At 62.5% G+C, this 57,671-nt stretch carries 47 protein-coding genes (1 of these 47 running past the window's edge); 38 read left to right on the top strand and 9 right to left on the bottom strand.

Features of this window, described 5'->3' with window-relative positions; translation table 11 throughout:
- On the bottom strand, positions 1–825 hold an 825-nt coding region (gene ilvA / locus JMY28_RS07115), incomplete at its 3' end, for a threonine ammonia-lyase, biosynthetic (protein ID WP_201695225.1).
- 549 nt (positions 826–1,374) lie between these two features.
- Between ilvA and JMY28_RS07120 the strand changes: the two genes are divergently transcribed.
- The 18 genes from JMY28_RS07120 to JMY28_RS07205 all read left to right on the top strand — a co-directional run bounded on the left by JMY28_RS07120 (position 1,375) and on the right by JMY28_RS07205 (position 23,986).
- Positions 1,375–5,430 carry a DUF3683 domain-containing protein gene (locus JMY28_RS07120; RefSeq protein WP_201695226.1) on the top strand — a complete coding sequence of 1,352 codons (4,056 nt, stop codon included), beginning with the start codon at positions 1,375–1,377 and terminating at the stop codon, positions 5,428–5,430.
- A gap of 40 nt (positions 5,431–5,470) precedes the next feature.
- The gene (locus JMY28_RS07125; RefSeq protein WP_201695227.1) at positions 5,471–5,896 is read left to right on the top strand and encodes an HIT family protein; all 426 of its coding nucleotides are present in this window, start codon (positions 5,471–5,473) and stop codon (positions 5,894–5,896) included.
- A gap of 45 nt (positions 5,897–5,941) precedes the next feature.
- Positions 5,942–6,355 (top strand): gamma-butyrobetaine hydroxylase-like domain-containing protein, encoded by a 414-nt coding sequence (locus tag JMY28_RS07130; RefSeq protein ID WP_201695228.1) that lies wholly within the window; start codon positions 5,942–5,944, stop codon positions 6,353–6,355.
- A 90-nt stretch (positions 6,356–6,445) separates the two neighbouring features.
- The gene (gene ubiE / locus JMY28_RS07135; RefSeq protein WP_201695229.1) at positions 6,446–7,177 is read left to right on the top strand and encodes a bifunctional demethylmenaquinone methyltransferase/2-methoxy-6-polyprenyl-1,4-benzoquinol methylase UbiE; all 732 of its coding nucleotides are present in this window, start codon (positions 6,446–6,448) and stop codon (positions 7,175–7,177) included.
- A gap of 36 nt (positions 7,178–7,213) precedes the next feature.
- Entirely contained in the window at positions 7,214–8,233 is a 1,020-nt protein-coding gene (locus tag JMY28_RS07140) for a Tim44 domain-containing protein (RefSeq protein WP_201695230.1), read from the top strand.
- A 163-nt stretch (positions 8,234–8,396) separates the two neighbouring features.
- Complete coding sequence (locus tag JMY28_RS07145) at positions 8,397–9,032, top strand: ubiquinone biosynthesis accessory factor UbiJ (protein ID WP_201695593.1); 636 nt, start codon at positions 8,397–8,399, stop codon at positions 9,030–9,032.
- An 18-nt stretch (positions 9,033–9,050) separates the two neighbouring features.
- A complete protein-coding gene (gene ubiB, locus JMY28_RS07150; protein WP_201695231.1) occupies positions 9,051–10,628 on the top strand; it encodes a ubiquinone biosynthesis regulatory protein kinase UbiB in 1,578 nt (525 codons plus the stop codon).
- Positions 10,629–10,655: 27 nt separating this feature from the next.
- On the top strand, positions 10,656–11,306 hold the full coding sequence (locus tag JMY28_RS07155; RefSeq protein ID WP_201695232.1) for a methyltransferase domain-containing protein: 651 nt from the start codon (positions 10,656–10,658) through the stop codon (positions 11,304–11,306).
- Positions 11,307–11,524: 218 nt separating this feature from the next.
- A complete protein-coding gene (locus JMY28_RS07160; protein ID WP_201695233.1) occupies positions 11,525–11,884 on the top strand; it encodes an FmdB family zinc ribbon protein in 360 nt (119 codons plus the stop codon).
- 98 nt (positions 11,885–11,982) lie between these two features.
- Positions 11,983–12,624, top strand: a complete 642-nt coding sequence (locus JMY28_RS07165) for a DUF502 domain-containing protein (protein ID WP_201695234.1) — start codon at positions 11,983–11,985, stop codon at positions 12,622–12,624.
- Between the two features lie 64 nt (positions 12,625–12,688).
- Positions 12,689–14,494, top strand: a complete 1,806-nt coding sequence (aspS, locus tag JMY28_RS07170) for an aspartate--tRNA ligase (RefSeq protein WP_201695235.1) — start codon at positions 12,689–12,691, stop codon at positions 14,492–14,494.
- Between the two features lie 148 nt (positions 14,495–14,642).
- The gene (gene nudB, locus JMY28_RS07175; protein ID WP_201695236.1) at positions 14,643–15,146 is read left to right on the top strand and encodes a dihydroneopterin triphosphate diphosphatase; all 504 of its coding nucleotides are present in this window, start codon (positions 14,643–14,645) and stop codon (positions 15,144–15,146) included.
- 7 nt (positions 15,147–15,153) lie between these two features.
- Positions 15,154–16,542, top strand: a complete 1,389-nt coding sequence (locus JMY28_RS07180; RefSeq protein ID WP_201695237.1) for a phospholipase D-like domain-containing protein — start codon at positions 15,154–15,156, stop codon at positions 16,540–16,542.
- A gap of 281 nt (positions 16,543–16,823) precedes the next feature.
- Positions 16,824–17,423, top strand: coding sequence for a TetR/AcrR family transcriptional regulator (locus JMY28_RS07185; RefSeq protein ID WP_028206015.1), 600 nt, complete (start codon positions 16,824–16,826; stop codon positions 17,421–17,423).
- A 69-nt stretch (positions 17,424–17,492) separates the two neighbouring features.
- Positions 17,493–19,280, top strand: coding sequence for an acyl-CoA dehydrogenase C-terminal domain-containing protein (locus tag JMY28_RS07190; protein WP_201695238.1), 1,788 nt, complete (start codon positions 17,493–17,495; stop codon positions 19,278–19,280).
- Positions 19,281–19,407: 127 nt separating this feature from the next.
- Positions 19,408–21,849: a 3-hydroxyacyl-CoA dehydrogenase/enoyl-CoA hydratase family protein gene (locus JMY28_RS07195; RefSeq protein WP_201695239.1), complete on the top strand. Its 2,442-nt coding sequence runs from the start codon at positions 19,408–19,410 to the stop codon at positions 21,847–21,849.
- A gap of 34 nt (positions 21,850–21,883) precedes the next feature.
- Positions 21,884–23,083, top strand: a complete 1,200-nt coding sequence (locus JMY28_RS07200; RefSeq protein WP_201695240.1) for an acetyl-CoA C-acyltransferase — start codon at positions 21,884–21,886, stop codon at positions 23,081–23,083.
- 132 nt (positions 23,084–23,215) lie between these two features.
- Positions 23,216–23,986, top strand: a complete 771-nt coding sequence (locus JMY28_RS07205) for an enoyl-CoA hydratase (protein WP_201695241.1) — start codon at positions 23,216–23,218, stop codon at positions 23,984–23,986.
- A 15-nt stretch (positions 23,987–24,001) separates the two neighbouring features.
- On the opposite strand, the gene fdhD is transcribed toward JMY28_RS07205, so the two are convergent.
- Positions 24,002–24,859 carry a formate dehydrogenase accessory sulfurtransferase FdhD gene (gene fdhD, locus JMY28_RS07210; RefSeq protein ID WP_201695594.1) on the bottom strand — a complete coding sequence of 286 codons (858 nt, stop codon included), beginning with the start codon at positions 24,857–24,859 and terminating at the stop codon, positions 24,002–24,004.
- Between the two features lie 172 nt (positions 24,860–25,031).
- On the opposite strand from fdhD, the gene JMY28_RS07215 reads away from it, so the two are divergent.
- Positions 25,032–25,514, top strand: coding sequence for a nitrate reductase associated protein (locus JMY28_RS07215; protein WP_201695242.1), 483 nt, complete (start codon positions 25,032–25,034; stop codon positions 25,512–25,514).
- Positions 25,515–25,784: 270 nt separating this feature from the next.
- A complete protein-coding gene (locus JMY28_RS07220) occupies positions 25,785–29,372 on the top strand; it encodes an EAL domain-containing protein (RefSeq protein ID WP_236596747.1) in 3,588 nt (1,195 codons plus the stop codon).
- A gap of 57 nt (positions 29,373–29,429) precedes the next feature.
- Here JMY28_RS07220 and JMY28_RS07225 read toward each other — a convergent pair whose 3' ends face one another.
- Positions 29,430–29,825: an acyl-CoA thioesterase gene (locus JMY28_RS07225; RefSeq protein WP_201695243.1), complete on the bottom strand. Its 396-nt coding sequence runs from the start codon at positions 29,823–29,825 to the stop codon at positions 29,430–29,432.
- Positions 29,826–30,120: 295 nt separating this feature from the next.
- On the opposite strand from JMY28_RS07225, the gene JMY28_RS07230 reads away from it, so the two are divergent.
- Positions 30,121–32,043, top strand: a complete 1,923-nt coding sequence (locus JMY28_RS07230) for an ABCB family ABC transporter ATP-binding protein/permease (protein ID WP_201695244.1) — start codon at positions 30,121–30,123, stop codon at positions 32,041–32,043.
- Positions 32,044–32,073: 30 nt separating this feature from the next.
- Here JMY28_RS07230 and murU read toward each other — a convergent pair whose 3' ends face one another.
- The 3 genes from murU to JMY28_RS07245 all read right to left on the bottom strand — a co-directional run bounded on the left by murU (position 32,074) and on the right by JMY28_RS07245 (position 34,237).
- Entirely contained in the window at positions 32,074–32,784 is a 711-nt protein-coding gene (gene murU, locus JMY28_RS07235) for an N-acetylmuramate alpha-1-phosphate uridylyltransferase MurU (RefSeq protein ID WP_201695596.1), read from the bottom strand.
- Positions 32,785–32,846: 62 nt separating this feature from the next.
- Positions 32,847–33,920: an aminoglycoside phosphotransferase family protein gene (locus JMY28_RS07240; RefSeq protein WP_201695245.1), complete on the bottom strand. Its 1,074-nt coding sequence runs from the start codon at positions 33,918–33,920 to the stop codon at positions 32,847–32,849.
- A 17-nt stretch (positions 33,921–33,937) separates the two neighbouring features.
- Entirely contained in the window at positions 33,938–34,237 is a 300-nt protein-coding gene (locus JMY28_RS07245) for a hypothetical protein (RefSeq protein ID WP_201695618.1), read from the bottom strand.
- On the opposite strand from JMY28_RS07245, the gene JMY28_RS07250 reads away from it, so the two are divergent.
- From JMY28_RS07250 to rsmA, 4 genes are all read left to right on the top strand, one after another.
- On the top strand, positions 34,167–36,551 hold the full coding sequence (locus tag JMY28_RS07250; protein ID WP_201695246.1) for an LPS-assembly protein LptD: 2,385 nt from the start codon (positions 34,167–34,169) through the stop codon (positions 36,549–36,551). The genes JMY28_RS07245 and JMY28_RS07250 overlap by 71 nt on opposite strands.
- Positions 36,552–36,652: 101 nt before the next feature.
- Entirely contained in the window at positions 36,653–38,020 is a 1,368-nt protein-coding gene (locus JMY28_RS07255; protein ID WP_236596748.1) for a peptidylprolyl isomerase, read from the top strand.
- A 24-nt stretch (positions 38,021–38,044) separates the two neighbouring features.
- Positions 38,045–39,067 (top strand): 4-hydroxythreonine-4-phosphate dehydrogenase PdxA, encoded by a 1,023-nt coding sequence (gene pdxA, locus JMY28_RS07260; protein ID WP_201695248.1) that lies wholly within the window; start codon positions 38,045–38,047, stop codon positions 39,065–39,067.
- A 15-nt stretch (positions 39,068–39,082) separates the two neighbouring features.
- Positions 39,083–39,910 carry a 16S rRNA (adenine(1518)-N(6)/adenine(1519)-N(6))-dimethyltransferase RsmA gene (rsmA, locus tag JMY28_RS07265; RefSeq protein WP_201695249.1) on the top strand — a complete coding sequence of 276 codons (828 nt, stop codon included), beginning with the start codon at positions 39,083–39,085 and terminating at the stop codon, positions 39,908–39,910.
- Between the two features lie 31 nt (positions 39,911–39,941).
- On the opposite strand, the gene panE is transcribed toward rsmA, so the two are convergent.
- Positions 39,942–40,892 (bottom strand): 2-dehydropantoate 2-reductase, encoded by a 951-nt coding sequence (gene panE, locus JMY28_RS07270; RefSeq protein ID WP_201695250.1) that lies wholly within the window; start codon positions 40,890–40,892, stop codon positions 39,942–39,944.
- A 154-nt stretch (positions 40,893–41,046) separates the two neighbouring features.
- Between panE and gloA the strand changes: the two genes are divergently transcribed.
- The 13 genes from gloA to JMY28_RS07335 all read left to right on the top strand — a co-directional run bounded on the left by gloA (position 41,047) and on the right by JMY28_RS07335 (position 56,445).
- Positions 41,047–41,430 carry a lactoylglutathione lyase gene (gloA, locus tag JMY28_RS07275; protein WP_201695251.1) on the top strand — a complete coding sequence of 128 codons (384 nt, stop codon included), beginning with the start codon at positions 41,047–41,049 and terminating at the stop codon, positions 41,428–41,430.
- 745 nt (positions 41,431–42,175) lie between these two features.
- On the top strand, positions 42,176–43,528 hold the full coding sequence (locus JMY28_RS07280; protein WP_201695252.1) for an undecaprenyl-phosphate glucose phosphotransferase: 1,353 nt from the start codon (positions 42,176–42,178) through the stop codon (positions 43,526–43,528).
- A gap of 17 nt (positions 43,529–43,545) precedes the next feature.
- Positions 43,546–44,808, top strand: coding sequence for a polysaccharide biosynthesis/export family protein (locus tag JMY28_RS07285; RefSeq protein ID WP_236596749.1), 1,263 nt, complete (start codon positions 43,546–43,548; stop codon positions 44,806–44,808).
- The gene (locus tag JMY28_RS07290) at positions 44,805–45,248 is read left to right on the top strand and encodes a low molecular weight protein-tyrosine-phosphatase (RefSeq protein WP_201695253.1); all 444 of its coding nucleotides are present in this window, start codon (positions 44,805–44,807) and stop codon (positions 45,246–45,248) included. Before JMY28_RS07285 ends, JMY28_RS07290 begins: the two co-directional genes overlap by 4 nt.
- A gap of 3 nt (positions 45,249–45,251) precedes the next feature.
- Positions 45,252–47,465 carry a polysaccharide biosynthesis tyrosine autokinase gene (locus JMY28_RS07295; RefSeq protein WP_201695254.1) on the top strand — a complete coding sequence of 738 codons (2,214 nt, stop codon included), beginning with the start codon at positions 45,252–45,254 and terminating at the stop codon, positions 47,463–47,465.
- 50 nt (positions 47,466–47,515) lie between these two features.
- Positions 47,516–48,664: a non-hydrolyzing UDP-N-acetylglucosamine 2-epimerase gene (gene wecB, locus JMY28_RS07300; RefSeq protein ID WP_201695255.1), complete on the top strand. Its 1,149-nt coding sequence runs from the start codon at positions 47,516–47,518 to the stop codon at positions 48,662–48,664.
- Between the two features lie 27 nt (positions 48,665–48,691).
- A complete protein-coding gene (gene wecC / locus JMY28_RS07305; protein WP_201695256.1) occupies positions 48,692–49,936 on the top strand; it encodes a UDP-N-acetyl-D-mannosamine dehydrogenase in 1,245 nt (414 codons plus the stop codon).
- Entirely contained in the window at positions 49,929–51,353 is a 1,425-nt protein-coding gene (locus JMY28_RS07310) for a lipopolysaccharide biosynthesis protein (protein WP_268960623.1), read from the top strand. The genes wecC and JMY28_RS07310 overlap by 8 nt, the downstream gene beginning before the upstream one ends.
- On the top strand, positions 51,350–52,474 hold the full coding sequence (locus JMY28_RS07315; RefSeq protein ID WP_201695258.1) for a glycosyltransferase: 1,125 nt from the start codon (positions 51,350–51,352) through the stop codon (positions 52,472–52,474). Before JMY28_RS07310 ends, JMY28_RS07315 begins: the two co-directional genes overlap by 4 nt.
- Positions 52,471–53,724 carry a VpsF family polysaccharide biosynthesis protein gene (locus JMY28_RS07320; protein ID WP_236596750.1) on the top strand — a complete coding sequence of 418 codons (1,254 nt, stop codon included), beginning with the start codon at positions 52,471–52,473 and terminating at the stop codon, positions 53,722–53,724. Before JMY28_RS07315 ends, JMY28_RS07320 begins: the two co-directional genes overlap by 4 nt.
- Positions 53,721–54,839 (top strand): glycosyltransferase family 4 protein, encoded by a 1,119-nt coding sequence (locus tag JMY28_RS07325; RefSeq protein ID WP_201695260.1) that lies wholly within the window; start codon positions 53,721–53,723, stop codon positions 54,837–54,839. Before JMY28_RS07320 ends, JMY28_RS07325 begins: the two co-directional genes overlap by 4 nt.
- 69 nt (positions 54,840–54,908) lie before the next feature.
- Entirely contained in the window at positions 54,909–55,661 is a 753-nt protein-coding gene (locus JMY28_RS07330) for a WecB/TagA/CpsF family glycosyltransferase (RefSeq protein WP_201695261.1), read from the top strand.
- 7 nt (positions 55,662–55,668) lie between these two features.
- On the top strand, positions 55,669–56,445 hold the full coding sequence (locus JMY28_RS07335; protein ID WP_201695262.1) for a heparin lyase I family protein: 777 nt from the start codon (positions 55,669–55,671) through the stop codon (positions 56,443–56,445).
- A gap of 41 nt (positions 56,446–56,486) precedes the next feature.
- Here the strand turns inward: JMY28_RS07335 and JMY28_RS39315 are convergent, their stop codons facing one another.
- The gene (locus JMY28_RS39315) at positions 56,487–56,903 is read right to left on the bottom strand and encodes a serine O-acetyltransferase (protein ID WP_268960624.1); all 417 of its coding nucleotides are present in this window, start codon (positions 56,901–56,903) and stop codon (positions 56,487–56,489) included.
- Positions 56,904–57,038: 135 nt separating this feature from the next.
- Positions 57,039–57,671 carry the 3' portion of a M48 family metallopeptidase gene (locus tag JMY28_RS07345; RefSeq protein WP_201695599.1) on the bottom strand. 246 nt of this gene lie beyond the right edge of the window, so the window shows 633 of its 879 coding nt (coding positions 247–879); its start codon lies beyond the right edge, outside the window — the gene reads right to left on this strand; the stop codon is at positions 57,039–57,041.

Below are 57,671 nucleotides of genomic sequence, written 5' to 3' on the forward strand. Positions count from 1 at the left end.
GTCCTGGAAGACGTCCTTGATCGCGGCGCACAGGGCGTCGGTATCCACTGTCAGCACTTCGTCGAGATATGCCTGGCACAGGCGGAAGGTTTCCTCGCCCACGAGCTTCACGGCGGTGCCGTCCGAGAACAGGCCGACTTCAGTGAGTTCCACGCGCTTGCCCGCCTTGATCGACTGGGCCATCGCGCAGGAATCGTCGGTCTGCACGCCGATCACCTTGATCTCGGGGCGCACGGCCTTCACGTAGGCCGCCACGCCCGCCGCCAACCCGCCGCCGCCGATCGGCACGAAGATCGCGTGAATCGGGGCCTGATGCTGGCTCAGCACTTCCATCGCCACGGTGCCCTGGCCGGCGATCACGTAGGGATCGTCGAAGGGATGCACGAAGGTCAGGCCGCGCTCTTCCTGCAGGCGCACGGCGTGGGCGTAGGCGTCGCTGTACGACTCACCGGCCTGCACGACCTCGACGGTCGCGCCGCCGTGCGCGCGCACCGCATCGACCTTCACTTGCGGCGTGGTGACCGGCACGCAGATCACCGCTTTCACGCCCAGTTTCGCGGCCGAAAGCGCCACACCCTGCGCGTGATTGCCCGCGGAGGCGGTGATCACGCCGCGCTCCAGTTGCGCGGGCGTGAGGTGCGCCATCTTGTTGTAGGCGCCGCGCAGCTTGAAGGAGAACACGGGCTGGTTGTCCTCGCGCTTGAGGAACACGGCGTTGCGCAGGCGCGCCGAGAGGTTCGGGGCACGCTCGAGTTCGGTCTCGCGGGCGGCGTCGTAGACGCGGGCGGTGAGGATTGTCTTCAGGTAATCGTCGTGGGAGGCCATGCGAGGACGCGCCGGGCGCGGGTTTAGGGCGGGAAAGCGTAAATGATAGCGCCAACGGCTCCCGCTCTGGCGGCGCGCTCAGGCAGCCGGTGCTCGACGCGGTGGCGCTATTCGCCGACCGGCCGGAAGGCAAATCATCGTCAAAGCGCGCGCAATCTTGCGCGAATCACCCGTCAACGCAAGTGAATCTTATGTGTTCACCAAGTTCCCACGCCGCGTCAGCGCGGGCGCGGATCATGCGGTAAAATCGTTTTTCGAAACAAGGATCGGATGATGCACTGGCAACCTCGGACAGCCCATTTGATGCCCGCACGGCGCGTGACCCGCCCGGCGGCGCAGTGGCACGCCCGCCACGCACGATCGTGTCGCTAAATCCGAGCGCCGGGGAACCATCGGTGTGAGCGTTGCCGCCATGTGCCTCCCCACCCCTTTCGTCCGCAGCCAGCCACAGGCGGACACGATTTCAGAATAGCGCCCCACGCGCCCCGTCAGCATCCGTCGTACTGGCCGCGAGCCGTGCGCGGGGCTGACTCAAAGAGTCGTCCAACCATGAACGCACCTCAAGTTTTCGATCCTAACGGCGCCGCCGCCGCCGTGGCCGCCGATATCGAACCGCGCCTGCGCGAGATTCCCTATAACTACACGTCCTTTTCGGACCGCGAAATCGTCATCCGCCTGCTTGGCGAAGAGGCGTGGAACGCGCTCGCCGAGCTGCGCGCGGAGCGCCGCACCGGCCGCTCGGCGCGCATGCTCTACGAGGTGCTGGGCGACATCTGGGTCGTGCGCCGCAATCCGTATCTGCAGGACGACCTGCTCGACAACCCGAAGCGCCGCGCGCTCTTGATCGAGGCGTTGAATCACCGCCTCGCCGAAATCGAAAAGCGCCGCCGCGCCGACCTGCACGAGCATGCGGACAAGGAAGGCGTGGACCGCGCCGCGCGCGTGGAAAAACTGGTCGGCGCCACGCGCCGCGCCATCGACGCCTTCGGGGGCGAGTTCGAGAAGATGGCCGACCTGCGCCGCCGCTCAGTCAAGGTGCTGGGCAAGCGCACGCAGAAGGACAACATCCGCTTCGACGGCATTGCGCGCGTTTCGCACGTGACCGACGCGACCGACTGGCGCGTGGAATATCCGTTCGTCGTCTTGACGCCCGATACCGAAGCCGAAATCGCCGGCCTCATCAAGGCCTGCTTCGAACTCGGCCTCACCGTGATTCCGCGCGGAGGCGGCACGGGCTACACGGGCGGTGCGGTGCCGCTCACGCCGTTCTCGGCCGTCATCAACACCGAAAAGCTCGAGCAGCTCGGGCCTGTCGAGATGACCGACCTGCCGGGCGTGAACCGCAAGGTCGCGACCATTTTCTCGGGGGCGGGCGTGGTCACGCGCCGCGTGACCGAGGCCGCCGACGCCGCGGGCTTCGTGTTCGCCGTGGACCCGACCTCGCTCGATGCGTCGTGCATCGGCGGCAACGTCGCGATGAACGCGGGCGGCAAGAAGGCCGTGCTGTGGGGCACGGCGCTCGACAATCTCGCCTGGTGGCGCATGGTCGACCCGCAGGGCAACTGGCTCGAAGTCACGCGTCTTGACCACAACATGGGCAAGATTCACGACATTCCCGTGGCGCGCTTCGAGCTGAAGTGGTTCGACGGCGAATACGCCCCGGGCGAAAAGCTGCTGCGCACCGAGTCGCTCGATATCGAAGGCAAGCGCTTTCGCAAGGAAGGCCTCGGCAAGGACGTCACCGATAAATTCCTGGCCGGCCTGCCGGGCGTGCAGAAGGAAGGCTGCGACGGGCTCATCACGTCCGCGCGCTGGGTGCTGCACAAGATGCCCGCGCATACGCGTACGGTGTGTCTGGAGTTCTTCGGCCAGGCGCGCGAGGCGATTCCGAGCATCGTCGAGATCAAGGACTACCTGTTCGAAACGTCGAAGCGGGGCGGCGCGATTCTCGCCGGCCTCGAGCACCTTGACGAACGCTATCTGCGCGCCGTGGGCTATGCGACCAAGAGCAAGCGCAACGCGTTTCCGAAAATGGTGCTGATCGGCGATATCGTCGGCGACGACGCCGATGCTGTGGCCACCGCGACCTCGGAAGTCATCCGCATGGCCAACGGCAAGAGCGGCGAAGGCTTCGTCGCGGTGTCCGCCGAGGCGCGCAAGCGCTTCTGGCTCGACCGCAGCCGCACGGCCGCGATCGCCAAGCACACCAACGCGTTCAAGATCAACGAAGACGTCGTGATCCCGCTCAACCGCATGGGCGAGTACACGGACGGCATCGAGCGCATCAACATCGAACTGTCGATCAAGAACAAGCTGCAACTGGTCGACGCGCTCGAAGTGTTCTTCAAGGCAGGCAAGCTGCCGCTCGGCAAGACCGACGACGCGAACGAGATTCCCTCCGCGGAACTGCTCGAAGACCGCGTGCAGCAGGCGCTCGACCTGCTCAAGCGCGTGCGCGAGCGCTGGACCTTCGTGGGCGAGAAGCTCGACTTGTCGCTGCGCGAGGCGCAGCACTACCTCGTTCAGCTCGGTTACGAGTCGCTGGCGGAGAAGTTCGCCGACCGTGTGGACGTGCAAGGCGACGCCAACGTCTTTCACGTGACGCAGGACCGCACGGTGCGCATCTCGTGGAAGCAGGAGATCCGCGCGGAACTGCGCAAGATCTTCAACGGCGGCGAATTCAAGGCGATCCTCGACGAGACTCAGGCGATCCACAAGAAGGTGCTGCGCGGCCGCGTATTCGTGGCGCTGCACATGCACGCCGGCGACGGCAACGTGCACACGAACCTGCCGGTCAACTCGGACAACTACGAGATGCTGCAGGACGCGCACCACGCGGTTGCGCGCATCATGAAGCTCGCGCGTTCGCTCGACGGCGTGATCTCGGGCGAGCACGGCATCGGCATCACCAAGCTCGAATTCCTCACGGAGGACGAGATCGCCGAGTTCCGCGCCTACAAGCAGCGCGTCGATCCGCATGGCCGCTTCAACGCGGGCAAGCTGCTCGAAGGCGCCGACCTGCGCAACGCCTACACGCCGTCGTTCGGCCTGATGGGTTACGAGTCGCTCATCATGCAGCAGTCCGACATTGGCGCGATTGCCGATTCGGTGAAGGACTGTCTGCGCTGCGGCAAGTGCAAGCCGGTGTGCGCGACCCACGTGCCGCGCGCGAACCTGCTCTACAGCCCGCGCAACAAGATTCTCGCGACCTCGTTGCTGGTCGAGGCGTTCCTGTACGAAGAGCAGACGCGCCGCGGCGTGTCGATCAAGCACTGGGACGAGTTCAACGATGTGGCCGACCACTGCACGGTCTGCCACAAGTGCGTGACGCCGTGCCCGGTGAAGATCGACTTCGGCGACGTGACGATGAACATGCGCAACCTGCTGCGCAAGATGGGCAAGAAGAAGTTCAACGCGGGCAACGCAGCGGGCATGTTCTTCCTCAACGCCACGAACCCGCAGACCATCAATCTCGCGCGCACCGCGATGATGGGCGTGGGCTACAAGGCGCAGCGCCTTGGCAACGACGTGCTGAAGAAGTTCGTGAAGAAGCAGACGGCGCATCCACCCGCAACAACGGGCAAGCCGGCCGTGGTCGAGCAGGTGATCCACTTCATGAACAAGAAGATGCCGGGCAACCTGCCGAAGAAGACGGCGCGCGCGCTGCTCGACATCGAAGACAACAAGGTCGTGCCGATCATCCGCAACCCGAAGACGACGAACGTCGATTCGGAGGCGGTGTTCTATTTCCCCGGCTGCGGCTCGGAGCGTCTGTTCTCGCAAGTGGGGCTGGCGACGCAGGCCATGCTCTGGGAAGCGGGCGTGCAGACGGTGCTGCCGCCGGGCTACCTGTGCTGCGGCTATCCGCAGCGCGGCTCGGGCCAGTACGACAAGGCCGAGAAGATCGTCACCGACAACCGGGTGCTGTTCCACCGCGTGGCAAACACGCTCAACTACCTCGATATCAAGACCGTCGTGGTGTCGTGCGGCACGTGTTACGACCAGTTGGCCGGTTATGAATTCGACAAGATTTTCCCGGGATGCCGCATCATCGACATCCACGAGTTCCTGCTGGAGAAGGGCATCAAGCTCGACGGCGTGACGGGCACGCGCTACATGTACCACGACCCGTGCCACACGCCGATCAAGACGATGGATCCGGTCAAGCTCGTCAACGAACTGATGGGTTCTGAAAAGGACGGCTACAAGATCGAGAAGAACGATCGCTGCTGCGGCGAATCGGGCACACTGGCCGTCACGCGCCCGGACGTTTCGACGCAGGTGCGCTTTCGCAAGGAAGAGGAAATCCGCAAGGGCGCGGCGAAGCTGCGCGGCATTCCGATCGTCGCGACTGGCATAAGCGGCGCGAACGGGGTGCAGCCTGCAACGCAGCAGGAAGCGGGCGGGCAGGGTACGACGCAAGACGTCAAGATTCTGACGAGCTGCCCGTCGTGCCTCCAGGGTCTGTCGCGGTACAACGAAGACGCCAACATCGAAGCCGACTACATCGTGGTGGAAATCGCCCGACACAAGCTTGGCGAAAACTGGATGGCGGACTACGTTCAGAACGCGAACAATGGCGGAATCGAGCGCGTGCTGGTCTAATGGCAGCGCTCAATTTTCCGTGAACGGGTCGGGGACGACGATGACATGCGTATTCTGCAGTGAGGAAGGCGGCGATGTGCTGTGGCAGGACGAGCGCATGCGTGTCGTGGTCGCGACTGCCGAGGCCGACTATCCCGGCTTTTGCCGGGTCATCTGGAATGCGCACGTCGCCGAATTCTCGGACCTGGGCGCGGCCGACCGGGAACATCTGATGCGCGCGGTGTACGCCGTCGAGCGTGCGCTGCGCCGCGTTATGCACCCTTCGAAGGTGAATCTGGCGAGCCTTGGCAACCAGGTGCCGCACGTGCACTGGCACGTCATTCCGCGCTTCACTAACGACGCGCATTTCCCGCTGCCTGTCTGGGCCCCGCGCCAGCGCACGGTGTCCGAGGCGATGCTGGGCCAGCGCCGCGCGCAGGCCACGTTACTGCGCGACGCAGTGCGCCAGGAAATGGAGCAGGCTTAAGGCCTGGGCAGGCCGGGCGGTGGGCGTCCAACAGCAGGAACGATCATGAGTGGATTGAAATCCGATACGCCGGTGCCGACCGGCGTCGTGGTGCACGCCGTCTCGCGCGTGCTGGAACTCCAGTATGCGAACGGCGAGAGCTACCGCGTGCCTTTCGAGCTGATGCGAGTGTTTTCGCCCTCGGCGGAAGTGCGCGGTCATGGCCCCGGCCAGGAAACACTGCAGACGGGCAAGCGCGAGGTGACGATCACGGCGCTCGAAGGTGTCGGCAACTATGCGCTGCAGCCCACGTTCTCCGACGGCCACAACACCGGTATCTATTCGTGGGACCAGCTCTACGAGTTCGCCACGCGCCAGGACGAACTCTGGGCGGACTATTTCGCCAAACTGAAAGCGGCGGGCGTCGAGCGCGACGCACCCATGGCGGCGCCCCCTGCCGCGCACGGCCACTGCCACTGACGCTTCCTGTTACGATCCAGCCCCGCCGCTTCTCTGACAGACGCGGCGCAGCAACTCAATAGAACACCCTTCCGCGAAAGGACGAGCGCGATGAGCAAAACCCACTTCGGCTATCAGACAGTCGACGAACAGGACAAGGCGAAGAAGGTGGCCGGCGTGTTTCACTCGGTTGCCTCGAACTACGACCTGATGAACGATCTGATGTCGGGCGGGCTGCACCGCGCGTGGAAGACGTTCACGATCGCCCAGGCGAACATCCGGCCGGGCGCGAAGGTGCTCGACATTGCGGGCGGCACGGGTGACCTTTCCATGGCGTTCGCGAAGAAAGCGGGCCCGACGGGCGAAGTCTGGCACACCGACATCAACGAGTCGATGCTGCGCGTGGGCCGCGACCGCCTCATCGACAACGGCGTGATCACGCCGGCGCTCCTGTGCGACGCCGAGAAAATTCCCTTTCCCGACAACTACTTCGACGTAGTGACCGTGGCTTTCGGACTGCGCAACATGACGCACAAGGACGCCGCGCTCGCCGAGATGCGCCGGGTGCTCAAGCCGGGCGGCCGCGTGCTGGTGCTCGAATTCTCGAAGGTCTGGGAGCCGCTTAAGAAAGCGTACGACGTGTATTCGTTCAAGGTGCTGCCGTGGCTTGGCAGGCGCTTTGCCCAGGACGCGGACAGCTACCAATATCTCGCGGAATCGATCCGCATGCATCCGGATCAGGAAACACTCAAGACGATGATGGAACAAGTCGGCCTCGATGCCGTCAAATATTACAATTTGTCAGCTGGCGTGGTAGCCTTACACGTCGGCACAAAGTATTAGTGTTCCCAAATCACTGTCTTTAAAGGAATTTTCATTATGTCTGAGCCCCGAATCGATGCTTCCAAAAAGCTTTCAACATCGTGGGCCAGACGAATTGGCGTTCTGGCCCTCGCCGGCGTGATGATCGCTGGCAGTCTCGCGTCGTTCGATGCCGAGGCTCGCCGCATGGGTGGCGGCCGCAGTTTCGGCAATCAGTCGTCGATGGCCTCGCAGCGCAGCACCACGCCGCCGCCCGCCCAGCCCAGTCCCACGAATCCCGCGCAGCAGGCCGGCGCTCAACGAGCGCCCGGTACGCCGGCGCCCACGCCCGCGGCCGCACCGGCTCGCAACCGCTGGCTTGGGCCTATCGCGGGCCTCGCAGCTGGTCTCGGCATCGCCGCGCTGCTTTCGCACTTCGGTCTTGGCGAGGCGTTTGCCGGCATGATGGCCAACATGATCGTGATCGCGATCATCGCCTTTGTCGCCGTCTGGCTGATCCGCAAGTTCATGGGCCGCCGCCGTGCCGTGGAACCCGCGTACCAGACCGGTGGCGGGTACGGCTCGTCGACCAACCTGAACCAGTCGTCGGGCGGATATCAGCCGCAGGAGCCGCGCTATACCGCGCCGCCCACGGGGCAGTACCTCGCGCCTGAAGCCAATCCGGTCAGCACGCCGCGCATCGATACGCCGGCCGCCGTCCCGGCTGGCTTCGACACCGAAGCTTTCGTGCGCAACGCGAAGGTCTACTTTGTGCGCCTGCAGGCCGCGTGGGACGCCGGCAACATGGACGACATCCGCGAATTCACGACGCCCGAGATGTTTGCCGAGATCCGCGTCGATCTCGCGAGCCGCGGCGCGCAGCCCAACCAGACCGACGTCGTGCAGCTCAACGCAGACCTGCTCGGCGTGGAAGACCGCGGCAGCGATCATCTTGCGAGCGTGCGTTTCTCCGGCCTGATTCGCGAGGCCGCGGGCGCGCCGGCCGAGCCGTTCGTCGAGGTGTGGAATCTCTCGAAGTCGCGCACGTCGGGCGAAGGCTGGCTGCTCGCGGGTATCCAACAGGTCGAATCTCACTGAGTTCGCAAGGAGGCGGTGCGCTTCGTGATTTGATAAAGATCATGGAGTGCTGCGCCAGCCAGCCGCAGCACCGGGCAGGGTGGCGGCGCGATCCGACGGCTCGAACGTTACAATAGGAACCCGCCCGGGCTTGTGCCCGTGCGGGTTTTCTTATTCCATGCCGATGACTCTTGCCGCCAAGCCCTTCGCTGCTGCCGTCAATCACCTGCTTGCCCGCGAAACGTGGGCACGTGAGCGTCTCGCCCCGTATGCCGGCAAGACGGCGCGCCTCACATGCCCGCCTGTCGTGCTTACGCTGCTCGTACAGCCGGACGGCTATCTGGCAGCGGTAGAGGACCACGATGCGGGCGACGTCGATGTGACGCTTTCGCTGCCCGCGGGCGCGCTCTCGTGGTTCGTGCAGGGCGGCCAGGCGGCCGTCATGAAGCACGTCAAGATCGAGGGTGATGCCGAGTTCGCGCAGGTCATCGGCAAGCTCGCCGAGCATCTGCGCTGGGAGCCCGAAGAGGACCTCGCGAAACTGATCGGCGACGCGCCGGCTTCACGCATCGCCACGCTCGCGCGCGCCGCAGGCGAGCAGGCGCTGCGCACCGGCCGCAACGTGCTCGGCTCGGTCACGGAATATCTGCTCGACGAAAATCCACAGCTTGTGCGGTGCGCAGAGCTCGACGGCTTCAATGAAGAGCTGTCGCGCGCACGCGATGCGCTGGCGCGCGTGGAGAAACGCATCGAGCGACTCGAACAAAAATCACAGGCCGGCGGCCGGAGCCAGAGCGCTGCGCCGCACGGCTCGCGCTAGTCAACAGGCCCCCCAGACATGCGTTTTCTGCGTTTTCTCAAGATTTTCTTCACCGTCATCCGCTTCGGCCTGGACGAGATGATGTTGAGCCGGATCAACGACCGGCGTGTGGCGCTGCTCCTGCGCATCACCACGATCGGCCGTCGCTTCGACGACCCGCCTGGCTTGCGCTTGCGTCTCGCCCTGGAAAGCCTCGGCCCGATCTTCGTGAAATTCGGCCAGGTGCTGTCCACGCGCCGCGACCTGCTGCCGCCCGATATCGCCAACGAGCTTGCGAAACTGCAGGACCAGGTGCCCCCGTTCGATTCGAACGTCGCGATCGGCCTGATCGAGAAATCGCTGGGGGCGCCGGTCGATGCGATTTTCGACGAGTTCGAGCGCGTGCCGGTGGCGAGCGCGTCGATTGCGCAGGTGCACTTCGCCAAGGTGAAGTCCGGCCAGCACGCGGGCAAGCCGGTGGCGGTGAAGGTGCTGCGCCCGAACATGCGTCCGGTGATCGATTCGGACCTCGCGCTGCTGCGCGACATCGCCGTGTGGGCCGAGCGCCTGTGGGCCGACGGCAAGCGCCTGAAGCCGCGCGAAGTGGTGGCCGAATTCGACAAGTACCTGCACGACGAACTCGACCTCATGCGCGAGGCCGCCAACGGCAGCCAGTTGCGCCGCAATTTCGCGGGCCTCGACTTGTTGCTCGTGCCGGAAATGTACTGGGAATTCAGCACGGCCAACGTGCTCGTAATGGAGCGCATGGTCGGCGTGCCGATCAGCCAGGTGGACAAGTTGCGCGCGGCGGGCGTGGACATTCCGAAGCTCGCGCGCGAGGGCGTGGAGATCTTCTTCACGCAGGTGTTCCGTGACGGTTTCTTTCACGCCGACATGCATCCCGGCAACATCCAGGTGAGCCTCGATCCCGCGCATTTCGGCCGCTATATCGCGCTCGATTTCGGCATCGTCGGTGCGCTGTCGGACTTCGACAAGAACTACCTCGCGCAGAACTTTCTCGCGTTCTTCAAGCGCGACTATCACCGCGTGGCGACGCTGCATATCGAGTCGGGGTGGGTGCCGCCCAATACGCGCGTGGAAGAGCTGGAAAGCGCGATTCGCGCCGTGTGCGAACCGTATTTCGACCGGGCGTTGAAGGACATTTCGCTGGGCCAGGTGCTGTTGCGGTTGTTCCAGACCTCGCGGCGCTTCAACGTGGAAATTCAGCCGCAACTCGTGCTGCTGCAAAAGACCATGCTCAACGTCGAAGGCCTTGGGCGCTCGCTCGATCCGGAACTCGATCTCTGGAAAACGGCGAAGCCTTATCTCGAGCGCTGGATGACCGAGCAGATCGGCCTGCGCGGCTGGTACGAGCGCTTCAAGATCGAAGCGCCGCAATGGAGCAAGACGCTGCCGCAATTGCCGCGTCTTGTGCACCAGGCGCTGCTGCACCGCCAGGAGCCGGGCGGTTTCGCCAACGACGAGACAATCCGCGCGATGCTCGCCGAGCAACGCCGCACGAACCGCCTGCTGCAGGGCCTGCTTGTGTTCGGCGTGGCCGTGGGCGTGGGCATGGTGGCGGCGCGCGTGTGGCTCGCATTCGCCTACGGCGGCTGACTGACCACGAGAGCAAGGAGTGAGACGATGAGCGACCCGACCCTGCCGCCGCAACCGGGCGAAGCGCCCGAATTCGAAACCCGCGACCCGGCGTCGCCCTCGTTCTGGGACGAGCGCTTCGAGCGCGGCTTCACGCCGTGGGACCAGGCGGGCGTGCAGCGCCAGTTTGAAGCCTTCGCCACCGCGCACCCTGAGGCCGCGGTGCTGATTCCGGGCTGCGGCAACGCCTGGGAAGCGCGCTGGCTCGCCGAGCGCGGCCGCACGGTGCGCGCCATCGACTTCGCGCCGGCCGCGGTTGCGAGCGCGCGCGCGGCGCTGGGGCAGTACGCCGGTGTCGTCGAAGAGGCGGACTTTTACGCCTACACGCCGCCGTTCGCGCCAGCCTGGGTGTTCGAGCGCGCTTTCCTGTGCGCGCTGCCCAAGGCGCAGCGCGCGAGCTACGCCGCGCGCATGGCCCAACTGTTGCAGCCCGGCGCGCTGCTGGCGGGCTACTTCTTCATCGGCGAAACGCCCAAGGGGCCACCGTTCGCCATCGCACGTGACGAACTCGACGCCTTGCTCACGCCGTATTTCACGCTGGCCGACGATCAGCCTGTGGCCGACTCGCTGCCCGTGTTCGTCGGGCGCGAACGCTGGCTCGTGTGGCGCCGCAACGACGTCGCGCCGTCGCACGTTTGAGCTATGTCAGGCGGGCGCGCCATGCGCTCGCCGCCTTGCATCGCCGCGCGCGCTCTTGATGTGCGCGCAACCTGCCCTCATGTGACTTGAGGCGGTCGCGACCCTCGAACCCTCCCCGCTGGACACCCAAGCCCGGTAAATGCCAGGGGCGATGTTGGTTTGCGGCTATAATTCAAGGCTTTGCAAGCAATTATCAGATTTTCATCAGGATAGAGATCATGCCGATCTACGCTTATCGCTGCGAGTCGTGCGGCTTCGACAAGGACGTGCTCCAAAAGATGAGCGATGCGCCCCTGACGCAGTGCCCGAGCTGCGGCGCGGACACATTTCGCAAGCAGGTTACCGCAGCGGGCTTCCAGCTGAAGGGTTCGGGCTGGTACGTCACCGATTTCCGCGGCGGGAACGGCGCCAAGAGCGGTGCGGCGACCGGCGCGAAGGCGGCGGGCGAAAACGCATCGTCGTCGGAGGGCAGCAAGCCGGCCGGCGAGGGCGCCGCGAGCGCCTCCAGCGATTCGAGCGCGGCCGCGCCCGCCGCGAGCACCCCAGCGAGCACGCCCAGTCCGGCGGCCTCGACCTGAAAAACCTGCGGCGCGATTCCTGCATTCCCGGGGACACGCGCCGCGCCGAAGCCGCGCCGGCAGCCCGTATGCCGCGCGCGGCGCGTTTGGCGGTGTACATGACGATCAAGAAAGCGACGTTCAAATCGGTATTCCTGACCGGCCTGCTGGTGCTGGTGCCGTTGGCCATCACGCTGTGGGTGCTGAACCTCGTGATCGGCACGATGGATCAGACGCTACTGCTGCTGCCCGAATCGTGGCGGCCGGAGCGCATGTTCGGCGTGCGCCTGCCGGGTCTTGGCGCGGTGCTCACGCTCGCGTTCATCTTCGGGGTCGGTCTGCTCACGCACAACTTCATCGGCCAGAAGCTGGTGGAGTGGTGGAACGCCCTGGTGCGCCGCATTCCGATCATCGGACCGCTGTACGGCAGCATCCAGCAGGTTTCCGATACACTGCTTTCGAGCAACGGCAACGCATTTCGCAAGGCACTCCTGATCGAGTACCCGCGCAAGGGTTCGTGGACGATCGCGTTTCTCACCGGCATTCCGGGCGGCGACGTGGTCAACCACCTGCGGGAAGATCACGTGAGCGTGTATGTCCCGACTACGCCGAATCCCACGTCGGGATTTTTCCTGATGGTGCCAAAGAGCGAGGTGGTCGAGCTGGACATGACCGTCGACGCCGCGCTCAAGTATATTGTTTCGATGGGCGTGGTCGCGCCGACAACCTCTCCACGCCGCCCCATCGATCCTCCGCTTTAAATACCGGACGACGCGCTTGCACGCGCCGCTCCCGTTCATTCATGCATAACGAAAGACGAACATCATGTCGATGAGATCTGAATACTGCGGTCTGGTGACCGAACAGCTGCTGGGCCAAACTGTTTCGCTGTGCGGATGGGTGCAGCGGCGCCGCGACCACGGCGGCGTCATCTTCATCGACCTGCGCGATCGCGAGGGCCTCGTCCAGGTCGTCTGCGATCCGGACCGCGCGGAAATGTTCAAGGCCGCCGAAGACGTGCGCAACGAGTTCTGCGTGCAGGTGAAGGGTCTCGTTCGCAATCGTCCCGAAGGCACGGTCAACGCCAACCTCACGAGCGGCAAGATCGAAGTGCTTTGCCACGAGCTCGTGGTGCTCAACGCGTCGGTCACGCCGCCGTTCCAGCTCGACGACGACAACCTCTCGGAAACCACGCGCCTCACACATCGCGTGCTCGACCTGCGCCGTCCGCAGATGCAGCACAACCTGCGTCTGCGCTATCGCGTGACGATGGCCGTGCGCAGGTATCTCGACGCGCTCGGCTTCATCGACATCGAAACGCCGATGCTCACGAAGAGCACGCCGGAAGGCGCACGCGACTACCTCGTGCCGTCGCGCGTGAACGCAGGCCAGTTTTTCGCGCTGCCGCAGTCGCCGCAGCTCTTCAAGCAGCTCTTGATGGTGGCGAACTTCGATCGCTACTACCAGATCGTCAAGTGCTTCCGCGACGAAGACCTGCGCGCTGACCGTCAGCCCGAATTCACGCAGATCGACTGCGAAACGTCGTTCCTCGGCGAGCAGGAAATCCGTGACCTGTTCGAAGACATGGCGCGTCATGTGTTCAAGGAAACGATCGGCGTCGAGCTCGAAGCGAAGTTCCCGGTCATGCCTTACTCGGAAGCCATGAGCCGCTTCGGCTCGGACAAGCCGGACCTGCGCGTGAAGCTCGAATTCACGGAACTGACGGACGCCGTCAAGGACGTGGACTTCAAGGTGTTCAGCACGCCGGCCAACAGCAAGGACGGCCGCGTCGCGGCGCTGCGCGTGCCGAAGGGCGGCGAACTCTCGCGCGGTGACATCGACGGCTACACGGAATTCGTGCGCATCTACGGCGCGAAGGGCCTCGCCTGGATCAAGATCAACGAAGTCGCGAAGGGCCGCGACGGTCTGCAAAGCCCGATCGTCAAGAACCTGCACGACGCGTCGATCGCCGCTATCCTCGAGCGCACCGGCGCGCAAGACGGCGACATCATCTTCTTTGCAGCCGACCGCGCGAAGGTGGTGAACGACAGCCTGGGCGCGCTGCGCCTGAAGATCGGCCATTCGGAGTTCGGTCGTGCCAACGGTTTGGTCGAGAAGGGCTGGAAGCCGCTGTGGGTGATCGACTTCCCGATGTTCGAGTACGACGAGGAAGAAAACCGCTACGTGGCTGCCCACCACCCGTTCACGAGCCCGAAGGACGAGCACCTGGAATACCTCGAAACGGATCCGGGCCGCTGCCTTGCTAAGGCTTACGACATGGTGCTGAACGGCTGGGAAATCGGCGGCGGTTCCGTGCGTATCTATCAGGAAGACGTGCAGAGCAAGGTGTTCCGCGCGCTCAAGATCAATGCGGAAGAAGCCCGCGCGAAGTTCGGCTTCCTGCTCGACGCGCTCCAGTATGGCGCGCCGCCGCACGGTGGTATCGCGTTCGGTCTGGACCGCATCGTGACGATGATGGCCGGCGCCGACTCGATCCGCGATGTGATCGCATTCCCGAAGACGCAGCGTGCGCAGGATCTGCTCACGCAGGCGCCGAGCCCGGTGGACGAGCGCCAGCTGCGCGAACTGCACATCCGTCTGCGTCAACCCGAGCAGAAGACGGCGCAGTAAGCTACACCTCCTGCTGCGAAGGCCCGCCAGGGCTTTTGCATCGCAACAACAGAAAAGGCGCATCGTGCGCCTTTTTTGCTTTTTGCGTTAAATTACCTTTAGACGCGCCGCAAGCGCGCAGCGCGCGTTCCTCCCCAGCTCCATCACCATGCAGAAGCCGCCGAAGATTCCGGAATCCGTACTCGTCGTCATTCATACGCCGCAACTGGAGGTCCTGATCATCGAACGCGCCGACCGGCCCGGTTTCTGGCAGTCGGTCACAGGCTCCAAGGACCGGCACGACGAACCGTTCGCCGAAACCGCCATGCGGGAGGTGGGCGAAGAGACGGGTATTGCTGTCGGCGCGGTGGGCGTTCCGCCGTCGGCGCTGCTCGACTGGCATCACGAGATCGAGTACGAAATCTATCCCGTGTGGCGCCATCGCTATGCGCCGGGTGTTACGCGCAACACCGAGCATTGGTTCAGCCTGGAAGTGCCCACGGGCACAGTCGTCACGCTCGCGCCGCGCGAGCATACGGCTTATGTGTGGCTGCCCTACGAGCAGGCGGCGGCGAAGTGCTTCTCGTGGTCGAACCGCGAGGCCATTCTGCAACTGCCCGAGCGGCTACGCGAGGGACGCGAAGGGCGCGAAGGAAGTGAGGGACGCGGGTGAGCCGAACATGAGCGAAACCAGTACCGATCCCGGCATTGAATCGCAGCGCGTGGTGAGGCTGCGCGAGGCGCTGCTTGGCCGGCGCTATCGTTCGCGCTATCGCTTCACGAGCGGCAACGACGTGCGCCTGTTCGAATCGAGCGCCGAACTGTTCGGCGCGATGATCGAACGCATCGACGCCGCCACGCGCGACGTTGCGCTCGAAACCTACATCTTTTGCGATGACGATATCGGCCGCGCGCTTTCCGATGCGCTCGTGCGCGCGGCGGCGCGCGGCGTGCGCGTGCGCGTCATCACTGACGGCATTGGCTCACCGCGTATTGCGCTCTTCGAGACCTGGCCCGGCGCCGGCGTGGAGCACCGCGTCTACAACCCGCATATCTTCGGGCGCTTCGGTTTTTCGCGCACGCACCGCAAGCTCGCCGTGATCGACGACCAGTTCGCGTATTGCGGCGGCATCAACGTGATCGACGATTTCGAGCAGGACGGCTACAGGCTGCCGTATCCGCGTTGGGATTTCGCCGTCGAACTGCACGGGCCCGTGGTCGTGGACGTGCGCCTTGCGATCGAGCAGCAGTGGCGGCGTATCCGTCTCGGCTACCGGCCGCCGCTGCCGCAGCAGCTTTCGCCCGGCGTGCCCGCGAGCGCGGGCTTCATGTCGCCGCATCCCACCGGCCACACGGTGGGGCGCCCCACGCAGATCGTCGACGACGCGTTGCGCGCGCTCGCGCCCACCGTGCGCTCGCCTCGTGCGAAGCGCTTCTTCACGCGTCTGCGCGAGCGTCTGCGCGCGAGCGTGCGCGATCCGCGCACGGCGGACGTGCCGTGCGTGGCGTTCGTCGCGCGCGACAACGTGGTCAACCGGCGCGCCATCGAAAAGGCTTATCTCGACGCCATCGGCGAGGCGCGCAAGGAAGTGCTGCTCGCCAATCCGTATTTCATGCCGGGCCGGCGGTTGCGGCGCGCGCTTGTGAGCGCCGCGGAACGCGGCGTGGCCGTCAGGCTTTTGGTCGGACGAAAGGAATTCAAGGTGCTCGACTACGGAGTGCCATTCCTCTATCACCAGCTTCTGAGCGCGGGCGTGCAGATTGCTGAGTATGAGAAAACGATGCTGCACGGCAAGGTGGCCGTCGTCGATTCGAGCTGGGGCACGGTGGGTTCCTCGAACCTCGATGCGCTCAGCCTCGTGCTCAACAACGAGGCCAACGTGTTGCTCGTGCAGCATCCGCAGATCGAACAGTTGCGCGAGGAGATTCTCACGGCGTTCGGCGATGCCGCGCAGATCGACCGCGCGCGCTACGAGGCGCGGCCGTGGCACGTGCGCGGCGTGAACTGGCTCGCATGGGCGTTCTATCGCGCGCTCATGAAGCTCATCACGGTAGGCGGCTACGACTAGAACGAGAACGCTGCCGTAAGCCCCACCGCGGCCCCTCGGCGCGATGCGCCTGCCATACGAATCAGCGCGCGTGCAATCGAGAGAATGTCGGCTTGTGCGCGGCGCACGAACCCCGGAAATTAGAGTACCGGTTAGAAATCGGTTTCTAATAAAGTCCTTGTTTCGCGGACGGCTGTCCTCAACAATAGTACGGCCGTTCGATTTAATTCAGGCCTAGATGTAAGCAGTTAATGAGCAGTTGACGGCTACATCGCGGCCACATCGTTACGGTAAAGAAAGCTATGCGAAAAGGCGAACAGACACGAGCCGCCATTCTGGATGCAGCACTCGACCTGGCAGGTCGCGATGGACTGGAAGGACTGACCATCGGCCTGCTCGCCGAGCGCATGCAGATGAGCAAGAGTGGCGTCTTCGCTCACTTCGGGTCTCGGGAAGACCTGCAGGTCGAGGTGGTGCGCGAGTACCACCGTCGATTCGAGGAAGAAGTCTTCTTTCCGAGTTTGCGCGAGCCACGCGGTTTGCCGCGTCTGCGTGCGATGCTGTCGCGATGGTTCGAGAAGCGCATTCACGAAGTCACGACCGGCTGCATCTACATCAGCGGCGCCGTCGAGTACGACGACCGCGCGGACAGCCAGGTGCGCGAGACATTGGTCGCGAGCGTGTCGATGTGGCGCGCGGCGCTCCTGAGGGCCATTTCGCAGGCAATTGAAGAAGGCCATTTGCGCAAGGAGACCGATCCCGCGCTGATGCTCTTCGAACTGTATAGCGTGACGCTCGGCCTGCATCATGACGGCCGCTTCCTGCATCTGCCGGACGCGGTCGAGCATACGTGGGCCGCGTTCGAGAAGCTGATTGTTTCGTATCAGAGCGAGACCCAGTAGCGCCTGGCTGCAACATCGGAGTCGCGGCGGCGCGCGAGGGACCCGAAGCTCAAATTTTGGAGAGAAGACATGGGACAGTACACCGCGCCGCTGCGCGACATGCAGTTCGTGCTGCACGAACTGCTGAACGTGGAAGGCGAAGTGAAGCAGATGCCGAAGCACGCCGACCTCGACGCCGACACCATCAACCAGGTGCTCGAAGAAGCCGGCAAATTCTGCTCCGAGGTGCTGTTTCCGCTGAACCAGGTCGGCGACCGTGAAGGCTGCACCTACGCCGGCGACGGCGTGGTCACCACGCCCACTGGTTTCAAGGAAGCGTACAAGCAATATGTCGAAGCCGGCTGGCCGGCGCTCGGCTGCGATCCCGAATACGGCGGCCAGGGGCTGCCCGCGTTCGTGAACAACGCGCTCTATGAAATGCTGAACTCGGCGAACCAGGCGTGGACCATGTACCCGGGTCTCTCGCATGGCGCCTACGAGTGTCTGCATGCACACGGCACGCCCGAACTCCAGAAGGCTTATCTGCCGAAGCTGGTCGAAGGCGTGTGGACCGGCACGATGTGCCTGACCGAGCCGCACTGCGGCACCGACCTCGGCATCCTGCGCACGAAGGCCGAGCCGAACGGCGACGGCTCGTACGCGATCACCGGCACGAAGATCTTCATCTCGAGCGGTGAGCACGACATGGCCGAGAACATCATCCACCTCGTGCTCGCGCGCCTGCCGGATGCGCCGCCGGGAACCAAAGGCATCTCGCTCTTCGTCGTGCCGAAGTTCATCCCCACGGCAGCGGGTGAAGTCGGTGAGCGCAATGGCATCAAGTGCGGCTCGATCGAGCACAAGATGGGCATTCACGGCAACGCCACCTGCGTCATGAATCTCGACGGCGCGAAGGGCTGGCTCGTCGGCGAGCCGAACAAGGGCTTGAACGCCATGTTCGTGATGATGAACGCCGCGCGTCTGGGCGTGGGCATGCAAGGTCTCGGTCTCACCGAAGTGGCTTACCAGAATTCGCTCACGTACGCGAAAGAGCGCCTGCAGATGCGCGCGTTGACCGGCCCGAAGGCGCCTGAAAAGGCTGCGGACCCGATCATCGTGCATCCGGACGTGCGCCGCATGCTGCTCACGCAAAAGGCCTGGGCCGAAGGCGCGCGCGCCTTCACCTACTGGTCCGCGCTCCAGATCGACAAGGAGCTCTCGCACGGCGACGAAGCCGAGCGCAAGGAAGCGGCCGACCTCGTCGCGCTGCTCACGCCGATCATCAAGGCCTTCCTCACCGACAACGCCTTCGATAGCACCAACCTCGGCATGCAGGTGTACGGCGGCCACGGCTTTATCTCCGAGTGGGGCATGGAGCAGTACGTGCGCGACGCGCGTATCAACCAGATCTACGAAGGCACGAACACGATCCAGTCGCTCGACCTGCTGGGCCGCAAGGTGCTGGGCGACATGGGCGCGAAGCTCAAGAAGTTCGGCAAGCTCGTGACCGACTTCGTCGAAGCCGAAGGCATCAAGCCGGAAATGCAGGAGTTCGTGAATCCGCTCGCCGACATCGGCGACAAGATGCAAAAGCTCACGATGGAAATCGGCATGAAGGCCATGCAGAACCCCGACGAAGTGGGCGCGGCCGCGGTGCCGTATCTGCGCACGGCGGGCCACCTCGTGTTCGCGTACTTCTGGGCGCGCATGGCGCGCATCGCGCTCGACAAGGAAAGCTCGGGCGATCCGTTCTACAAGTCGAAACTGGCCACGGCGCGTTTCTACTTCGCCAAGCTCCTGCCCGAAACGGCTACCTCGATCCGCCAGGCGCGCGCGGGTTCGAAGACGCTGATGGAAGTCGACGAAGCGCTGTTCTAAAAGCCAACGGGCGCGCGCTTTTCAAGGGCGCGCCCGGTCAACACGACGTCCAGAGGCGGCGCCCGTTGAGGCACGCCGCCCTCACACTTCAATCCGCTCGACATTGCATACCCGCTGGAGGAACAACGTGAGCAACCTCAATATTCGCAAGGTGGCCGTGCTCGGCGCCGGCGTGATGGGCGCGCAGATCGCCGCGCACCTGATCAACGCCCGCGTACCCGTGCTGCTGTTCGATCTGCCCGCGAAGGAAGGCCCGAAAAACGCCGTCGCGCTCAAGGCAATCGAGACGCTCAAGAAGCTCTCGCCCGCGCCGTTCGGCGTGAAGGACGACGCGCAATACATCACGCCCGCGAACTACGAAGACGACATCGCCAAACTCGCGGAATGCGACGTGGTGATCGAGGCGATCGCCGAGCGCATGGACTGGAAGCACGACCTCTACAAGAAGGTCGCGCCGCACATCGGCCCGAACGCGATCTTCGCGACCAACACCTCGGGCTTGTCCATCACCGAACTCTCGCATGGCTTCGACGATGCGTTGAAGGCGCGCTTTTGCGGCGTGCACTTCTTCAACCCGCCGCGCTACATGCACCTCGTCGAGCTGATCCCGACGCCGCAAACGAAGCCCGAAATCCTCGACCAGCTCGAATCGTTCCTGACGAGCGTGGTGGGCAAGGGCGTCGTGCGCGCGAAAGACACGCCGAACTTCATCGCGAACCGCGTGGGCGTGTTCTCGATCCTCGCGGTGATCGCCGAGGCGAAGAAGTTCGGACTGCGTTTCGACGAAGTCGATGACCTCACGGGCTCGCGCCTTGGCCGCGCGAAGTCGGCGACGTTCCGCACTGCGGACGTCGTGGGTCTCGACACGATGGCGCACGTCATCAAGACGATGCAGGACAACCTGAAGGACGATCCGTTCTTCCCGGTCTACGAAACGCCCGCCGTGCTCGCGGGTCTCGTGGCGAAGGGCGCGCTCGGCCAGAAGACGGGCGGCGGCTTCTATCGCAAGGAAGGCAAGGCAATCAAGGTGCTCGACGCCAACACGGGCGAGTACGTGGACGGCGGCGGCAAGGCCGACGAACTGGTTGGCCGCATTCTCAAGCGTCCGGCCGCCGAGCGCCTGAAGCTGCTGCGCGAAACGCAGCACCCGCAGGCGCAGTTCCTGTGGTCGATCTTCCGCGACGTGTTCCACTACATCGGCGTGCATCTGCAGTCGATCGCGGACAACGCGCGCGACGTCGATCTCGCGATCCGCTGGGGCTTCGGCTGGAACGAAGGCCCGTTCGAAGGCTGGCAGGCCGCAGGTTGGAAGCAGGTGGCCGAGTGGGTGAAGGAAGACATCGACGCAGGCAAGGCGCTTTCGAATGCGCCGCTGCCCGCCTGGGTATTCGAAGGTCCGGTCGCAGCGAACGGCGGCGTGCATGGCGCGGACGGCTCGTGGTCGCCCGCTGAAGCGCGCTTCGTGCCGCGCTCGAAACTGCCGGTGTATGAGCGTCAGGTGTTCCGTGCGGCGCTGTTCGGTGAAACGAACGCACGCGATCCGAAGACCTACGGCAAGACGCTGTTCGAGAACGAAAACCTGCGCGCCTGGGTGGACGACCGCGCGGGCGAGGACGACGTCGTCATCGTCTCGTACAAGAGCAAGATGAACACGATGGGCCCGGGCCTGCTCGACTCGCTCGTGAAGGCCATCGACATCGCCGAAGACGGCTACAAGGGCCTCGTGATCTGGCAGCCGACGTCGCTCAAGCTCGGCGCGCCGGGCGGCCCGTTCTCGGCTGGCGCGAACCTCGAAGAGGCGATGCCCGCGTTCATGATGGGCGGCGCGAAAGGCATCGAGCCGTTCGTGAAGAAGTTCCAGGACACGATGCTGCGCGTGAAGTACGCGAACGTGCCGGTCATCACGGCGGTGTCGGGCATCGCGCTCGGCGGCGGCTGCGAAATCATGCTGCAAAGCGCGAAGCGTGTGGCGCACATCGAGAGCTATGTCGGCCTCGTGGAAGTGGGCGTGGGTCTCGTGCCCGCTGGCGGCGGCCTGAAGGAAGCGGCGATTCGCGCAGCCGAAGGCGCGCAGGCGATTGGCGCGGCGCCGAGCGATCTGCTCCGGTTCCTGCAGAAGTCGTTCGAAAACGCCGCGATGGCGAAGGTCTCGGCCTCGGCGCACGACGCGCGCGCAATGGGCTATCTGAAGCCTTCGGACACCATCGTCTTCAACGTGTTCGAACTGCTCGACACGGCGAAGAAGGAAGCGCGCGCACTGAGCGCGGCGGGCTACCGTGCGCCGCTGCGCGCCACGCAGATTCCGGTGGCGGGCCGCTCGGCGATCTCGACCATCAAGGCATCGCTCGTGAACATGCGTGATGGCCGCTTCATCAGCGATCACGACTTCCTGATCGCGAGTCGCATCGCGGAAGCGGTGTGCGGCGGCGACGTCGAGGCGGGCAGCCTCGTCGACGAGGAATGGCTGCTCAAGCTCGAGCGCCGTGCCTTCGTCGATCTGCTCGGCACGCAGAAGACGCAGGAGCGCATCATGGGCATGCTGCAAACCGGCAAGCCGGTGCGCAACTAAGCGGCACGACGCACACCAGATACTGGAGTAAGAGATGAGCAAACAGTTGCAGGACGCCTACATCGTCGCCGCGAGCCGCACCCCCATCGGCAAGGCGCCGCGCGGCGTGTTCAAGAACACCCGCCCGGACGAGTTGCTCGTTCACGCGATCAAGTCGGCCGTGGCGCAGGTGCCCGGGCTCGACACGAGCGTGATCGAAGACGCCATTGTCGGCTGCGCGATTCCGGAAGCCGAGCAAGGCCTGAACGTGGCGCGTATCGGCGCGCTGCTCGCGGGGCTGCCGCAGAGCGTGGGCGGCGTGACCGTCAACCGCTTCTGCGCGTCGGGTCTCACGGCGCTCGCCATGGCCGCCGACCGCATCCGCGTGGGCGAATCCGACGCGATGATCGCGGGCGGCTGCGAGTCGATGAGCATGGTGCCGATGATGGGCAACAAGCCGTCGCTCTCGCCGCACATCTTCGATCGCAATGAAGACGTTGGCATTGCTTACGGTATGGGCCTGACCGCCGAGAAGGTCGCGGAGCGCTGGAAGGTGAGCCGCGAGGCGCAGGACGCGTTCTCGGTCGAATCGCATCGCCGCGCGCTCGCCGCGCAACAGGCGGGCGAGTTCAAGGACGAAATCGCGCCGTACACGCTCGTCGAGCGCTTCCCGGATCTCGCTTCGGGCGAAGTGAAGGTGAAGGAGCGTTTGATCGAACTGGACGAAGGCCCGCGTGCCGATACGACGCTCGAAGGTCTCGCGAAGCTGCGTGCGGTGTTCGCGAACAAGGGCTCGGTCACGGCCGGTAACAGCTCGCAGACTTCGGATGGCGCGGGCGCGCTGATCGTGGTCTCCGAAAAGATCCTCAAGCAGTTCAACCTCACGCCGCTCGCGCGCTTCGTGAGCTTCGCGGTGCGCGGCGTGCCGCCGGAGATCATGGGCATCGGTCCGAAGGAAGCGATTCCGGCGGCGCTGAAGGCCGCGGGCCTGAAGCAGGACGATCTCGACTGGATCGAGCTGAACGAAGCGTTTGCCGCGCAGTCGCTGGCGGTGATCCAGGACCTCGGCCTCGATCCTTCGAAGATCAATCCGCTCGGTGGCGCGATTGCGCTGGGCCACCCGCTCGGCGCGACGGGCGCGATTCGCGCGTCGACGGTCGTGCACGGCCTGCGCCGCCGCAACTACAAGTACGGCATGGTGACGATGTGCGTCGGCACCGGCATGGGTGCTGCGGGCATCATCGAGCGGCTGTAAGCATTAGCGCCCAGGCGTTATCGACACGGTTCGCAGACTTCACGGTTTGCGGACCGTTTTTCGTATCAGATCCAGGTGGGACCGGAGTAAGGCGCTCAAGCGCCAACTCCGGTCGACAGAGGAGACATTCGTATGAGTAACGAAATCCTTGTGGCACGCGAAAACGGCGTGCTCACGATCACGATCGACCGTCCCGCGCGCAAGAACGCGCTCACGCCCGCGATGTATCAGGCGATGGCCGACGCGCTGACCGGCGCAAACGAGGACGCCTCGGTACGCGCGGTGCTGCTGACCGGCCACACTGAGATCTTCACGGCCGGCAACGACATCGAAGACTTCCTGAAGAGCCCGCCCGCCGGCGCCGATTCCCCCGTAATCCGCTTTCTCGACGCCATCTCGACTTTCGAGAAGCCGCTCGTCGCAGCGGTGAAAGGGCCGGCGATCGGTGTCGGCACGACGCTGCTGCTGCATTGCGACATCGTCTACGCTGCGGACAACGCGCGCTTCGCCGTGCCGTTCGCGCAACTGGGGCTGTGCCCCGAGGCGGCTTCGTCGCTCTTGCTGCCACGCATTGCGGGCTATCAGGGCGCGGCGGAAAAGCTGCTGCTCGGCGAGACCTTCGACGCGGCGGAAGCGCATCGCATGGGGTTCGTGAACCGTGTGCTGCCGGCTGCTGAACTCGACGCGTTCGTCGCCGGGCAACTGGCGAAGCTCGTGGCGTTGCCCGCGTCGTCGCTGCGCGTGACGAAGTCGCTCATGAAGCGCGCGAGCGACCACGAGGTCAAGACGCGCATGAGCGAAGAGTTCGTGCACTTCGGCAAGATGCTGCTCGCGCCCGAAGCGCGCGAGGCGTTCACGGCTTTCCTCGGAAAGCGCAAGCCGGATTTCCGGCAGTTCGACTAGGCCGCGATTGGTAACTCAGGCGGTTTCGTAATCGACATAGCCGGACTCGCGGCAGAAACTCACGAGCCGCAGTCCGGCGCGCCTGGCGATGGCGATGGCAAGCGAGGAGGGTGCCGAGATCGTCGCGACCATCGGAATGCCCACGCGCGCGGCCTTGCGCACCAGTTCGTAGCTCGCACGGCTCGAGAGGAAGACGAAACCCTGCTGCGTGTCGGCGCGCTCCATCACGAGCTGGCCGATGAGTTTGTCGAGCGCGTTGTGGCGGCCCACGTCTTCGAAGGCGCGCAGGATCGCGCCGTTTTCGTCGCACCACGCGGCCGCATGCAGCCCGCCAGTGAGCTTCGTGAGCGCCTGGTGCTGCGGCAGTTCGCGTGCGGCGCGCGCGATGGCGTCCGGTGCCAGTCGCGCGACGAAGCCGGTGTCGGGCACCTGCTCGGGCTCGAGATCGAGCAGGTCGATGCTCTCGATGCCGCACACGCCGCAGCCGCTGCGCCCGGCGAGCGCGCGGCGCTTTTCCTTGAGTTCGACGAATGCCTGCTGCACCACGGTCAAGTTCACTTCGGCGTGTGGAAGATCCGCTTCGTCGTGCCAGTCAACCTCGATGTCCTGGATATCGGCGTTGCGCCCGACAATGCCTTCGGAGATCGCGAAGCCCACGGCGAACGCTTCGAGGTCGCGCGGCGTGCACATCATGACTGCGTGCGAAATGCCGTTGAACACGAGCGCGACGGGCCATTCCTGGCCCACGTGGTCCTCACGCGTTTCCACCGTGCCGCCGCGGTGCCGATGCACGCGCAATTCGACGGCGCCGGACTGGCCTTCGGATTCCAGGGGATTCGACGCCGCGATCGGCTCGCGGGTTAGCGGGCTCATTGGCGAGCGGGTTGGGGTCGTCAAGCGCAAAACTCCATCAGTCCTTGTGCGGCGCGGCACCGCAGCGCCGCCGGGGACGGCGGAGCCGCGCCGCGCGCGGAAGGTTCTAAAATACCTCAAGCGGGCCGCCCGCGCTTATCTGCGCCTTTGCCCGCCTCGCGAGGATACCGTCATGGCATTGAACGAAGCTCCGCTGCTTTTCGGGTTCGAGGTCGACTCGTCCGAAAACCTCACCTATATCCCGATGTGCGTGCGCTTCAACCTGGATCGCTTTGGTCTGCGCATATCTCTCGCGCAATGGCAATTGCTGCCCTATGAGGACCGTCGGCTGCTGGCGTGTTTTCCCGTCGATGAAGACACGCAGATCGAGCCCAATTTCGACCACGCGCTCTTCGAGATGATGCGCACGCATGCGAACGTCGAGCCCGAATGGTTCGCGCCCGAAGAAGCGCCGGCCTGGCGCGACGTGAACGCGGTGCCGGGCGGCATTGCGCTTCAGTCCGAGCTTGCCAACCTGCAAGCGCCCGGCCTCGAAGACTGGGCGCAACTCGACCCGTTCCAGCGCTATGTGCTTGCGAAGCTCGCGCGTAAACCCGAGAGCAATCACGACTTCGCGCCGGCGATGCGCGAGTTCGGGCTGGCGGTGCCGCGCTGATTTCCAGCCGCTGATTCCCGCCGATCCTGGCCGCCTCGGCGTCAAAGCCAACGCATAGCCGGCTCATAGCCGATCCATACCCGATTCCCGCTAACCGCGGCTGCCTCGGGCATCGCGCGTCTTTTTCCGCTTCTTTCTCCGCATTTACCCTCAAGACAAGGCCGGCCGTGCCGTTATTTCGGGTTGGCGCGTCAGGCGCCGACCGGTCGCGCGCAGTCGTGACCCATCATCCCGCGCTCACGGCGCGGGCGCGAACGACGCTCGGCATTCATGAACCTTCTTTTTTCGAAGCGCCAACTCATCAATCTGGCCGTCGTTGCGGCGGCCGTGGGCGCGAACGCTTTTGTCGCGTGGACGCAGATCGACGGTCAGCGCCAGATCGACCTGCGCGCTAGCCAGGCGGCGACGATCCGTCACGATCTCGACCGTTATCGCGATGCCCTTGGCAGCGGCGTCAGTGCGCTGGGCCGTTTCGCGGTGCAGGGCCAGCCGGAGTCGGCTGCCGCGCACGACGCGCGTGCCGCCATGCTCGACGAAAGCGGCCGCGCACTGCGCGCGGAACTGGCCGGCAGTGCCGACCTCGCAGCCCGTTTCGACGCGTTGGCGGGGCAGGCCACCGCAATTGCGAGCGAGATCGACGTGACGCTTGCGCGCGCCGAGCAGCGCGTGGCTGACGAGCGCGGACAGGCTGCCGTGGTGGCGGCAAACGGGACCGCGGCTGCGCAGGCCGTGCCGGCTGACGGCGCGGCCAGCCAGGAATTCGGCACGGCGATGCCCGCTAATGCCGCACGTTCGCCCGCAGCGCCATGGGGATCGCGCGAGGCGCTCGCCCGCAACGCCGCCGCCGCGAAGGCGGCTCAAACCGGGAGCGCCGCAGATGCGCGCACGGCCGGTCATGTCGTGACCGGCACGATCTTGCCGCTGCACGCCGCGGCGGATGTGGCGGCGAGCGCCGTGACGCTGGATACGCTCACGGTGGCGCCGCTCGGTGCAAACAGTACGGTAAACAGCGCGGCAAACAGCGCCCCAAATCCCGCCACGGCGACCGCTGCGCTGCCGGACGCGGCCATGCCTTCGCCCGCCGCAGTGTCCGCCACTGTGCCCACAACCGGCGGCGAAGCGCCGTCGCCCGCCACTGCCGCGTGGCTCGCCGGCGAATACATCCGCATTGACAACCTCGTGGACCAGCTCGACGGGCGGCTCGCGGCGTTGCAACGCGCACAGGATCTGGCGCTCGCCGCCGCGCTCGCCGACTCGGCGCGCTCGGGCCGCCGCGCCCTGTTGCTATTGATCGTGACGATGCTCGCGGGCGCGACGCTGCTCATCTACACGTTCGGCGCGCGCGAAAGCGCCGCGCGCGAGAAGCTGCGCGCCGTGAGCGGCATGCGCCTGCGCAGCGAGCGCTTTCAGGGTCTGTTCGACGCGCATCCGGTGCCGATGTACGTGTTCGACCGCGAGACGCTGCGCTTTCTCGCCGTGAATAGCGCCGCGATCCAGCAATACGGCTACAGCGAGGAAGAGTTCCTCGCGATGACGGTCCGCGACATCCGTCCCGCAGAGGACATCTCGCGGCTCGAGCAGCATCTCACGCGCTCGGACATGCTCACGCAGAACGTGCGCATGATGGCGGGCATCTGGCACCATCGCCGCCGCGACGGCTCGATCATCAGCGCCGACATCTCGCATCACTCGCTCACCTTCCTCGGCCGCGACGCCGTGTTCGTGCTCGCCGACGACGTCACCGAGCAGATCAAGGCCGAAGCGGAGGCGCAGCGCTCGAACCAGATGCTCGAGTCGGTGATCGACAACATCCCGCAGCGCATCTTCTGGAAGGACGCGCAATCGCGCTATCTCGGCTGCAACATGACCTTCGCGCGGGACGCGGGCCTTTCGTATCCCGAGCAGATCATCGGCAAGTTCGACGACGACCTGCCGTGGCGCGCCTACGCCGACGGCATGCGCGAACAGGATCGCGAGGTGATCGAGTCGGGTCTGCCGCGCATCAACTACGAGGACAACCTAGCGATCGACGGCCTGCACCGCACGACGCTCACGAGCAAGCTGCCGCTGCTCGACGGCGACGGCCGCGTGATCGGCGTGCTCGGCTCGTACTCGGACACCACGGAAAGCAAGCGCGCCGACCTCGCGCTGCGCCTGCAAAGCCGCGCGCTCGACGCATGCGTCAACGCCATTCTCATCACCGCGCCGGGTCCGGGTGGCAGCAATCTGATCGAGTACGCGAATCCTGCGTTTCGCCGCATCACGGGCTTCGATCCGGCCGAGGTGATCGGCCAGGACTGCCGCCTCCTGCAACGCGACGATCGCGATCAGGACGGCCTCATCGCGGTGCGCAAGGCGCTGCTTTCCAATCGCGAAGTGAGCGCCGTGCTGCGCAACTACCGCAAGGACGGCGTGCTCTTCTGGAACCAACTGCTGATCGCGCCGGTGCCCGATCTCGATGGCCGCATCACGCATCACATCGGCATCATCAACGACGTGACCGAGCTGATCCGCTATCAGGAGCAGCTCGAATACCAGGCGAACTACGACAGTCTCACGCTGCTGCCCAACCGTAACCTGCTGCGCGACCGGCTTCAGCATGCGCTGCTCGCGGCGCAGCGGCACGATACGGGCGTGGCCGTGGTGTTCATCGACCTCGACGGTTTCAAGAACGTCAACGATAGCCTCGGCCACAGCGTGGGCGACCGTCTGCTGGGTGTGGTGGCCGAGCGGCTTCAGCGTTGCACGCGCACGACCGACACGGTTGCGCGCCACGGCGGCGACGAGTTCGTGATCGTGCTCACCGACACCATCGACGAGAAGTCGCTGATCGGCTGGATGGAGCGGGCGCGCGCGCTGATCTCGGAGCCGGTGTGGATCGACGGCACCGAGCTGTACGTAGGCTGCAGCATGGGAGCGAGCGTCTTCCCGCAGGACGGCAACGACGCCGAAACGCTCATGAAGAAGGCCGACGTCGCGATGTACCGTGCGAAGGACATGGGCCGCAACACGTTCCAGTTCTTCCAGCCGGAGATGAACGCGAACGTGGGCGCGCGCCTGAATCTCGAACGGCGCTTGCGCCGCGCGCTGCGCGACAGCGAGTTTCTGCTGCACTACCAGCCGCAGGTGGAGATCGAGGGCGGGCGCATCGTCGGCATGGAGGCGCTGGTGCGCTGGCGCGACCCCGAGGTGGGGCTCGTGTCGCCTGCGCAGTTCATTCCCGTGGCGGAGGAAAGCGGCCTGATCGGACCGCTCTCCGACTGGGTGCTACGCGAGGCGTGCCGCCAGAACCGGGCGTGGCAACTCGCGGGGTTGCCGCCTGTGCGCGTTTCCGTGAACTTCTCGGCGAAGACGTTCCACCAGCGCGACATTGCGCAGCTCGTGAAGGACGTGCTGCAGGAAACCGGGCTGGAAGCCTGCTGGCTCGAAATCGAGCTGACCGAGAGCACGCTCATGCGCAATGCCGAAGAGGCCGTGTCGATGTTGAACGAGCTGCACGCGCTGGGCATCGGCATTGCCGTCGACGACTTCGGCACTGGCTATTCGAGCCTGAGTTACCTGAAGCGTTTGCCTGTGGACCGGCTCAAGATCGACCGCTCGTTCGTGGCCGACATCGGCACGAGCAGCGACGACGAAACGATCACGGCGGCCATCATCGCGCTTGCGCACGAGTTGCAGCTGCAGGTGATCGCGGAAGGGGTGGAGACGTCGGCGCAATTCGCCTTCTTGCGCGATCGCGCGTGCGACGAGCTGCAGGGTTACTTCTTCGCGCCGCCGCTACCTGGCGAAGAGGCCGCGGCACTGTTGCGCGCGAGCGCGACGTACGAGGAAGCGCCCGGGCTTGCGTGGACGGTTTGAGCCCGGCGCAACGGGCGGGCATGGGCTGATTCGTTCGCTTTTGCGTTCGCGGTTGCGTTATTCGATCGGCGGCAGCTGCCGCGGGCGGCGGTCCGTGCCGGTCGCGACATAGGTGAGCGTGGCCTCCGTCACCTTCACGACCTCCTCCTGAAGGCGCATCCGCTGCGCGTACACCTCGACCTCGACGGTCACCGAGGTGTTACCGGTCTTGACGATCTCGGCGTAGAAACTCAGCAGATCGCCGACGAACACCGGTTGCTTGAACACGAACGAGTTCACCGCGACGGTCGCGACGCGTCCGTTGGCGCGGCGGCTCGCCGGAATCGAACCGGCAATATCGACCTGCGCCATGATCCAGCCGCCGAAGACGTCGCCGTGAACGTTGGCGTCCGAGGGCTGCGGCACAACGCGCAGCGCAGGCGATTTTTGGGGGAGCGGGAAGGAGTCGTTCATCGGGCTTCCATGAAAAGGGATCGAACGGCGGACGGCGCTGCGGAGCGGGCTTGGGGCTTGAGGCCGGCGTGGCGCGCTTAAGCGGCGCGCGCCGCCTTCTGCGACAATATGTCGATCAGGAATTGTACGGGAAAGCATAAGGTGCGGCGCTCGGGTCGATTAGAGCCTTCCACCTTCGCGAAACCCGTCGCCGATCCCCCACATGACTCGCCGTGCCGCTTGCGCCGCGCCAGCTTCCGGTCCTTGAACCGGACTTTCGCGCACCGCATTGCGCACATTTCTCGCTGCTCGCCCCATGCGCCGCTTTCCCGCTTCCAACGAACCCGCACTGCCCGCCACCGGGCCGCGCAACGACTGGCAGACGATCGTTTCGCTGCTGCCTTACCTCACCGCGTACCGATGGCGCGTGGGCTTCGCGCTCACCTGCCTTATCGGCGCAAAGGTGGCCAACCTCGGCGTGCCGATCGTGATGAAGCACATCGTCGACGGCCTGGCTTCCGTGCGCCATCTCACCGCGCTCGGTCGCGCGGAGCACGCGCCGGGCATCGTGCTCGCGGGCGGCATCGGGTTGCTGGTGTTGGCTTACGCCGTGGTGCGCCTCTCGACATCGCTCTTCACCGAGCTGCGCGAAATCCTTTTTTCGAAGGTGACCGAGAGCGCCGTGCGCCAGCTCGCGCTCAAGGTGTTCCGCCATCTGCACGCGCTCTCGCTGCGCTTTCATCTTGAGCGGCAAACAGGCGGCATGTCGCGCGACATCGAGCGCGGCACGCGCGGCATCACGCAGCTCATTTCCTACTCGCTCTACAGCATCCTGCCGACGCTCGTGGAGGTGGGTCTCGTGCTCGGCTTTTTCGTGGTGAAGTACGAGGCGTACTACGCGATCGTCACGCTCATCGCGCTCGTTGCGTACATCGTGTTCACGGTGAAGGTGACCGAGTGGCGCACGCATTACCGCCGCACGATGAACGAGCTCGATTCGCGCGCCAACGCGCGTGCGATCGATTCGCTCATCAACTACGAGACCGTGAAGTACTTCGGCAACGAAGAGTGGGAGACGAAGCGCTACGACGAAAACCTGCACCGCTACCGGCAGGCCGCGATCAAGTCGCAGCACTCGCTTTCCGCGCTCAACTTCGGGCAGCAGGCGATCATCGGCACCGGGCTCGTGTTCATCCTCTGGCGCGCCACACAAGGCGTGATGGCAGGACGGCTCACACTCGGCGACCTCGTGCTCATCAACACGTTCATGCTGCAGCTCTACATTCCGCTGAATTTTCTCGGCGTGGTGTATCGGGAGCTCAAGCAGAGTCTCACCGACATGGACCGCATGTTCACGCTGCTCACTGTCGAGCGCGAAGTGGCCGACGTGCCCGGCGCGCAGGCGCTTGCGGTGCGCGGCGGCGAGGTGCGCTTTTCGCACGTGAATTTCGCGTATGAGCCGTCGCGTCAGATTCTGCACGACCTGAGCTTCACGATTGCGGCGGGCACGACCACGGCCGTGGTCGGGCATAGCGGCTCGGGCAAGTCCACGCTCGCGCGGCTCTTGTTCCGGTTCTACGATCTCGATCGTGCCGATCCTGGCGAAAGCGGTGGCGCGATCACCATCGACGGCCAGGATATCCGCGACGTCACGCAGGATTCGCTGCGTGCTTCGATCGGCATCGTGCCGCAGGACACGGTGCTGTTCAACGATTCGATCTACTACAACATCGCCTATGGCCGGCCGACGGCGAGCCGCGAGGAAGTGATCGCGGCGGCGCGCGCAGCGCATATTCATGCGTTCATCGAAAGTCTGCCCAAGGGCTACGACACGTCCGTGGGCGAGCGCGGTCTCAAGCTTTCGGGCGGCGAGAAACAGCGCGTGGCGATCGCGCGCACGCTGCTGAAGAATCCGCCGATTTTGCTGTTCGACGAGGCGACGTCTGCGCTCGATTCGCGCTCGGAGCGGGCCATCCAGCACGAACTCGACCAGATCGCGCGCGAGCGCACGACGCTCGTGATCGCGCACCGGCTCTCGACTGTCGTGCACGCGCAACAGATCATCGTGATGGATCACGGGCGCATCGTCGAGCGCGGCACGCATGCGCAACTGCTGCGCGCGGGCGGACACTATGCGCAGATGTGGGCGCTTCAGCAGCAGAAGACGGGCGATGCGCCCCAGTCACGAGCGGGGCAACAAGCGGGGCAAGTGGAGTTGCCTGCGGCGGGCGGAAATTGAAGCGCTCCGCGCGCCGGCGTTTGCAGGCTTTTAGCCGTGGTGCGCGGGAGTCGTCTTTCGCAGCGCGGCGTCGAGCGCATTGAGCTGCGCGGGCGTGCCGACGTTTTCCCAAACGCCTTCGTATAGCTCGCCGCTCACGTGTCCTTGCGCGATGGACTCGCGATAGTACGGTGTGAGCGCGCGCTTCGTGCCGGGCGCGAGATCGCGGAACATGCGCGTGTCATAGAGGCCAATATTGCCGAACGTATAGCGCGGCGCGCCTTCGAGGGCGAGCCGGCCGTCATCGCTCAGCGCGAAGTCGCCCTTCGGGTGGAACGGCGGGTTCGGCACCATCACGAGATGCATGCCCGGTTGCGCTTGCGCCGCGAGCGCTTGCGCGTGCGTGTTCAGGCGCGCGAAATCGTAGGCGCTGTAGACGTCGCCGCTTACCGCGAGGAACACTTCGGGCACGCCGTTTGACTCGATGAGCGGCAGCGCCTGCGCAATTCCCCCCGCCGTTTCGAGCGCGTCGTGCTCGGGCGAATAGTGGAGCCTCACGCCAAAGCGCGCGCCGTCACCGAGCGCGGATTCGATCTGCGCGCCGAGCCAGGCGTGGTTGATGACGATGCGCGTGTAGCCCGCCGCGGCGAGCTGCTCGATCTGCCACACGACAAGCGGTTTGCCGCCCACGGCGAGCAGCGGCTTCGGGCAGGTATCGGTGAGCGGACGCATGCGTTCGCCGCGTCCGGCGGCGAAGATCATGGCGGTGCGGTCGTGGCTCGCCTTGGCCGGCGGGTGATTCGATTGGGTCATGACGGCCCGTTTCAGAAGGTATAAGCGACTTCGACGGCGCTGCCCTGCAGTTCGTCGATGAGCCGTGCGAACGGCGCGAGCGGGCGGTAGCGGTGCGCGACCTTGCTCGCGTAGCCGAGAAAGCGCGGCAGGTCGGCCATGTAATGCGGTTTGCTGTCGCGATAATTGATGCGGCAGAAAAGGCCCAGCACCTTGATGTGGCGCTGCAGACCCATCCACTCGAGCTGGCGGTAGAACTCGCCGAAGTCGGCCTCGACAGGCAGCCCCGCCTTCTTTGCGCGCTCCCAGTAGTGCACGAAGCAGTCGAGCTCGAACTCTTCGTCCCAGCTCAGGAACGCGTCGCGCAGCAGCGAGACGACGTCATAGGTGATCGGGCCATACACCGCGTCCTGGAAGTCGAGCACGCCGGGGTTGGGCGTCGCGATCATCAGGTTCCGGGGCATGAAGTCGCGCAGCATGTAGCTTTGCGGCTGCGCGCGGGCGCTCGCCACGAGCAGCGCGAAGGTGCGATCGAGTACGCCGCGCGTGGCTTCGTCCACCTTACGGCCCAGATGGCGCTCCAGATACCACTCGGGCATCAGCTCCATCTCGCGGCGCATGAAGGCTTCGTCGAAGTCCGGCAGCACGCCTGGCCGCGAACTCAACTGCCAGCGGATCAACGCGTCGATGGCGTCGCGCATCAGATCACGCGAGCGCGCGCCGGGGCCGGCTTCCTGCAGCGTTTGCAGGTAGGGCGCCGTGCCGAGATCGGTCACGAGCATGAAGCCCGCGTCGAAATCGGCTTCGAGCACGCGCGGCACGTGTACGCCGGCGACCTCGAGCATCTGCGCGATCTGGGCGAACTCGCGGCTTTTTTCGGGCGGCGGTGCGTCGACGGCGATCAGCGTCGCGCCGTGCGCGCCCGCGCTCGCGAGGCGGAAATAGCGCCGAAAGCTCGCGTCGGCCGAGGCGGGGGCGAGTGTTGCGAGGTCGAGGGCGTACTGCCCGGCGTGGCTGCCGAGCCAGGCGGCGAGCAGGTCGCGGCGATTGTCGCTCGGCGATGCGGCCGGGGAAGTGGCGGGAGAATGCGCTGCGGAAAAGGTCATGAAAGCCAGAGGCAAAATCAGTGGATCAACGTCTTGCCATATAATACCCCACGACTTTTTTGACGCGACTCGCGCCAAAGCCCGCATGACGGTTCGCCTCCCGCAATCATCGTCGCTCCAGGGTTCGATGAATTGTAATTAATTGTTTGCAGCCCGGCCTCGATCCGGTTCATCGGGAGGCGGGTGCTCAGGCGGGCCACCATCATGGAGAGGGCAGGCGGCCGGGCCGATTCGCCAAAACCATACATGCCGCCCAGACAGTTTTTCCAGACGATCTCCCATAGTGACGACGGCGTGCCGGGCAAGCGGCGGCTCATCGCGGCACTCCTGGCCGTACCGGGTCTGGTGCCCGCGCTCGCGCACGCCCAGCTCTCGGGCGCGGCCGCGCAGCCCCAACAGCTGGACGGCCCGTTGAGCCTGCGGCTCGCGCCGCAACTCGAGGATCACCCCAACACGTCGGGCCAGCACCCGGCAACCTTCGTGCTCGGCGATTCGACGACCGGCACGGTGGACACCGACCTCGCGGTGAAAGGCGCAGCAGAACTGCGCCAGGGGACCAACGTGGTGAAGGGCGACGCCCTGCACTACGACCAGGACACCGACATGGCCAATGCCTACGGCAATGTCGTGGTCGTGCAGACCGGCACGACGTTCACGGGGCCCGAGGCGCATTTGAAGGTCGAGGCGAACGAGGGCTTCATGGCCGCGCCGAAGTACCACTTCACGCTCACGGGCGGCTCGGGCAGCGCCGCGCGCGCCGACCTGCTGGACAGCGAGCGCTCGGTGCTCACGACCGGCACCTACACTGCGTGCCACTGCTCGACCAATCCGGCCTGGTACATCAAGGGCAGCGAGTTCGATTTCGACACCGGCAGCGACGAAGGCGTCGCGCACAACGCTGTGCTGTTCTTCCAGAACGTGCCGATCTTCGCGAGCCCGTGGCTGTCGTTCCCGCTTTCGGGCGACCGCCGCAGCGGCCTGTTGCCGCCGACGTTCTCGGTCAGCTCGACGAACGGCTACGAAATTTCGCTGCCGTATTACTTCAACATCGCGCCGAACCGCGACTTCACGTTCACGCCCGAGATCATCTCGAAGCGTGGCGTGTTCCTGCAGGGTAACTACCGGTATCTCTCGACGAATTACTCGGGATCGATCACCGGGACGTTCCTGCCGGACGACGCGATCACGAAGACAAACCGCTACGCGCTGTTCATCCAGCACAACCAGAACTTCGGCAACGGGTTCGGCGGTTATGTCTACTACAACAAGGTCTCGGACAACACCTATCCGTCGGACCTGTCGTCTCCGGCCAATCAGTTCCTGAACGGCACGCAGACGCTGTACCAGCAGGAAGCCGGCCTCACGTACAACAACGGACCGTGGTCCGTGCTCGGCCGCTACCAGCACTGGCAGGCAGTCGAGTCGTCGACGCCCCCGTATGGCCGCGAGCCGCAGTTGAACGTGAAGTACGCGAAGTACAACGTCGGCGGCTTCGACTACGGCATGGAAGCCGACTATTCGCGCTTCCGCATCTCGGAAGACAACGCGACCGAAGGCGATCGCGTCGTCTTCAATCCGTACCTGTCGTATTCGTTGATGGGGCCGGGTTACTTCGTCACGCCGAAGGTTCAGTGGCACTTCGCGTCGTACAACCTGAGCAATATCGGCCCGGCGGGCACGACCTTCGGTTCGCCCGTCGGCACGCCGAAGAGCTTCACCGAATCGATTCCGACCTTCAGCTTCGACACGGGCCTCGTGTTCGACCGCTCGGTCCATCTGTTCGGCCAGGATTACATCCAGACGCTGGAACCGCGCCTGTACTACGTGTACACGCCGTACCGCAACCAGCAGTTCGCGCCCCTTTTCGATACCGCCGAGTCGGACTTCGGCCTCGCGGAAATCTTCACGCCGAACACCTTCGTCGGTAACGACCGTATTGCCGACGCGAACCGCATTACGGCCGCGCTGACCACGCGCTTCATCGACCCGGCTTCGGGTGACGAGCGTGCGCGCTTCGTGATCGCGCAGCAGTACTACTTCCAGGATCAGCGCGTCACGCTTACGCCGGGCGAGACCACGGAGCAGGCGACCCATTCGGACCTGATTGCGGGCGCCGCCCTGAAAATCGGGGCCGGTTTCGCTTCGGAAACGGCGTTCCAATATAATGCCGACAACAACCAGCTCACGAAGGCGAGCATCGGTTTCGGGTACAGCCCGGGAACGAGCCGCGTCCTGAACGTGGCCTACCGCTACACGCGCGCGAACACCACGCTGGATTTCCAGCCGATCAACCAGATTCTGATCTCGGCTCAATGGCCGTTCTCACACCGGGTGTACGCCGTGGGCCGCTTCAACTACGATCTGAACGGCCATCGTATCGTCGACGGCCTGGTCGGCATGCAGTACGACGCCGATTGCTGGGTGCTCGGGGTCGGCCTGCAGCGTTACGCGAACGGGCTCAATACGTCGGGCACGCCGAATTCGTCAACGCGGTTTCTCGCGCAGTTGACGCTCAAGGGACTGTCGAACGTCGACAACGGGCTGGTGGCGGCGTTCAGAACCGCAGTGCCGGGGTACACGCAGTTGCCGGGTCAGGCGCCGCCGGATTCGCGCTTCACTGATTATCAATAACGCGTGATCCGGAGCGCCTTGCTAGCGCAAGGCGCCTCGGGGCAACGCGGTGTCGGTTGCATAGAGACGGGCGAAGCGCGCCCGCCAACATTGGAGTATCTGTGGGAATCATGAAAAAGCTTCGCCTGGCAGCGTACGCTGCGACTCTCTTCGCCGTCGCAGGCGTGTTGCCGGCCGCGCCGGCGCAAGCTCAAGGTCTCCCGGCTGGCAACGGCCAGACGGTCGATACGATCGCCGCAGTCGTCAATGACGGCGTGATCACGCAGCGCGAGCTCGACAGCCGCGCCGAAATGATTGCTCACCGGCTGCAGCAGCAAAACGCACCGGTTCCGCCTGAGGAACAGTTGCGCGCGCAGGTGCTCAACCAGATGGTGCTCGAGCGCATCCAGCTCCAGAAGGCCAAGGAAGACGGTATCACCGTCGACGACGCCGCCGTGCAGCGCACGCTCGAGCGCCTCGCCCAGGCCAATGGCATGGATCTCGCCACGTATCGCGCGCGCATCGAGGCGGCCGGCGTGCCCTGGACCACGTTCATGCGCGACGCGCGCACCGAACTCACGCTCTCGAAGCTGCGCGAGAAGGAAGTGGACAGCAAGGTCACGGTGTCCGACGCCGAAGTCGCGAACTACATCGCGAGCCAGCGCGGACCGAACGCAGGCCAGTCGAACGATCTGCACTTCCAGCACATCTTTATCAAGGCACCGCTGAACGCCTCGGAAACCGACATCGAAGCCGCGCAGGCGAAGGCCAATGCGCTGCTCAAGGAAGCCCAGTCGGGTAGCAAGTTCGAGAGCCTCGCGAAGTCGAACTCGCAGGCGAGCGACGCAAGCAAGGGCGGCGACATGGGTTTCCTCGCGCAGTCGAAGCTGCCGCCCGAGTTCGTGACCGCCGCTTCCACGCTGCGTCCGGGCGAGGTGAACCCCTCGGTGATCCGCACCAGCGACGGCTTCGAGATCGTACGCCTCGTCGAGCGCCGCCAGGGCCAGGGCACCGCCGCCGACGCGCCCAAGCTCGTGCAAACGCACGTGCGGCACATCCTGCTGCGTGTGGGCGACGGCATGTCCGAACCCCAGGCGCGCCAGAAGCTGCTCGAAATCCGCCAGGAAATCGCGGCGGGCGGCGACTTCGCCAAGTTCGCACGCACCTACTCGCAGGATGGCTCGGCCTCGCAGGGCGGCGACCTCGGGTGGATCAGCCCGGGCGAAACCGTGCCTGAATTCGAGCGCGCCATGAACACGCTGCAGGACGGCCAGTTGAGCGAGCCGGTACGCACTGAGTATGGCTACCACCTGATCCAGGTGCTGGGCCGCCGCGACGCCGAAGGCTCGATCGCCCAGCAAATGGAACTCGCGCGCCAGGCCATCGGCCAGCGCAAGGCGGAGCAGGCTTACGCCGACTGGCTGCGGCAGCTGCGCGACAGCGCCTACGTCGATTACAAGATCGCGGGCATGACGCCGCCGCACAACTAAGCGCAGTCACCCAGGGATCGAGCCATGAACGCCTCCGCATCGTCGTCGCCGGCTCCGCGGAGGGCGGGGCCGATCCGCATCGCCATCACCACGGGTGAACCAGCCGGCGTCGGCCCCGAGCTGACCGCCGCCGCGCTGGCGGGCGCCTCGGCCCACTGGCCCGACGCGCAGTTCGTCGTGCTCGGCGACAGCGCGCTGCTAGAAGCGCGCGCGAAGGCCGCGAGCGTTGACTGGGGCGCCGTGCTGGCGAACCAGCCTGTGCAGGTCGAGCATGTCGCACTCGCGACGCCAGCAAAGCCTGGCAAGCTCGACGCCGCCAATGGCCGTTATGTCCTCGCACTGCTCGACCGCGCGATCGACGGTGCACTGGCGGGCGAATTCGACGCGATCGTCACGGCGCCGCTGCAAAAGAGCACCATCAACGACGCCGGCGTGCCCTTCACCGGCCACACCGAATATCTCGCCGAACGCACGCATACGCCGCGCGTGGTCATGATGCTGGCGGGGACCGGCGCGCGTCCATTGCGCGTGGCGCTCGCCACGACGCATTTGCCGCTCAAGGACGTGTCGGCGGCGCTTACCGTCGACGGGCTCGTTGAAACACTAGGCATCATCGACCATGACCTGCGTCATCATTTCGGTGTGCCCGTACCGCGGATTCTGGTGACCGGCCTCAACCCGCATGCGGGCGAGAATGGCTACCTGGGGCGCGAGGAAATCGACACGATCTCGCCGGCGCTGGCCGCCGCCGCCGCGCAAGGTATCGACGCACGTGGCCCTTACCCTGCCGACACGCTGTTCCAGCCGCGCTACCTCAAGGACGCGGATTGCGTGCTGGCGATGTTCCACGACCAGGGCCTGCCGGTCCTGAAATACGCGACGTTCGGCGAAGGCATCAACGTCACGCTCGGCTTGCCGGTCGTGCGCACCTCGGTCGATCATGGCACCGCGCTCGACCTCGCCGGCACTGGCCGCGCGGACGCAGGCAGCCTGATCGCCGCCCTCGACACCGCCGTTTCGATGGCGCGCCACCGGCGCGCTATCTGATTGATTCTAAAGAAGATGTCCAACAGCAGCAGACAGCACCAAGGCCACTTCGCGCGCAAGCGCTTCGGCCAGAACTTCCTCGTCGACACGGGCGTGATCGATTCGATCGTCGACGTCATTCGCCCGCAGCGCGGCGAGCGCATGGTCGAGATCGGGCCGGGCTTGGGCGCGCTCACCGAGCCGCTCATCGAGCGCCTCGCCACGCCTGAATCGCCGTTGCACGCGGTCGAGCTGGACCGCGACCTGATCGCGCGCCTCACGAAGAAGTTCGGCCGGCTGCTCGAACTCCACGCGGGCGACGCGCTCGCGTTCGACTTCGGCTCGCTCGCGGCGCCGGGCGAGAAGCCTTCGCTGCGCATTGTCGGCAACCTGCCGTACAACATTTCGAGCCCGCTGCTGTTTCATCTGACCACGTTCGCCGAGCGGGTGATCGACCAGCACTTCATGCTGCAGAACGAAGTGGTCGAGCGTATGGTGGCGGAGCCCGGCAGCAAGGCGTTCGGCCGTCTCACGGTGATGCTCCAGTACCGCTACGTGATCGACAAGCTGATCGACGTGCCGCCCGAATCGTTCCAGCCGCCGCCCAAGGTGGATTCCGCGATCGTGCGCATGATTCCCTACGCACCGCACGAACTGCCGAAGGTGAACGACGCCGTACTCGGCGAACTCGTGACGGCCGCCTTCTCGCAGCGCCGCAAGATGCTGCGCAATACGCTCAGTGATTACCGTGAGCGCCTCGACTTCGACGCGCTCGGCTTCGATCTGGCTCGCCGCGCCGAGGAAGTGCCCGTTGAGGAATATGTGAGTCTTGCGCAGGCGCTGGAAGGGGCAGGCGGCGCTTGATGCGCCGCGTTGCCGGTGCGTTAGCCGTCGCTCAGGCGGCTTCGGTGCGCTGCGCCTCGTAGGCCTTGAGCTGGCTATGGACGACGCGCAGCACCGAAAGCTCGCTCGATCCGTGCTGTACCGCTCCGCCGCGCCGGATCAGGTCGCCGAGAACGTGATCGGCCTCGATACGCGAACCGTTTTGCACGTCGCGCAACATCGAGGCGGTGAGCGACGAACCCTTGGCGAACAGCATCGCGCGCGAACGCTCGAGGAAGCTGTCGCGTACGGCGTGGCCGTGTTCGGCTGCGATCGCGCGGCATTCGGCGAAGAGACGCTCGATGATCGTGGCGCCGTCGGGCGTGGAGAGAATCACGCCAACGGGCGCACGGAAAAGACACGTGCTGCCCGCGAGCGACGCGAGAAACACCCACTTCTCCCACATCTCCTGAAGGATGTGATCGCTCGCCTTCACGTGGAAACCGGCATTGCCGAACTGATCCGCCACGGCTTGCACGCGCGGCGAGACGCCGCCGCCGAGTTCGCCGAACGTGATGGCCTGCACGTCGTTCAGATGCACGATCTCGCGTTTCTCGTTGAGCGTGGACGCGATCAGGCACACGCCGCCTAGTACCGCCTGCGTGCCGAAGTGCGCCTGCAGGACTTCGAGATGGCGCATGCCGTTGAGCAGCGGCAGGATCAGCGTGTTCGGGCCGACGGCCGCGGCGAACGAATCGATGGCGTTGTCGAGGTCGTAGGCCTTACAGCTCAGCAACACGAGATCGAACGGTTGCCCGCCTTGCGACTCGAGCGCTTCGCGCGTGACGGTCTTCACGTCGCGCAGCTTGAGATCGCCTGCCGGGCTGTGGATGACGAGGCCTGCTTCGCGCAATTGCGTGGCGCGCGCCTCGCGTACCAGAAACGTCACGTCACGCCCGGCAGCGCCGAGCCGGCCGCCGAAATAGCCGCCCGTCGCACCCGCGCCGACTACCAGAATTCGCATGTCTACTCCTCATTGCTTGCGTTTAGCGAAATTGCCGAGGCAATTCCGGGATGGCGTTCATGCTAGAGCAAATCGGCGCATCTTGCCGGCGTCGGCAGGGCCGGCGCGTTTTTGGTACAGTCCGTTTTTTGACGACGGCAAAACGGAGTACACAATGCGCCTGCTGCACACGATGATCCGGGTCGGCGACCTCGATCGCTCGATCAAGTTCTATACCGAACTGCTCGGCATGAAACTGCTGCGCCGCGAAGACTACCCCGATGGCAAGTTCACGCTGGCCTTCGTCGGGTACACGGACGAGCGCGACGGCACCGTGATCGAGCTTACGCACAACTGGGATACGGCTTCCTACGATCTTGGGACTGGCTTCGGCCATCTGGCGGTTGAAGTGGCGGACGCCTATGCGGCTTGTGCGAAGATCAAGGAGCAGGGCGGCACGGTGGTGCGCGAGGCTGGCCCGATGAAGCATGGGACCACGGTGATCGCGTTCGTGACCGATCCGGATGGGTACAAGATCGAGTTTATTCAGAGGAAGTAGGGGAGTTGGTAGGGCGGCGTCAGAATCCTCCGGCGCCGCCGTTTAAAGCTCGTTCAGCTTTAAGTGGAAGTAACAAATGTCCAAAAATTAAAAAGAAAATACTGGACGAGTTGTGTGAATTGAGTACCCATCCGTTTTATCTCGATCGAGACAATTGTTTGTGATCGAATTCACATCTTTTTTCAGAGTGAAATATATCGATACAAATAATTTGCACTGCAAATTATGCGATATCAAAAGCCTGAGTAGCACGCAGCCAGTTGCTTATTCTTGGCGGATTTGAGATTGGCGGGATACCGTGACGCACTCTCCTATGGGTCCATTTCGGACTCTTCCTATATACGCGGAAGTAGCGGCGGTCGAAACTTTCTCCCCTGTCAATATGCAAGAAACGGACTCGGCGAGGCGCCCCCACGCGAAAGGTGGTGCGCGGGGTATCCACCTTTAGGCTGGCAAGCGCGGGAGCTGCTTATCCGCGCGAGCGTCTTCGAATTCATTGAGCGAGGGAGTTCAGCGTGCAGGGAAGCAACCAATTTTCGCGTAATCCGTCTCTTATCCCCGGTGGATCCGCGACGTGGCTGGACGTTTCACGAATGAACCTGCAGCAACTGGCGGCGATTGGTGCGCGCCAGCGTTGACGTCCCACGTCCGCTGGGACGCGCAAATCAATTCATTCGTGGATAACTCAATGCATCTGCCCGCTCAAGGCCATCGCGCCACATCAAGACGCCGTTCTGGCGCACTGATGCGTTTGCTGGACATTGTTGTGATCACAGTGTGCGCGTCCGCCGCCTTGCGGCTAGAGGCGACAGCGGCTCAACCTGGCTATGACAACGCGCTTGTCGCGTTCGCGCTATTGGCGTCGGTATTCCTCTTCCCGCTCTTCGGTCTGTATCAGACCGTTCGCAGCAACATCCTCTGGCACTGCGTTTGCGCGCCTTTTGTCGCGGTGGTGCTCGCTCTCGTAGTAGCGTTGCTGGTCGCGATCATTCTGCTGGACCCGTATCGTCCGGCGGGCGATTGGTTCACGCGGTGGATGTACCTCTCCGGGTTGAGCCTGGTGATTTGCCGGATCGTCGAACGCAGCCTTTGTCTGCGGCGGGCGGAGCAGGGCGCACGCACACGTGCCGTCGCGATCGTTGGCAGTGGGGCGCACTGCCGCCACCTCCTGCGCAAGGTCGAAACAACACCGAACTCAATCTACGCCGTGTCGACCATCTTCGACACCGGCCCGGAGATTGCCGCGGCGCCTGGCGTCGTGCCGGCGTTTCGCGACAGGGAAGGGTTTGCCGATTTCGTGCGCCGTTATCACGTCGTGGAAGTCTGGCTCGCGCTGCCGCTCTCGGAAGAGAACACGATTCTCGAATTCATCGACTTGTTTCGCAACGACCTCGTCAACATCCGTTTCGTTCCAGATGTCAGTGGCCTGGCGCTTTTCGAAGGCGAAATGGTCAACCTCGACGGCACGTCTGCGATCAACCTCGTGGGCTCACCGCTTTCGTCGGACGCACTCGTTTCGAAGGATATTTTCGATCGCGTGTTTGCGCTGCTGGCTGTATTCGGGCTGGCTCCGGTGCTTTTCATCATTGCGCTAGCCGTGAAGCTTTCTTCGCCGGGGCCGGTGCTCTTCACGCAACGGCGCAAAGGTGCGAACGGCAAGGTCTTCAACATATACAAGTTTCGCAGCATGCGGGCGCATGAAACGGCGCACGGCGTAGTCAAGCAGGCAACCCGCAACGATCCCCGTATTACGCTCGTTGGCGCTTTCCTGCGCCGCACGAGTCTAGACGAGCTACCGCAATTCTTAAACGTACTGCGGGGCGAAATGTCGGTAGTCGGGCCGCGCCCACACGCCATCGAACATGACGCCCTCTATCAAAACATCGTGGACGACTATGTCCACCGCTATCGCATCAAGCCGGGAATTACAGGCTGGGCTCAGGTGAACGGCTTTCGCGGCGAAACGGATTCTGTCGAGAAGATGCGGGGCCGCGTCGAACACGATCTCTATTACCTCAGCAACTGGTCCTTCTGGCTCGACATGCGCATCGTGGTCGCAACGATGTTCAAGGGACTGGTACATCGCAACGCGTATTGAATAGCCGGAATGTAGAAGTGCTGAAACGAATCAATCAACCGTGTAGTCGCTCCGGTCATGGGCAGCGGCGCGACACCGCCGCCCGGCTTGCGAGTGGCGGCATTGCAATCGCGCTCTGCATGGCGCTTGGCGCCTGTGCCGTTGCACCGGGCATGCGCATGTCCGTTTCCCAGGGAACGACTCAGGCCGCGCCAAGCGATGCAACTAGCGCGGACGCCGACACGACGTCCTCCGAGGGATCTGTCGCCGACGGCGCGGGCGCGCAAGTGGCGAATGCCACCTCTGCTACGCCCGAAGTGCCCATCACGGAACTCAACGTCGACTCCGTGAAACGCTCCCAGGAAGCGCGTCTGAAGCAGCAGCAACAGCAGGTCGATCTGCTTTCGTCGGTTCCGCAGCCCTATGCGATCGGTGCCGGCGACGTTTTGCAAATCGTTGTTTGGGACCACCCGGAACTCGCCGCGGCCCTCGGTAGCACGCAGTCGCAAGCCTCCACACGGCCGGGCGATCCGTTCTCCGGTTTCGTCGTCGATCAGTCTGGTGAACTCGCGTTTCCGTATGCGGGCACGATGCGCGTCGCGGGACTTCGTGCGGAGGACGTGCAGCGCCGCTTGACCGCTGCGCTCGGCCGCTATTTCATTAAGCCACAAGTCACCGTACGGATGGCTTCCTATCGCGCGCACGAAGTCTATGTCGACGGCGAGGTGCGCACCCCCGGCGTGGTCGCTGTGAACGACGTCCCGATGTCTTTGTACGAAGCGATTTCGCGCGCAGGCGGTTTCTCGGACACTGCCGATCAAAGCGACCTCGTGCTCGTACGCGAAGGTAAATCACATCGCATCAATCTTACGCAGATGGTAGCCAGCGGCCTGAGTCCGTCGCGCCTGTACCTCAAGCCTGGCGACATGTTGCGCGTCGTCGCTCGCGACGAAAACGATGTCTACGTGATGGGCGAAGTCAACAGGCCGATCTCCGCCATTCCGCGTCGCACGGGGCGCATCACGCTGGCCGATGCCATCGCTCAGGCTGGCAGTGTTAACTCGTCTACCGCGGACGCGGCGCAAATGTTCGTGATTCGTGGCGCGTTGAACGGCAAGCCTGAAGTGTTCCATCTGGATGGTCGTTCGCCGGTGGCAATGCTCGTTGCCAAGGAATTCGATCTTCAGCCGAAGGATGTCGTGTATGTCGATGGCAATGGCCTCGTCCGCTTCAACCGCGTGCTGACGTTGTTGATTCCTGCAATCAATGCGGGCTTGACTGCAGGGCTGGTGGCGAAATGATCGAGAGCGTTCTTGTTGTTTGCGAAGGCAACATTTGCCGCAGTCCGTTGGCGTGCGCCATGCTGGCGCGTTCGCTGCCCACTATCGGTTTTAGTTCGGCGGGTACTCACGCACTCGTGGGCGAGGGAGCGGACCCGCTCATCGTCGAGCTGGCGCGTGATCGCGGAGTGCAACTTAAGGATCACGTGGCGACACCGCTCACCGATGAGCGCGTGCGCGGTGCCGATCTGATTCTCACCATGACGAAGGCGCAGCGGGACCAGATCGAGCACGCCTGGCCGTTTGTGCGCGGCAAGGTGTATCGACTGATCGAAACGGAGGGTGTTGACGTTGTCGACCCTTATCGGCGACATCGCGCAACGTTCGACCTGGCGGTCGCACAGATCGAACATGGCGTCGCGCACTGGCGTGGCGTCCTCGCAGGACAGCAGGTTCATTGAATCATGACTCTTCTTAAGAAAAATCCGCCGGTCAATACTGCGGATGACGACGAAATCGACCTTTCTGAACTGATTGCCGTGCTTCGAGAGAATATCTCGTTGATCGGTATCGTTACCGCAATTGTCTTCATGATCGGTGCGCTTTACGCCTTTCTCGGGACGCCTGTCTATCGCGCAGACGCGATGATCGAGGTGGACGACGATTCGGGCATGGGTTCGATCAACGAGAAGCTGGGCGACCTGGCGTCGCTGTTTCAGTCGAAGGCAACTGCCGACGCCGAGATCGAGCTGATTCGGTCGCGTATGGTCGTTGGCGAGACGGTCGAAAGGCTGCATCTAGATATCCGTGCGGTTCCTAACTATTTTCCCTTGATCGGCGCCGCTATTGCCCGTAACCGCTCCGTTGCAGGCGGTGGGATGCCCTCCGCGATGCTCGGGCTGGACAGCTTTGCCTGGGGTGGGGAACGAATCAGCGTCACGAAATTCGACGTACCGCAAGCGCTTCGCGAGAAGAGATTCAAGCTGACGACATTGACTAACGAACGCTATGAATTGCGGGATCCAGATAACAACGTGGTGCTGTCGGCGCATGTCGGTGAACTCGCTCGCGGCGAGACGCAATATGGTCCAGTTGAGTTGAACGTAGCTTCGTTGCTCGCGCGCAGTGGGACGCATTTCGTTTTGACGCGCCTCTCCACGCAGCTTACCGTCGCCGACCTTCAGAAAGCACTCGACATTGCTGAGAAGACGAAACAATCCGGGATTATCGGCGTAAAGTTGGACGGCGACGACGCACCGCGCATTGTGGCTACGATCAACATGATCGCAAGCTTGTACGTGCAGCGAAACGTCGACCGCAAATCGGCTCAGGCGCAACAGATGCTGGATTTTCTTAGCGAGCAGTTGCCTGAATTGCGGGCCGCGCTCGATCAGTCTGAGGCCCGCTACAACGCTTTTCGAGAAAAATCTGGTGCGATCGATCTCGATACACAGGGCAAGCTGCTATTGCAGTCGATCGTCGATACGAAGACGCGCTTGAATGAGCTACAACAGCAGCGCGCCGATCTCGTCCAGCGCTTTACGGCGTCACACCCTTCAATTGCGGCGGTTGATGCACGGATTGCAGAACTAGAAAATCAGCAGGACCAGTACGAAAAGCAGGTAACGAGGTTGCCAGAGACGCAGCAGCAAATGCTACGCCTTCTGCGTGACGTGAAGGTCAACACAGACCTGTATATGAAACTACTGGATAGCACGCAGCAGTTACGCGTGTTGAAGGCTGGCCAACTTGGCAACGTGCGGACTGTCGATTACGCCGTCGTCCCCGAAAAGCCGGTTCGCCCGCTGAAAATTCTCGTATTGCCGCTTGCGATCGTACTCGGGTTGCTGCTCGGTTGCGCGATCGCCCTTGGTCGCCGCATGTTCAACCGCGGCCTGGAAAGCCCGGCTGAAATCGAGCACGCAGTAGATATTCCCGTCTATGCGATCATCTCGCACAGCGACAAGGAGCTGACGCTGCGTCAATCGGTACGCCGCAATCCCACGAGGCCAGGCGTTCTTGCGGCCGTATACCCGGATGACGTCGCAGTGGAAGGACTACGGAGTTTGCGCACCGCAATGCAATTCGGCGTTCTCAAGCCTGAGAACAACATCGTCATGATTACTGGACCGCGGCCGGGTGTCGGCAAGTCGTTTGTCTCCGTGAACCTCGCCACCGTTCTTGCGGCAGCAGGAAAACGGATCTTGCTGATCGACGCCGATATGCGGCGTGGTGATGTGCATTCCTATTTCTCGATCAATAGGAAGCCTGGCTTCGCCGAAGTTCTTGTCGGACGTGACCCGAAGGATGTCATTCATCGCGAAGTTTTGCCAAATCTCGACGTGATGATGTCTGGTTCGACTCCCGACCGTCCGGCGGAACTTCTGGTTCGCGACCGCCTGGCGGACGTGCTCAGGGCGCTTGCTTCGACCTATGACATGGTGATCGTCGATTCGCCACCAGTGCTGGCGGTCACGGATGCCGTCCTAATTGGCAAACACGCCGGAGCCACGCTGATGGTCGTGCGCCATGGTCGTCACTCTGCCGCAGAACTGCGCGAATGCACGCGACAACTCTCGAGCGCGAACGTTGTTGTGGACGGTCTGTTGCTCACGGATGTTCCGGAGCGTGGTGCGACTTACGGCGCCTATTCGAACTACAGCAAGAAGCCCGACTGAGGCTATCAGCCATTGCGCGCAGGGCGCCATTTGTACAGGACACGGTATCGATGGAAAAAAAAGTACTACTAACGTTTGGGACGCGACCGGAGGCGATCAAGATGGCACCGTTGGTCAAGCGCCTTCAACGTGAGCCAGGTATTCGGTGCCAGGTTTGCGTGACGGGACAGCATCGCGAAATGCTAGACCAGGTGCTCACCTTATTCGCCATCCAGCCTGACTTCGATTTAAACATCATGAAGCGTGGCCAGAATCTATACGACGTCACGACGTCCATCTTGACGGGCATGCGCGACGTGTTGGCGCAGGCACAACCGGATCTTGTGTTGGTGCATGGCGATACGACTACAACGATGGCGGCGACGCTCGCTGCGTTCTACGGCCGAACACCGGTCGCACACGTCGAAGCGGGATTGCGCACGGGCAATCTGCTTTCGCCATGGCCGGAAGAGGCTAATCGCAAGTTGACCGGCGCACTCGCTTCGCTGCATTTCGCGCCTACTGAAAAGGCGCGCGACAACCTCATTCGTGAAGGCGTGCGGGCGCAAGCAATCGTTGTGACGGGGAACACCGTGATCGATGCTTTGTTGCACGTGCGCGAACGCCTGGCAACGGACGCGGAACTGCGCGAGGACGCGCAGCGCATGTTGCCAAAGTTTGACTCCTCGCGGCGCCTCGTCCTGGTCACAGGCCACCGTCGTGAGAGCTTCGGCGACGGGTTCGAGCGCATCTGTGCCGCGCTTGCACAAATTGCGCGTACGCGGCCGGACGTAGACGTCGTCTATCCCGTTCATCTGAATCCGAGCGTGCGCGAACCGGTTAATCGCCTGCTTACCGGCATTGTCAACGTTCACCTGATCGAGCCTCTCGACTACCTTCCGTTCGTTAGCCTCATGGACCGCGCTCATTTGATCCTGACCGATTCAGGTGGAATTCAAGAGGAGGCGCCGTCGTTGCGCAAACCCGTTCTCGTGATGCGCGAGACCACGGAGCGTCAGGAAGCGGTCGACGCAGGCGTGGTCCGGCTAGTGGGTACTGACGTGCGTGCGATTGTCGAGGGCGTGACGCAATTGCTGGCAGACCACGATGCATACGCCGCGATGAGCCGCGGCGATAACCCCTATGGCGACGGGCACGCGTGCGAACGAATCGCAGGCACGCTGAATGGCTGGTGGGCTGCTGCGGCTTGCGCAGCGTGAGATTTTGAGAACCAAGTGTTGGCTACTATGAATTTTGAAACGATTTCGGTTGTTGGTCTGGGTTATATCGGATTGCCCACGGCTGCGGCGTTTGCCGCTCGCCGCAAGAAAGTCATTGGCGTGGACGTGAACCAGCATGCGGTTGACACGATCAATCGCGGCGCCATTCACATTGTGGAGCCGGAACTCGACATGCTGGTGCACGCGGCGGTGTCGCAGGGCTATCTGCGGGCGACTATGAGTCCGGAACCAGCCGACGCCTTCCTTATCGCCGTACCAACGCCATTTTCTGAAGGGCACAAGCCGGACCTTTCGTATATCGAAGCGGCCAGCCGTGCAGTCGCGCCGGTACTGAAGAGGGGCGACCTGGTTGTGCTCGAATCGACTTCACCGGTTGGCGCGACCGCGAAGATGGCGGATTGGATGGCTGAGATGCGGCCGGACTTGACTTTTCCGCAACAGATGGGAGATGCCTCTGATGTGCGCATTGCACATTGCCCTGAACGCGTGCTCCCGGGACACGTGATTCGGGAACTGGTCGAGAACGACCGGGTAATTGGTGGGATGACGCCTCGGTGTAGCGAGGCGGCGCAGGAACTCTATCAGGTGTTTGTGCGCGGCCAATGCATTGTGACGGATGCGCGGACGGCCGAAATGTGCAAGCTTACGGAGAACTCGTTCCGGGACGTGAATATCGCGTTTGCGAACGAGCTCTCGCTGATTTGTGATCGGCTGGATATCAATGTGTGGGAACTCATCAAGCTGGCGAATCGACATCCACGCGTCAACATTCTCCAGCCCGGGCCGGGCGTGGGTGGGCACTGCATCGCCGTTGATCCATGGTTCATTGTTGATTCCGCGCCCGAGCAGGCGCGCCTCATTCGTGCCGCGCGTACGGTGAATGATGACAAGCCGCACTGGGTGATCGAGCGCGTGGAGCGCGCGGCGAAGCGGTTTAGGGAGCCGCTCATTGCGTGTCTTGGACTCGCATTCAAGGCGAATATTGATGACTTGCGCGAAAGTCCATCCGTTGAGATCGCCAAAGAACTCGCGGATCGGTTCCCAGGGCGAGTCGTTGCCGTCGAGCCGAATATTCGTTCTCTCCCAACCGAGCTAGAAGGTCGCCTTGGGCTTTGTGATTTGCGAAGCGCGATGGCTGAAGCAGATGTGATCGTCATTCTCGTAGATCACGCGCAGTTCAAGCAGGTTGATCCGATTCGCTTGCAGGCGAAAGTGGTGATTGATACGCGTGGGGTGCTGGCGCGTGGCTAGGAAGGGTCTAGGGTTGACAGCGGGCTATGGGATGTCGCTTGTTGGGGGCTTGCTTTCGTTGACTATCTACGCGCGGATCCTTGGCCCGCAAACCTATGGCCACTTGGCGGTCTACCTCGCGCTTGTTGAGGCATTTCAGGGCGTCTGTTTCCAGTGGCACAGGCTCGCTCTGGTCCGGTACTGGAATACATCCAGGGATGGCGAGGCGGATTCGTATCTCGTTACCAGTCACGTGACGTGGATCATTGTCGCAATGGTCGGAGTCGTCGGTTGGCTCATTGCGCTAATGCTGTGCGATGGTTCCCGCGTGGAATGGGCAATGGTCGCCATCGTCGCACTTGCCAAGAGCGCGGCGCTGTATGCACAAGAGATTGCACGGGCGTCAGGCGCGGTACTGCGCTACGCTCTGGCCTCTTTGCTGCTCACTGTCGGTGCAACACTAGCGGGTATTGCCGCATGGTCGACCACCCATTCCATGACTCTGACATTGTGTGCAACCGCTACGATTTTCATCCTGCAGACCGTGCTCTGTGCGTACGACCGTATTTCAGTATTCCGGCGTGCCCATTTCGAAATGGCGCAGCTACGAACGATGTTGCGGTATGGCCTGCCGCTCGTACCGGTATTTCTCGCAACAACTGCGCTTACTCGCATCGACAGGCCAATCCTAGCCGCGTTCAACAATGCGGAGGTTGTCGGCGTTTACGCGGCAGTGAGCGGCTTGGTGACCAACGCAATTTCTGCGGCGTGTCTCCTTGTTGTGACACCTGCCTATCCGTGGTTGCTAAGGGAAAGGACGAGCCGTTCAGAATCGGGTCACCGGGCATTGCATTCCCAGATAGGTTTGCTGACGTTGGCGGGCATGCTTGCCATCTGCATAACGTTCTTTCTCGCGCGGGACGTTGCGCTTCCTCTCCTGCTTGGTCACGCAATGGGTACCGCTGCTGAGCCCCTCGTTTTCCCGCTTCTGACGATTGCCGTCATCAGTGCATTTCGTATGCATTTCTTCGACCAGGCTTATCACTTGCACGCCCAGACAAAAATACTGATGACGATCAATATATCGACACTCTTTGTGGCGGCTTGCGCGGTCTATCTTGGCACCCGCTTAGACGGTCTGCACGGCTTGCTAACGGGGCTGTTGATTGCCAACGTGTTTTCACTTGGCGTGAGCGCCACGTTTGCTCGGGCGCTGGTGGATATGAGGCGGGTAATGACTGGCGGGATACTTCTCGTGGGAATCGCGGGTGCCGCGGCATGGTGCGGCAGTGTTTCGCGGTTTGCGTTAACTCATCTACCTAATTCGGACGTTTGGGGTACTTACATTTCAACTGTAGTTGGCATAGTGCTGTTTGCAGGAATGTATTTTGGCGGAAACATCGGTTCGATTCGTTGCGCTTTGAAGGGGCGACTGTGATACAAAATGATGAAGTAATTTTTCATATTCCGCACTTGTCGGGAGGGGGAGCAGAGCGTGTCGCCGTAGAGGTCGCCCGGCATTTTCTGTCGAGAGGCGTAACGGTCGTTTTCTTCATTCATAGTGAGAAACGTGCATACGCGCTGCCTGATGGAATCAAGATTTTTGTGGCGTGCCACTCTGGTCATTTTGGCCGGCTTCGGGAATTCAGGGCAATGATCAAACAGAGGAAACCTGTTGCTGTCTTGTCCTTCATGCCCTACGCAAACCTGATCTCCCTGATTGCGAATGTCGGTCTACGGAAAAAGACGCGTCTGGTAATCAGTGAGCATCTCACCATTGTGGGCTATGAATGCACCGGCTTGATGGATAAATGCAAGCAGGTATTTAGACGTTACCTGTACCAAACGAGTGACGTTATCGTGGCGGTATCCGGCGGCGTCGCCGACGATCTCCGGCGCATGCTCGCTGGTCGGGTTAGTGAAAAGATCACCGTCATATACAACCCGTGCTTTATTCCAGGTGAAATCAGGAATGTGCCAGGACCGTCCGGGACCGGCAAGACGGTTCTGGCCGTCGGTCGTCTCTGTCAAGACAAAGGTTTCGACGTCCTGCTGCGGGCATTTGCTCAGGTTCGGTTGAGCATTGCCGATGTCAGGCTGACTATCGCAGGGGAGGGACCGAACCGGATAGAACTGGAGAATTTGATTGGCGAGCTGGGTTTGTCGCACTGCGTCAGGTTGCTGGGCTTTACGAATGATATTCGCAGCCTCTATCGCGATGCCGATCTGTTTGTCTGTTCTTCCCGACGTGAAGGGTTCGGAAATGTCATTGTCGAGGCAATGTCATTTGGATTGCCCGTTGTTGCGACACGGTGTCCGCACGGTCCGGAAGAGATCCTCGCGGGTGGTCAGTACGGTCTTCTCGTGAGCGTGGATGATGTACGAGGCCTTGCGAACGCCATTGTTGAATCGCTGACCTCTGCAGGTGATCCGCAGATGCAAATTGCCCGCGCACGTGAGTTTTCTCTAAATGAGATCGGAGACCGTTACCTGGAGCAGGTTGGCCTCCTAGGAGGGGCAGACGAAGGGCAGCGTGGCAGAACGGGTTATTCGACATGAGCTTCTCCAGGTCGAGGTGTGTCTCGGGTTTGTTCACCTCGGCGGTGACGCTTGCTCTGTTCGTCAGTGGAGCCGCTCTTAACTATTTTGGGCTGAACTACTCGGGTGATGAAAGCGCATCGGGTATGAAGATTCACCCGTACGTAGTGGTTACGTTGATTTGCATGCTGGTACTCAGCGTCTCCATCGGGCGGTCTCATTCGAAGATCTCAGATAGGCGATTTCGCGTTCCGACCATTTGTTCGGTCGTGGTAATTGGTATTCTCATTTTCAGGTCAATGGGAAGTGGGCGCCAATCGCTGGGATTTGCTGTCGATACGCTAGTGTCAGCCCTCTGGGCCGCGGCAATTGTTCCATTCTTGAACGAGAGGACGGCAAGGCGTGTCTGGGCGCTGGGATTCGCGTTTGTACTCGTGGAATGCACGATGGCAATGACCGAAGTCGTCACTAGAATCGAATTCATTCCTATCGATACGTGGTACGGAGGTTACTTTCGCGCGACGGCACTGCACGGCCATCCATTGAACAACGCACTGGTTCTTGTAACGGTGGCAGTTTCGCTTCAGTGGAGCGCGACGAGAAGGACGTCGGTCGTTATTTTTCTTTTGACCATCGGTGCTCTGTCGGCATTTGGTGCAAGAGGTGCACTTGCTGTTTATCTTCTGACGAATGCGATCTGGTTCATCCGCTTTGGATTGCAATCTGCCAGACGGATGTCGATCGTCCTGATGGGTATTCCGATCATCCTGACAATACTCGGCTGGGTATTGCTCTCTGGGGCATTTGGCGATCGTATCGCGAATGTGGGCGCCTATGACGATAGCTCCGGTGTCCGTCTCCAATCCATTCAGATGCTCCAAGGCCTGAACTGGGGCAATCTCATTGCCGGCACGGATCCCGACCAGGTCCTCAGGATTATGGAGAATGCGAACGTCGGTGTAATTGAGAATTTTCTTGTTGCGTACATCTTCATGTTTGGCCTTGCGTGCACGCTATTGCTGTTCTTGTGCTTCTGGGCCAGCGGAAAAGGAGTGTCACGCCTTTGGAACCATGGATCGGGCGGGACAGTTTATGCAATTTTCACGGTATTCGTGGCGACTGCCATGACGAACAACTCTTTGGTGACAAAGACTCCCGCGCTATACCTGTGTTTCGTATTTGCGTGGGCGGCAGCGTACATCCGACACTCCCATAAAAGACCAGCGTCGAAGATGAGATCGCTGGAGGAAAGGTTGCACGTTGGTGGATGACCAAGACGATGAACGAACCTTCGAAGCGGCGCCTGAGGGCGCTCCAAATTGGCCCAGACAAGCGGGCGCGCGGCGGAATTGCATCATTGCTACACGCAATGGGAGAGGGCGCGACGGCGTTCGAGAATATGGGGGTTGAACTTCAATTCGCAAGTACGACGCGGCCTAGCGGTAGCGGAGTGCTTCACAAAGCGATGGCATTCTTGCATGCGCTCTGTCGCGTAGGAGGAGCGCTTGTGAAATCGGAAGTAGACGTCGTGCATATTCATGCTGCACTCAAGGGGTCACTGTTCAGAAAAACGCTGATTGCGTGGATCTGCATCCTGTTCGGGGCGCGATATGTTTTTCAGATACACAACGGAGGGTTCTTCGATCGCTATCCGAAAATGGTTGGTCCGGGACGCTTCTTTGTACGTGTGGCCTTGCGTCGCGCGGAATACGTGATCGTGCTTTCGAACTACATGCGGGAGCGCGCCCTGAAGGAGTGCTTTGTGTCCGCGGATCGATGTGCAATTGTTTACAACGGGATTGCGGACCCGGTTCACGGACGTTCGCCGATAGAGGGGGAACACGCGGGCGCCGTGAGAATTATTTTTCTGGGCTTGATATCGGAGGCAAAGGGAGTTCCAACTCTGCTAGACGCAGTTGAGATCCTCAGAGGCAGGGTTGGGGAGTTCACCCTCACAGTTTATGGCGCTGGTGATATTTTGGCCTTCGAGAAGGTACTGACATCGCGCAGATTGAATAAGGTAGTCACATACGGCGGCTGGATTGGCGGAGAAGAGAAAATATCGGTTTTTTCGAGCGCCGACATTTTCGTACTCCCGTCAAGAAGTGAAGGCTTTTCCGTTGCTGTGCTTGAGGCCATGGCGCACGGACTGCCGATTATATCGACGTCAATACCTGGCGTTCTCGATGCAGTGCGGAACAATATTGAAGCCCTGCTTGTCGCGCCGGGCGACGCGGTAGCATTGGCCGTTGCAATCAGAAAACTGATCGACAACCAGGATGTTCGAATAAGATTGGGCGTTGCAGCGCGTCGCCGCTACCTTGAGTATTTCACTCTGGAAAAGATGGCTGCTGAGTTGTACAGAATTTACGCATCATGCGTATAGTGGAGTTAAATATGGAATTGCGAAATTGTGTTTAGTAAAACGTATCATATATTTAGTTCGAGCATATGAATGATTAAGAGAATTACTCTGTTTTCGTGCCCAATGGATGTCGCGTTGATGGATGAAACGGTAAATTGGATTGCAGATCGGACAAGTCGTAGGCAGTTCACCCAGCACGTTGTCGTAAATGTCGCAAAAGTGGTGAATATGAGAAGTGACGCGCGTCTTGCGGAGTCCGTTCGGAACTGCGATTTGATAAACATCGATGGGATGGGGGTGGTCTGGGCCGCTCGCCTGTTAGGTCATGTTGTTCCGGAGCGGGTCGCTGGCGTTGATCTTTTCGGGCGACTGGTCGCAATGGCCGCTAAGCGGGGCTTTCCCGTGTTCTTCCTTGGAGGGACAGAGGAAGTGGCTGCAAAAGTATGTGCGAAATTGAAAGCGCAGTTTCCGGCATTGAAGGTGGCAGGATCTCACCATGGCTATTTCTGGGACAACGAACAGGAAGTGGTCGAGAATATTCGCACGTCGGGTGCGAGGCTGCTCTTCGTCGCAATAACGTCGCCAAAGAAGGAAGCATTTATTGAGCGCTGGAAACAACAACTTGGTGTCGATTTTGTGATGGGTGTTGGTGGCACGTTTGATGTTATTGCCGGAAAAGTTCGCCGGGCTCCGAGATGGATGCAGATGGCCGGCATGGAATGGGTGTTCAGGGTAATTCAAGAGCCGCGCAGGATGTGGCGACGATATTTGATTACGAACAGTAAATTTACACTGATGCTTATCAAAGCACGGATTGCAGCAACATTCGGATCCACCGCCTAATGCACCCATGAGAAAGACACTGACACGCGCAGGGATGGTCGTTGTTGTCCTGACAAATGCGGCTTGCTCCTCGCAGGTTACGACTGGCGCCAACGACTACGAAAAACTGTATAGCAGTACATGGGCGCAAGGTATTGATCCACGCCTGGCTATTCAGGCTCCGCGCGATGCAATCTCGATTGTTGAAAGTCCGGTGTTTCGCGAGCCGGTGATGCGCGTCTCCATCAATCGATCCGACGATTTTCATAGCGTCGCGAACGGGACACCGCGTGGGGAGATCGCATTCAACCGGATTTTCCACTTCGAGCCTGACCAGTTATACCAAATCACCTGGTCAACTGCGACTCCAGAGAGCTACCAATTCGACTCCCGACAGCCTGAGTTATTCACACAGATATTGCAAGGACCAGAAGGTGGTCTTGGTCCGCCGCCGTTTTCCATTCGCTTTGTGAATGAGCGCTACCAGGTAGAGATTCGAAACGCAGCCAAAGCTGCGCCGCATATATTTGTATTCGGCAATCCGTCAGCAGACAGGGGTAAGGCGATACGCTGGATCCTGCGCTATCGGCCGGATCATGCGGGAGAGAACGCTGTAACGGATCTATCGATGAACGGTGTTAGTGTCGTTCACTGCGAAGGGTGTGGGAACGCCTATGCCAACGACCGGGGAGCATACTTGAAAATGGGTGTCTATAAATGGTGGTGGCAGTCTATGTCGTCGGACGTTAGTGTTCGAACACTTTTTTTCGGAAGCGTTGAGGTTAATCGTTTCTTGGCGAGATAGCATAATTAGAGAAAAGTTTAAAGCTTCTCTCTGAGCCTTTTCTAGTTCAACATGACCGGTCGCGCCGGTATGCCAACAACCGTTGCCTGCGGTGCAACATCTGCAAGCACAACGGAGTTCGCGCCGATAACTGCGCCTCGACCGATACGGACATCGCCGAGGATGCAGGCACCAGCGCCGATTATGACGTCGTCCTCAATGATCGGAGCGCCCGGTTTGCCCCTGCCTTTACCGCCAATGACAACGTTGGGAGAGATAATGATATTAGAGCCGAGGCGCGCATTCCTGTGAACGACGATGCCAAGGCCCTGATAACCGAATGTGACGTTCTTTCCGACCTCTACCGACGGTGGCAAGGATACCGAGAAAAGAATACGGTTCATGATCTTCAGGAGCCACGGCAAAACAGGTATTCGCAACTTAAACAGCAGATTTGCCAACCGATAGATATAGATCACCGTAACACCAAGGAGGGGAGGAGAGAGACGTTAGCGTCTCACGAGACGCGGTCGCGATTCAATAATACTGTTCCTAATTCTGCGGTCAGCAACGCGTCGTTAGCCAACGTCTCGAGAAAATCTCGCAGCTCTTCCTTACATCTCCACCGGATGCTGCTTAAGCTGCTTCCTCGCCTCGCGAAACTCCGGAAAGATCGATTCAACGGTCTGCCAGAACCTGGGACTATGGTTCATCTCGCGCAAATGCGCGAGTTCATGCGCCACAACATAGTCGACAACAGAGAGGGGAAAATGAATCAACCGCCAGTTCAAGCGAATTCTCCCTTCGCTTGAACAGCTCCCCCACCGCGTGGCAGCCGAAGAAAGCGCATAGGACCGAAACGAAACCCCAAGCTTCTCGGCATATACGTCAAGCCGCTCACCAAAAACGCGCGTTGCTTCACCCTGAAGCCACCCGGTCACGCGATCTTTGATCTGTTGCGCCTCAGCATGCGGCGGCAGTGGCAACGCGAGCACGCGCGTCGCCTCATCAAACGCTAGCAACGAAGCCCCGAGCTTCACCGTAATCGGCTTGCCAAGAAAAGGCAGTTCGGCCCCATCGCTCCAAACCACGCGCGGCAAGGCTCGCTGCTCCGTGCGCGTTTGCCACTCGGCGAGCTTCGCGAATATCCAACGCTGCTTCTCGGTGATAGCGGTCTCGATATCGGCGATCGTGACCCACCTGGGTGCAGTGATGCTAAGCCCAGTACCGTCAATCACGAATCCAAT

The sequence above is a fragment of the Paraburkholderia hiiakae genome, assembly GCF_904848665.1.
Taxonomy (GTDB): Bacteria; Pseudomonadota; Gammaproteobacteria; order Burkholderiales; family Burkholderiaceae; genus Paraburkholderia; species Paraburkholderia hiiakae.

Coding starts and splice junctions, on each gene's coding strand:
- JMY28_RS07120 (WP_201695226.1), top strand. CDS start 1,375: ATGAACGCACCTCAAGTTTTCGATCCTAACGGCGCCGCCGCCGCCGTG.
- JMY28_RS07125 (WP_201695227.1), top strand. CDS start 5,471: ATGACATGCGTATTCTGCAGTGAGGAAGGCGGCGATGTGCTGTGGCAG.
- JMY28_RS07130 (WP_201695228.1), top strand. CDS start 5,942: ATGAGTGGATTGAAATCCGATACGCCGGTGCCGACCGGCGTCGTGGTG.
- ubiE (WP_201695229.1), top strand. CDS start 6,446: ATGAGCAAAACCCACTTCGGCTATCAGACAGTCGACGAACAGGACAAG.
- JMY28_RS07140 (WP_201695230.1), top strand. CDS start 7,214: ATGTCTGAGCCCCGAATCGATGCTTCCAAAAAGCTTTCAACATCGTGG.
- JMY28_RS07145 (WP_201695593.1), top strand. CDS start 8,397: ATGACTCTTGCCGCCAAGCCCTTCGCTGCTGCCGTCAATCACCTGCTT.
- ubiB (WP_201695231.1), top strand. CDS start 9,051: ATGCGTTTTCTGCGTTTTCTCAAGATTTTCTTCACCGTCATCCGCTTC.
- JMY28_RS07155 (WP_201695232.1), top strand. CDS start 10,656: ATGAGCGACCCGACCCTGCCGCCGCAACCGGGCGAAGCGCCCGAATTC.
- JMY28_RS07160 (WP_201695233.1), top strand. CDS start 11,525: ATGCCGATCTACGCTTATCGCTGCGAGTCGTGCGGCTTCGACAAGGAC.
- JMY28_RS07165 (WP_201695234.1), top strand. CDS start 11,983: ATGACGATCAAGAAAGCGACGTTCAAATCGGTATTCCTGACCGGCCTG.
- aspS (WP_201695235.1), top strand. CDS start 12,689: ATGTCGATGAGATCTGAATACTGCGGTCTGGTGACCGAACAGCTGCTG.
- nudB (WP_201695236.1), top strand. CDS start 14,643: ATGCAGAAGCCGCCGAAGATTCCGGAATCCGTACTCGTCGTCATTCAT.
- JMY28_RS07180 (WP_201695237.1), top strand. CDS start 15,154: ATGAGCGAAACCAGTACCGATCCCGGCATTGAATCGCAGCGCGTGGTG.
- JMY28_RS07185 (WP_028206015.1), top strand. CDS start 16,824: ATGCGAAAAGGCGAACAGACACGAGCCGCCATTCTGGATGCAGCACTC.
- JMY28_RS07190 (WP_201695238.1), top strand. CDS start 17,493: ATGGGACAGTACACCGCGCCGCTGCGCGACATGCAGTTCGTGCTGCAC.
- JMY28_RS07200 (WP_201695240.1), top strand. CDS start 21,884: ATGAGCAAACAGTTGCAGGACGCCTACATCGTCGCCGCGAGCCGCACC.
- JMY28_RS07205 (WP_201695241.1), top strand. CDS start 23,216: ATGAGTAACGAAATCCTTGTGGCACGCGAAAACGGCGTGCTCACGATC.
- fdhD (WP_201695594.1), bottom strand. CDS start 24,859: ATGAGCCCGCTAACCCGCGAGCCGATCGCGGCGTCGAATCCCCTGGAA.
- JMY28_RS07215 (WP_201695242.1), top strand. CDS start 25,032: ATGGCATTGAACGAAGCTCCGCTGCTTTTCGGGTTCGAGGTCGACTCG.
- JMY28_RS07220 (WP_236596747.1), top strand. CDS start 25,785: ATGAACCTTCTTTTTTCGAAGCGCCAACTCATCAATCTGGCCGTCGTT.
- JMY28_RS07225 (WP_201695243.1), bottom strand. CDS start 29,825: ATGAACGACTCCTTCCCGCTCCCCCAAAAATCGCCTGCGCTGCGCGTT.
- JMY28_RS07230 (WP_201695244.1), top strand. CDS start 30,121: ATGCGCCGCTTTCCCGCTTCCAACGAACCCGCACTGCCCGCCACCGGG.
- murU (WP_201695596.1), bottom strand. CDS start 32,784: ATGATCTTCGCCGCCGGACGCGGCGAACGCATGCGTCCGCTCACCGAT.
- JMY28_RS07240 (WP_201695245.1), bottom strand. CDS start 33,920: ATGACCTTTTCCGCAGCGCATTCTCCCGCCACTTCCCCGGCCGCATCG.
- JMY28_RS07250 (WP_201695246.1), top strand. CDS start 34,167: ATGCCGCCCAGACAGTTTTTCCAGACGATCTCCCATAGTGACGACGGC.
- JMY28_RS07245 (WP_201695618.1), bottom strand. CDS start 34,237: ATGAGCCGCCGCTTGCCCGGCACGCCGTCGTCACTATGGGAGATCGTC.
- pdxA (WP_201695248.1), top strand. CDS start 38,045: ATGAACGCCTCCGCATCGTCGTCGCCGGCTCCGCGGAGGGCGGGGCCG.
- rsmA (WP_201695249.1), top strand. CDS start 39,083: ATGTCCAACAGCAGCAGACAGCACCAAGGCCACTTCGCGCGCAAGCGC.
- panE (WP_201695250.1), bottom strand. CDS start 40,892: ATGCGAATTCTGGTAGTCGGCGCGGGTGCGACGGGCGGCTATTTCGGC.
- gloA (WP_201695251.1), top strand. CDS start 41,047: ATGCGCCTGCTGCACACGATGATCCGGGTCGGCGACCTCGATCGCTCG.
- JMY28_RS07280 (WP_201695252.1), top strand. CDS start 42,176: ATGCGTTTGCTGGACATTGTTGTGATCACAGTGTGCGCGTCCGCCGCC.
- JMY28_RS07290 (WP_201695253.1), top strand. CDS start 44,805: ATGATCGAGAGCGTTCTTGTTGTTTGCGAAGGCAACATTTGCCGCAGT.
- JMY28_RS07295 (WP_201695254.1), top strand. CDS start 45,252: ATGACTCTTCTTAAGAAAAATCCGCCGGTCAATACTGCGGATGACGAC.
- wecB (WP_201695255.1), top strand. CDS start 47,516: ATGGAAAAAAAAGTACTACTAACGTTTGGGACGCGACCGGAGGCGATC.
- wecC (WP_201695256.1), top strand. CDS start 48,692: ATGAATTTTGAAACGATTTCGGTTGTTGGTCTGGGTTATATCGGATTG.
- JMY28_RS07320 (WP_236596750.1), top strand. CDS start 52,471: ATGAGCTTCTCCAGGTCGAGGTGTGTCTCGGGTTTGTTCACCTCGGCG.
- JMY28_RS07325 (WP_201695260.1), top strand. CDS start 53,721: ATGACCAAGACGATGAACGAACCTTCGAAGCGGCGCCTGAGGGCGCTC.
- JMY28_RS07330 (WP_201695261.1), top strand. CDS start 54,909: ATGATTAAGAGAATTACTCTGTTTTCGTGCCCAATGGATGTCGCGTTG.
- JMY28_RS07335 (WP_201695262.1), top strand. CDS start 55,669: ATGAGAAAGACACTGACACGCGCAGGGATGGTCGTTGTTGTCCTGACA.